We start from the raw sequence: 56,423 nt of genomic DNA, 5'->3' as shown, positions 1-56,423 counted from the left end.
GGCAGCCGCGTGCCGGCCCAGGTCGCCATCGCGATGGACTGGGACAGCTGGTGGGCGATCGAGCAGCCGGCCTCGCCGACCACCGTCTCGTACGTCGAAGTCCTCTTCGCGTGGCACCGTGCGCTCAGCTCGCTCGGCGTGACGGTCGACTTCGTCCGAGCCGAGGCCGACCTGTCGGGTTACCGACTCGTCGTCGCGCCGGCCCACTTCGTGGCCACCGACGCGCAGGTCGAGAACCTCGCCGCCTTCGCGCGATCCGGCGGCACGCTGGTCGCCGGCTTCGGCACGGCGATCACCGACGAGCACCTCCACATCCGCCTCGGCGGGTACCTCGGCGCGCCGCTTCGCGAAGCGCTCGGCATCCGCATCGAGGAATTCGCGCCACCCGCCGCGCCCGACCTGCGAGCGACCGGGGAGGGCGACGCCCCGCCCGTCCCGATCACGGGCGAGGTACTCGGCGGCGATGCGCTCGGCGCGACATGGGCCGAGTTCGTCCGCCTCGACGACGCGGAGGCGATGTCGACGTTCACCGATGGAGCGCTGGCAGGATGGCCCGCGATCACCCGGCGCGCCTCGAGCGGCGGAACCGGATGGTACGTCGCGACGCTGCCCGAGCCCGACGCGCACGCGCGCCTCGCCGGCGCCATCCTCGAGGACGCCGGCATCGCACGCCCCGACCCGGTCGGCACGGGCGGAGCGCTCGAGATCGTCCGTCGCGGCGAGTACGTCGTGATCATCAACCACGGCGGCGACGACGCCGAACTGACCTTGGCGGGGACCGACCTGCTCTCCGGCTCGAACGCCCCCGGGCTCGTCCTCCCTCCGCAGGGCGTCGCGATCGTCGCGACGGACACGGACGGATGACCGGAGTCGGCGAAACCTGGTCGGGGACGCATCGCTTCGGGGCACGCCGCCTCATCGCGGCGCGGTCCGTGCCGGAGGTGCAGGAAGTCCTCCGGAGCCGACCGGGCCCCGTCCGCGCGCTCGGCACAAGGCACTCGTTCAACGAGATCGCCGACTCCGCTGGGACGCTCGTCTCCGTCCTCGACGTCCCGCCGGCGCCGCGCGTGCTCGGCGGCGGTGACCGCGTCTCGGTCGGCGCCGGCATCCGCTACGGGGAGCTCGCGCTCTGGCTCGAGGAGCACGGACTGGCCCTGCACAACATGGGCTCGCTGCCCCACATCTCGGTCGCCGGGGCGATGTCGACCGGCACGCACGGCTCAGGCGACCGGCTCCCGATGCTCGCAGACGCCGTGCGGGCGATCGAGTTCGTGGATGCCGCGGGCGCGCTGCAGCGCGTCGAATCGGACGACTGGCGATTCGGAGGGTTCGTCGTCGGGCTTGGCTCCTACGGCATCGTCACGAGGATCGAACTCGCGGTGCAGCCGTCGTACCGGGTCCGCCAGCGGCTTCACATCGGCCTGGACTGGGGCGTGCTCGCGGAGCGGTTCGACGAGGTCACGGCGAGCGGCACCAGTGTGAGCCTGTTCACGCACTGGGGTTCGCCCTCGGTCGAGAGGGTCCTCGTGAAGCAGCGTACGGACGCCTCGTTCGACGACTCCGTGCTGGCGACCACGCGGGAGGCCGAGCCCGACGAGCGGTTCGATCAGCGGAGCTGGACGCCGCAGGACGGCAGTGAGGGGCCGTGGCTGCTGCGGATGCCGCACTTCCGCCTCGAGGAGACGCCGTCGTTCGGTGAGGAGATCCAGTCCGAGTACTTCGTGGCGCGCACGCGCGCGGCGGCGGCGATCGCGGCGGTGCGAGGACTCGCGGCCGAGATCGACCCCCACCTGATCATCACCGAAGTGCGCACGATCGCCGCGGACGACAGTTGGCTCGGTCCCGCCTCGGGGCGCGACAGCGTCGGGATCCACTTCACCTGGGCCCGGGACGAGGTCGCCGTCCGCGCCCTGCTGCCGCGCATCGAGCAGGTGCTCGCTCCCTTCGACGTCCGCCCGCACTGGGGCAAGTGGCACGCGTTCGACGCCGACCGGATCGCGGCTGCGTACCCGCGCCTTCCGCTCGCGCGCTCGCTCTTCCGGGAACTCGACCCGACCGGCGTGTTCTCGAACGAGTACCTGGAAGCGCTCGGCGTGCGGGATGCGCACGGCGGCCTCGCTCGCCCGGTGTGATCAGCCGGAGGCAGGTGCTCGCGCCGTCGACCGGCGCACGATCAGGTCGGCATGCAAGGCGGGTTCGAGCGCGTGCGCCTCGCCCCTGATCTTGTGAAGCAGTGTCGAGAACGCCGCCCGCCCCTGCGCTGCGAAGTCGACGCGGAGCGTCGTCAGCGGAGGCGAGAAGTACGCCGCCTCAGGGATGTCGTCGACGCCGGCGACGCTGACATCCTCCGGGACCCGCAGACCTCGCTCCGTGAGGGCGAGGATCGCGCCCAGCGCCATCTGGTCGTTCGCTGCGACGATGGCGGTGGCACCGGCGAGGTCGGGAGCAGCCATCACCGCCTCATAGCCCGAGCGCGCCGACCAGTCGCCCTGGAGCACGCCGGCCGACGAGAGCCCGCGGGCGGCGAGCGCGGTCGAGTAGGCGCGCGAACGGTTTCGCGCGGCAGACCATTCCGCCGGCCCGGCGATGTGCAGAAACGTGTGATGTCCGAGACCCACCAGGTGATCGAACAGCGCCGGGAAACCGAACTGGGTCAGTTCGGACGGGTCCGTGCCGCTCGTGTCGTCCGGCTCGGCGCCGAGATAGACCGGCACTCCGAAGTCCGCCGTCGCCAGCGCTTCGGACATCGTGTCGGTCGATGACATGACCAGAACGCCGGCGAGATCGTGGCGACGCAGCATCTCGATGGCTTCGTTCAGCACGTCAGGGCGGGCGAGGTCGACCGTCACGATGTCGAGCACGAAGCCCGCATCCCGAGCCGCGGTCGTCGCCCCCTGCAGGATCTTGCTCGGGCCGAACTGGTCGAGTTCGTGGGTGATCGCACCCACGCGCTGCGAGCGGCCCGAGTTCAGGGCTCGTGCCGCGAGGTTCGGTCGGTAGTCGAGCTCCTTGAGCGCCTTCTCGACGCGTTCCCGGGTGGCGGGCCGGATTCCGGCGAAACCGTTCAGGTACCGCGTCACGGTCTGGTGCGAGACTCCGGCGGCGAGGGCGACGTCGTAGATGGTCGCCGCTCGACCTGCGCGACCGGCCGAGACCCTCCGCAGCGTCGAGCGCGCCACTCGCGGCCCGGTGGTCGCTTCGCCGCCGGGAACCGCCTCCGGCACGCTTCTGGGCTCCTCGATGGCCATCGCTCCTCCGTGCTGTCCTCGTACCCCACGGTACCCGCGCCCGCGGAGGGCCGCGTCACGTCGTGCGACCGGGCCGAGGCTCATTCGTTCGAGCGCGACGATGCTCCGGCGAAACACGCCATGTTTCCGGCAACATTAATACTACGTTGCCCGAACGAGTCGGACTCGAAGGAGAGCTCATGTCATCGAAGACGATGAAACGGTTCCGGGCAGGCGCAGTCGCAGCAGTCGCATCCGCCCTGCTGTTCACGCCGGTCGTCGCCCAGGCGTACACCCCGACCCCGGGTGTGCTGTACCAGCTGCCGAGCGGGACGGACTGCCTGAAGGGCCTCGGCAACTGCGCGATCTATCCCAAGTCGGTCCAGCTTCCGAGCGGCCGCATCGTCGCGTCGTTCGAGCGGTCCATCGTCCCGAGTTCGGGAAGTGCGGACGGCCAGACGCTGCCGATCTACGTCAGTGACGATCACGGCGACAGCTGGCAGTACCTCACCGAGGTCGAGGCGCCCGCCTACGTCTCGAGTGACCCCCAGTACGACCCCTACATCAGCAACTGGACCAACCCCAACCTGTACGTGCTCCCCGAGGACGTCGGGAGCCTCGCCGCCGGCACGCTGCTCCTCGCGAGCGTCGTTTCCGGCGACGACCACTACTACCTCGAGCACACGGCCGCCGATCCGAACTGGGTGCCGAACAACGACGGCGACCGCTCGGACATCGCCATCGCGCTGTACTCCAGCACCGACCAAGGCACGACGTGGGAGCTGGAGAACATCATCGCGAAGGGCGGATGGCAGGGCGGTTCGGCCGGGGCCACCGGCACGAACATCGCCGACGCGAACCAGTACGCGCAGATCGACCCCGTGTGGGAGCCCCACCTGATGGCACGCGACGGCCAGTTGATCGCCTACTACTCCGACGAGAACGACTACGTCGGGATGAATGCCGGCACCGGCGTCCCCACGCTCGACCCGAACAACGCGACGGCTCCCGACTCGGGCGCGCAGATCCTCGCGCACCGGACGTGGGATGGCGCGAGCGCCGCATAGAGCGGACCGATCGTCGACGTCTCAGGCGACACGTTCAACTGGAACGGCGCACAGCAGATCGGCGGGGGTCGGCCCGGCATGGCCTACGTGGCCCCGACGACCGACGGAAAATGGATGCTCACCTTCGAGTACTTCGGGGGCGGAGCAAACGTCCGATTCAAGATGGTCGACGACCCGCTCGCCTTCTACGCCGACGGCGACCCGAACGGCCGGGAGATCAGCCTCGCCAACGGCCAGCAGGGAGATCTCCCGTTCGCGCCAGGATCACGGGGCCTCACGTGGGGCGGTAGCCCCGTGCTCAAGGCTCTGGCGGACGGCAGGCTCGTCTACAACGCGGCAGGCAGCGGCGACATCTGGGTCAATACGTCAGGTGCGAGCGACGGCGTCTGGACGCAATTCCAGACCACGATGCCGGGCGGGTACTCGCGCAACCTCCAGTACGACCAGGCCACCGGGCGGATCGTCATCCTGCAGGCGGCGTGGGAGGGGGCGACGACCCCGTCGACCATTCGCTTCGGCCACGTCGACGTCGGTCGCTCCGCAGGGCCGTACTACAGCGTCGTGAACCGCGCCAGCGGCCAGGTGATCGGCACCGGGGGGAACATCACCGACGCCAACATCGGCAACGGCGACGCCGCGGACGTTCGCCTCGAGGCCTTCGGTGCCACGTCCGTTGCGGACACCCAGTACTGGCACGTCGTCACCAAGGACGACGGTGCCGCCACGCTCCTCAACAAGTCGGGCGGCCGCGCGGCCGCGATCTGGGGCGGCAATGCATACACCGGCGCCTCGATCGGGCAGTGGGTCGACGACGTGGCCGGCGGGCTCTGGAACATCGTGCCGACGACGGGGGACCACGTGCGCTTCCAGTCCACCGCGAACTCGTCGCTCTACCTCACCGGCGGTTCGAACGGGGCACCGCTCAGCCTCGCGACATACGCGGACAACGGCACGCAGGAATGGAAGCTGTACGCGGAAGGCATCACCCCTCCCGCCGACACCACGCCGCCAGTCGTCTCCGCGTCCGTCGAGGGACGAACCCTCACCCTCACGGCCATCGATGACGCCTCCGGCGTGAGTTCGATCCAGTACCGCACCGCGGGCGCCACCAACTGGACCAAGTACACCGCGCCGGTGAAGTTCAACGGCAGGAAGAGCGTCGACGTCCAGTACCGGGCGACCGACGGGGCAGGGAACGTGTCGGCGGTGGCGACCATCACCATTCCATAGCCCACGTTCGCCGTGGCGGAAACGGTCGGGGGCCCGGTAATCCGGGCCCGCTGACCCGCGCTGAGCCGACCTCGCAGGCAGAAGCAACGAACTGTCGAGAGAAGGGTATGTTTCCGGCAACATTCCTGCTAGCGTGGCCCGCACCGTCACTGGGGACGACTCGAACAGCCGTGGTTCCCGGGCAAGCACACATCACTCGTCGAAGGAGAACTCATGTCGTCGTGGAAGACGAAGGGGATCGCGGCCGGGGCCGTCGCATCCTTGCTCCTGATCGCCCCACTCGCACCAGCCCAGGCCTACGACCCCGAAGGCGGCATCGTGTACGAGGTCGGCGACCAGGACTGCCTCAAGGGACTCGGCAACTGCGCCGTCTACCCCAAGTCGGCCCAGCTCCCGAGCGGAAGGCTGGTCGCCGCCTTCGAGCGGTCCACCGTCGTCGAGTACGAGGACGACACCACTGGTGCGATCGGCCAGACCATGCCGATCTACGCGAGCGACGACCTCGGGTCCAGCTGGCAGCCCCTTTCGGAAGTGCAGGCGCCGGCGTTCCTCTCCGACGACCCCGAGTTCGATCCGTACACCAGCAACTGGACGAACCCGTACCTGTACGTGCTCCCCGAGGACGTCGGCGATCTCGAGGCCGGAACGCTGCTGCTCGCCACGGTCGTGTCCGGCGAGGACGAGTTCTATCGCGAACAGAAGGCCGCCGACCCGGAGTGGGTGCCCACCAACGACGGCGACCGCCGCGACATGGCCATCGCGCTCTTCGCCAGCACCGACCAGGCCGAGAGCTGGGACGTGGTCGACATCATCGCGACCGGTGGATGGCAGGGTGGCAGCGCCGGCAACATCGGCTCGGCCATCGCCGAGGCCAACGAGCACGCGCAGATCGATCCGCTCTGGGAACCGCACCTGCACGTCCACGACGGTCTCCTCGTCACGTACTACTCCGACGAGAACGACTACGTCGGCTACGACCCGGTGACCGGCGTACCCGAGCTGACGCCCGACAACGAGACCGGTCCCGACTCCGGCCGTCAGATCCTGGTCCACCGGACATGGGACGGCGAGGGGGAGTGGAGCGAACCCGTGGTGGACGTGGCCGGCGAGACGGTCGACTTCAACGGCTCGCCCCAGATCGGGCACGGTCGACCCGGCATGACGAATATCGTGCCCACGACCGACGGGCTCTACATGCTCACCTACGAGTACTTCGGGTCCGAGACCTGGGGCTGGCCGGCAGAGGCGAACGTACGCTTCGAACTCTCGGCGGATCCGCTCGACTTCTTCTCCGATGGTGACGACACCGGGGAGCAGATCAGCCGCTGGAACGAGGACATGGCGGAGGGCCTGCCCTTCTACCCCGGCGCCCAAGGACTCTCGTGGGGCGGCAGCCCGGTCGTGATCGCGCTGCCCGACGGCCGCCTGGTGTACAACGCCGCCGGCAATGGCGACGTCTGGGTCAACGAGTCCGGCGCGAGCGACGGCCTCTGGCAGCAGTACAACACCACGATGGGCTCCGGCTACAGCCGCAACCTCCAGTACGTCGAGGGCACCGGCCGCATCGTCATCCTCCAGGGCACCTGGGGCGGCCCCTTCACCGGGGCGGTCATCCGCTACGGCGAGGTCGACCTCGGGCACTCGCAAGATGACTACTACCAGGTCGTCAACCGTGCCACCGGGAAGGTGCTCGGCACCGGCGGCAATATCAGCGACGCCGAGTTCGACTTCCCGAAGTGGGTGCCCGACATCCAGCTCGAAGACCAGTGCTCCGAACGTGAGGACACGCAGAACTGGCATGTCATCGACGAGGGCGACGGGACGGTCGAACTCCTCAACCGTTCCGGTGGTCGCTCCGTGGCGATGTGGGGCGGAGGCGCGTACGACGGACAGGACATCGCCCAGTGGGTCGACGAGAACGACGGCGGCCGCTGGACCATCCAGGACGCCGACGACGGCCATGTACGGTTCCTCGCGACCGGCAGCGATGACCTGTACCTGACCGGCACGGCCGACGGCGACGTGGCCTTGCGTCTCGGTGCGGATGACGGCACCCAGGAATGGATGATCGTCCCGGTCGCCCCGACGATCACCGTCAAGGACGAAGCCAAGTGGACCGTCGGCGAGGACGGCGTGTATCGCAAGGCGTCGTACGTGATCGAGACGCCCGCCTGCGAACTCACGAGCATCCTGCTCAACGGGGTCGAACAGGGGCCCGCGACGGGTACGTCGTTCGATCTCGACCAGCTGACGCCCGACTACCCGGGGGTCGTGCGCGGCGTCAACGTCATCGAGGCGACCAACTCGCTCGGTGACACCACGGTGCTCGAATTCTCGATCGGCAAGAAGGAGAAGTAAGACGTCCACTTGCGCCTCACGGTCAGCAGCATCGCCGACCCGGGACTGTGCTTGGCCGCGCCCGAGTCGGAATGGGACATCGCGCTCAGCCTGCGAAGCGACCCCCAGCATCACGCAGTTGACCTGTGGATAGCCATCCACGAGAAGGCGACGCCTCGGCCCGATGGGGCCGAGGCGTCGCTCGTTGGGCGGGGAATCCGTGGGGCCACTGCGTCGTCATGTGAGCTGCTGACCGGTTGCCGGCCCGACGGTGGAGTGCTCACCAGAGCAGGTACACGCCCGACGCGAAGGTCAGCACCAGTACGACGCGCTCGAACCACACCTGCGAGATGCGGCGGGCCGCCATCCGGCCGCCGAGGGCGCCCAGCACGAGCGCCGGCACGAGCAGCAGGTTCAGCAGCAGCGACTCCGGGGTGATGAGCCCGAGGCCCACCGAGAACGGCACCTTCATCGTGTTGACGATGAGGAAGAACCAGGCCGCGGTGCCGAGGATCGCCTGCACCGGCAGGCGGGAGGCCACGAAGTAGAGCGTCATCACCGGGCCGGCGGCGTTCGCGATCATGGTCGTGAACCCGCCGAGCGGGCCGAACAGCCACGAGAGCGCGCGGGGGACCGGACGTGGCTCCCGCCCGGCCGCGGCGTCGGCACGACGTCGGAGCATCAGCACGACGCTGAGCACGGCCAGGGCGAGCAGCGTCGCGCCGATGATCCGGCGCACGACGACGTCGTTCGCCGCCCAGAGGACGACGACGCCCACCAGGATGCCGACGAGCACCGACGGCAGGAGGCGGCGGAGGACCTTCCAGTCGGCGTGGGCGTGGTACATCCGCACCGCGATGAGGTCGCCGACGAGCAGGAGCCCGAGGACGGCGCCGGTCGAGGCCTTCGCCGGGAGGACCGACGCGAAGAGCGCGGCCGGGATCGGGCCGAGCGCGGGCATGCCGCTCTTGGCCGCGCCGACCGCGAAGGCGGCCAGCGCGAGGAGCAGCCAATCGGGCCCGGTGAACGTCGGCATCGCGGTCCATCGTGCCCGACCGACGCTCCCCGGGCCGAGCCGTCAGGGCGCCGGGACGAGGATGTCGCGGACGAGCGCGTCGAGCGCGGCATCCGCCTCGAGGAACTGGCGGAGCGTCCGCCGGGTCGCACCGAAGTCGGCGAACTCGTCGACCGTCATGCCGTCGGGCTCGTACGCGCGCCGGAACTCGGGGACCTTCTCGAGCAGCACCTCGATGATGCGCGAGTCGACGGGTCGATCGATGCGGTGCTCGACGGGGATCGCATTGTCGTTGATGAGTTGCTGCCAGGCGAACGGCGGCGAGACGACGAGGTCGCCGCCGAGGAGCTCCGACCACTGCATGTGGTTGCGGAACGCGGCCGAGAGCACGCGCGAGCGGTACCCGCGCTCGATGAACAGCTCGTAGGCGCGCTTGAGAGCCGCGACACCGGCCCATTCCAGGTACCCGGGGTCGATGAGTACGCGATTGCGCTCCACCCAGGCCTTGAGCCAGTCGTCGAGGCGTCCGCCCATGATCGTGACGACTGACCCGAACTCGTGGTCGGGGAGGCCGGCGGCGGTTCGACGGTCGAGCCCGCGTTCGATCGCCTCGGCGACCGCGAGGGCCTGCGGGACGGTGAATGACACGGTCGCGTTGATGCTGACGCCGCGGAACGTCGCCTCCTCGATCGCGAGGATGCCGGTGGCCGTCGCCGGGATCTTCACGATGATGTTCTCGGCGAGGCGCGAGAAACGCACCGCCTGCTCGACGAGCGCATCGGCGTCGCGGTGCAGGCGCGGGTCGGTCTGGATCGACAGGCGGCCGTTGCGGCCGCCGCTGCGTCGGAACTCGGGCTCGAGGAGGCGCGCCGCTTCGATCGAGAGCTCCTCGACGACCATCCACCCCAACTCGGACTCGCCTGCGGTGGGGTGCTCCTCCGCGAGCTGCGAGATGCGCGGGCCCCAGGTCGCGAGGTCGTTGCGGATGGCGGCGAGCGCGATGACCGGATTGCAGGTGGCGCCCACGGCGCCGAACCCGATCGAGCGGGAGAGCTCCTCCGGGTCGGCCGAGTCGTTCCAGAGGCTCGTCGGGGTCGTCTCAGCAGCGACCCGCAGGGGGAGCGTGGCGGCGTCGATGGTGGGTGCGTCGGTCATGGGTCCTCCGTGGTCTGAGCGGAGCGGTCGACGCGTGCGCGTCGATGCGCCTCGGGATCGAGGGTAGGCAATATGTCAGGACAATACAACCTAAATCTTTCCAATGGCACGAATCTGCGCGACGCGCGACCTGACATTGTCTGAGAATGGAAAGGGCTGTTATTGTCTTGACAACATGTCGCGCAGGGTCGCGACGTCGCGATGTCGCGACCGGCGCGACAGGAGAGGCACTCATGGCGGAACCGAATCAGTCGCTCCCGGTCGACCTGTTCATCGATCTCGACCGGTCCGGGCCCGTGCCGCTGTACTTCCAGATCTCCAGCCGCATCGAGCAGGCGATCCACGACGGCACGCTCCCGCCCGGCTCCCGCCTCGAGAACGAGGTCGCGCTCGGCAATCGACTCGGGCTGTCCCGGCCGACCATCCGCCGCGCCATCCAAGAGCTCGTCGACAAGGGCCTGCTCGTGCGTCGACGCGGCATCGGCACGCAGGTCGTGCACGGCAAGGTCAGCCGCGGCGTCGAGCTCACGAGTCTCTACGAGGACCTGGAGCGTTCGGGCCAGAAGCCCGACACGCGCGTGCTGTCGACCGAGATCGGTGAAGCCGATGAGCGGATGGCCGAGGAGCTCGGCGTCGAGGTCGGCAGCCCGGTGCTCCATATCAAGCGACTCCGCTCGGCCGGCGGAGTGCCGATCGCGATCCTCGACAACGTGCTGCCCTCGGACTTCACCGACATCGACCTCGGTGACCTTTCGAAGCACGGCCTCTACCAGTTGCTCCGCGCGCGGGGCGTGACGATGCGGGTCGCGAAGCAGCGCATCGGCGCGCGCGACGCGACCGCGCACGAGGCGGGACTCCTCGACATCCCGAAGGGCAGCGCCGTGCTCACGATGTCGCGCACCGCGTTCGACAACTCGGGCCGCGCAGTGGAGTGGGGCCAGCACTGCTACCGGCCCGATCTCTACTCGTTCGAGATGACGCTCGTCGAGCGGTAGCGCGGGCCGGCATCCGTCGAGGTCACCCTCGGCCGAGGTGAGCCTGGGCGGTCAGGCATCCCCGAGCGCGGCATCCGCAGCGGTGAGCACCGCGGCCGCCACCTCGAGACCCTCGATCCGGCCGAGCGAGACGTCCTCGTGCTCGATGTTGACCCACATGTCCGGGTCGATCTCGCGGAGCGCCCGGAGGAACTCGGTCCAGTATTCGGTGTCGTGGCCGCGCCCGAGCGCCACGAAGTCCCACGCTGAGTCCGTCGGCCACTCGTTCACCCACTCGTCGCCGCCGAGGTTGACGCGATCTTCGTCCGGTGACAGCCGGCGGAAACGGTTGTCGAGCACGCCGTGCAGGGCCGCGTACTCGTGGTTGACGCGCACGTCCTTCGCCGCCGCGTGCACGACGAGCGTGCCGAGTTCGCGCGCGACCGCGACCGGATCCATCTGCTGCCAGAACAGGTGCGAGGCGTCGAGCTCGACCCCGACGTTCGTCGCGCCCGTGCGCTCGATGAGCTCCCGGATCGTCGCGGTGTTGAAGACGAGGTTCTGCGGGTGCAGCTCGAGCGCGACCTTCACGTCATGGTCGCGCGCGAGCGCGTCCATGTCGCGCCAGAACGGGGTCGCGACGCCCCACTGGTACTCGAGTACGTCGAGCGCCGCGGAGTTCCAGGCGTTCACGATCCAGTTGGGTCGCGTGCCGCCGGACTCGCCCGCGGGCAGGCCCGACATCGTCACGACCCGATGCTGGCCGAGACGTTCGGCGAGGCGAATGCTCCGGCGCACGTCCTCCGCGTGACGCTCGCCGATCTCCGGCCGAGGGTGCAGCGGGTTGCCGTTGCAGTTCAGCCCGGCGATCTCGACGCCGGTGCCCTCGAACAGGGCGAGGAAGTCGTCGCGCGCGGCATCCGAGACGAGGATCTCGTCGAACGTCGGGACGTGCGCGGCGGGGAGGAACCCGCCGGTGTTCAGCTCGATACCGGTCAGTCCGAGGTCGGCGACCACGCGGATCGCGTCGGGCAGCGGGCGGTCGTGCAGGATCGCGTCGTAGACACCGAGTCGCATGGCGTCGGCTCCTCTCCGTCCGCCAGCGCGGACACCTCATTGTCCTGACAAGAATACATAACGACCACCATGTTCACATCATCGGCGCGGGTGGTGAAACGGAGGACGCGCATTCATTCGTGAAAATGTCAGGACATACTATTGACCTCTGCGTGAGTCATCCTTACGATTGCGGACACACAGCCCGGACCTCATCGGAGAGGCCGGCCCCATGAAGGGACACAACGAAGTGATTGCAACCCGATTCCGCCCGCTCGCAGCCGTCGTCGCGCTCGCGGGTGCCGGCGCCCTGGCTCTGACCGGTTGTACGGCCGGCAGCAACGCATCGTCGGAGACCGGCGGCCTGGAGGACGGCTTCGGCTCGCGCTCCGAGAACCGCGACGCCTACTTCTTCACCTACTACAACCCCGCGAGCGACGTGTTCTGGGCGCAGATCCTGAACGGCGCCGAGGACGCGGCCGAGCTCGGCGGCCTGGACCTGACGCACCAGACCGCGGAGGGCGACCCCGACAAGATGGTCGACCTCGTGTCGACCGCAATCGCCACGAGCCCCTCGATCATCTTCATGCCCTTCAACGAGGGTGAGAAGTGGGTGAGCGTCGCGTGCGACGCGGCCGACGCCGGCATCGAGGTCATCGCCTACAACGTGCCCGCGCCCGAGAGCGCCGCCGACTGCGTGTCGGCGTTCGTCGGCCAGGACTTCTTCGAGGTCGGCACCCTCGTCGGGGCGCGCCTGCTCGAGGAGGTCGACCTGCAGGCCGGCGACAAGGTCCTGTTCCCGGCCGAGGAGCCCGAGCAGAACTACGCGATCCAGCGCGGCGGCGGCGTCCAGGAGGCGCTCGACGAGGTCGGCGCCGAGGGCGAGTACCTCCGCACCTCCGGTGCCGACGAGGAGGCGCTCAACTCCCTCACGGCGTGGCTGACCGCGAACCCCGACGTGAAGGCGATCACCCCGCTCGGCGGCACCCCGCACCGCAACATCGTCGCGGCGATGGAGGCAGCGGGCGTGTCGGTTCCGGTCGTCGGCTTCGACACCTCGCCGCAGGTGATCGACGGCATCAAGAACGGCGACATCATCGCCACGGCCGACCAGCAGGGCTTCATCCAGGGCTACCAGTCGGTGATGCAGGGCGTGCTCTGGCTCGACTTCGGCTTCGCCCCGGCGAACATCAACTCCGGCGGTACCGGCCTCATCGACGAGAGCAACGTCTCGTTCCTCGAGGAGGACGACCTCCAGGGCGTCCGCTTCTAGCCGCTCCCGCCGAGGGGGCGGGCCGCCCGGCCGCCCCCTCGGCTCCCCACCCCACCCGTTCCGCGACGACGCGGACCCACAGAAAGCGTGACTCATGCCTGACATCCACGAGGCGCCGCCCACGGAGCGCGAACAGCACGTGCTCACGGCGCCGGTCAGTACGACCTCTGTCGCCACTCGCTCGCGAACCCTCTCCAACTCGGTGCCGACCACCTTCGGCGAGCGGGTCCGCGACTCGATCCGCTACACCCGCGGTCGCGGTGCGCTCGAGATCGGCATCATCTTCCTGGCCGTCCTCATCGGCTTCATCATCGCGGGGCTCGTCGCACCGAACGACTTCCCGTTCCTCGCCTCGAGCAACCTCTCCGGCGTCATCTCGCAGAGCATCCCGGTTCTCGCCCTGCTCGGCATCGCTGCCGGCGTCCTCATGATCGCGGGTGAGTTCGACCTGAGCCTCGGGGCGAACCTCGGCTTCTCGGCCATCGTCTTCATCCGCGTCGCCGAGGAGATCGGGTGGGGCTGGGGTGTCGCCGCCGCCCTCGGCAGCGGCATCGGGATCGCACTCGTGAACGGCCTCATCGTCGTCGTCACGAAGATCCCCTCGTTCATCGCCACGCTCGGCATGGGCTTCTTCTGGGTCGGCGCGAGCTTCTTCGTCAACGGCACGGCGCCCGCCATCCTGAGCGGCGCCAAGGACGACGTGCTCACCGCGCTCTTCGTCGGCGACTTCGGCGTCTTCCGCATGCAGCTCGTGTGGCTGCTCATCATGGGCGTCGTCGGCTGGCTGTTCCTCCACCGGCACAAGCTCGGCAACCACATCTTCGCGGTCGGCGGCAACGCGCAGGCGGCGAAGGCGATCTCGATCAATCCCGGTCGGGTGAAGCTGCTGGCGTTCGGCATCTTCGGAGGGCTCGTGGCCTTCGCCGCGATCCTCATCGCCGTCCGTACGAACTCGATGCAGCCGGGCTCGACGGTCGACTACACGCTCATGGCGATCGCTGCCGCGGTCGTCGGCGGCACGTCGCTCCTGGGCGGCCGCGGCTCGATCATCGGCATGATCATCGGTGCCGCGCTCATCCGGATCATCGAGAACGGGCTGATCCTCGCCAAGGCGCCGGGCTTCTACATCCAGCTCTTCGTCGGCCTCATCATCGTGGTCGCGGCCATCTTCAACAAGCTCATGGAAGGAAAGGCGTCATGACCGAGGCGACCGCCACCACGGAGGAACTGCTCCGCGTCGAAGGCGTGACCAAGCGATACGGCGCGAACACCGTGCTCGACGACGTGTCGTTCACGATCGGCAAGAACGAGGTCGTCGGCCTCCTCGGCGACAACGGCGCCGGCAAGTCGACGCTCGTCAAGATCATGAGCGGCGTCGTGCCCATGACCCAGGGCGCGTACTTCTGGGAGGGCACGCGCCACGACGGCATCGACCGGCAGAAGACCGAGGAGCTCGGCGTCGAGACGATCTTCCAGGACTCGGCGCTCGTGCCGCAGATGTCGATCACCCGGAACATCTTCATGGGGCGTGAGATCACGAACCCGCTCGGGCTCATGAAGATGCGCGAGATGGACCGGATCACGACCGAGATCCTCGACACGGTCGTCACGATCGAGGGCATCAAGAGTGCGAAGCAGCTCGTCGGTTCGCTCTCCGGAGGGCAGGCGCAGGCAGTCGCGATCGCTCGCGCGGTGCACTTCAAGCGCAGCCTGCTGATCCTGGACGAGCCGACCTCGGCGCTCGCGGTGCGAGCCACGGAGGCGCTGCTCGCCTACCTGCGGCAGCTGAAGGACGAGGGCGTGAGCTCGGTGCTCGTCACCCACAACCTCCACCACGCCTATGAGGTCTGCGACCGGCACATCGTCATGAACCACGGTCGCAAGATCCTCGACGTGCGCCGCGAGGACACGAGCGTCGAGGAGCTCACCGCGGCGGTCGTCGAGGGTGCTGTCGGCGTGGAGCGGTTCCGGGCGGGAACGTTCTGAGCCGCGTTCGACGTCGCTGCGGCGGACGGCCGGGGTCGTGACCCCGGCCGTTTCGTCGTGCAGGTGGCGGCGGGGTAGCGGATTTGCTATATTGTCCTGACAAAGTAGACGATGCCGTCGGAACCCGGCGGTCGACACCTGCGAAGGAGCGCCCATGTCGCATCCGCCCCTCATCACCAACGCCGTGGCGGTCTCGCTGCCACCCCTCGGCAACGGGCCCTACAACCGGCGCATCGGCCTGGTCGCGGTCATCGCGACGTTCGGCGGACTCCTCTTCGGCTACGACACCGGCGTCCTCAACGGCGCACTGTCGTTCATGGTCGACTACTTCGGCCTCACGCCGATCCAGGAGGGCATGATCACCTTCACACTCCTCATCGGAGCCGGGATCGGCGCCTTCTTCGGCGGCCGGATCTCCGACGCGATCGGGCGCCGGACCAACATCATCATCCTCGCCGTGCTCTTCTTCATCGGCGCCGGCGGCTGCGTGATCGCGCCGACCTACGAAGTGCTGCTCGTGTTCCGATTCATCCTCGGGCTCGCCGTCGGCGGGGCATCCGTCACCGTGCCCGTCTACCTCGCCGAGGTCGCGCCGTTCGAGAAGCGCGGCAGCCTGGTCTCCCGCAACGAGCTCATGATCGTCTCGGGCCAGTTCCTCGCCTTCCTCGTCAACGCCATCATCGGCAACCTCTGGGGCGGCAACGAGAACGTCTGGCGCTACATGCTCGCCGTGGCGGTGCTGCCCGCATTCGTCCTCTTCTTCGGCATGCTGCGGATGCCCGAGAGCCCGCGCTGGCTCATCGCCAAGGGGCGCGACGACGAGGCACTCGCCGTGCTCCGCACCGTGCGCTCGGAGGAGCGCGCCGTCGCCGAGATGGAGGAGGTGCGCGAACTCTACGCCGTCGAGAAGGAGGAGCAGTCGGGCACGTGGGCCGACATCCGTTCGCAGCGCTGGATCCGCCGCCTGCTGTTCATCGGCATCGGCATCGCCGCCTACCAGCAGCTCACCGGCATCAACTCGATGATGTACTACGGCACCCAGGTGCTCGAGGAGGCCGGCTTCAGCCGCAACGCGGCGTTGAGCTTCAACGTGCTGAACGGCCTCGCCTCGGTGGGCGCCATGCTCGTCGCCCTCGCGATCATCAACAAGTACAACCGCCGCACGCTCATGCTGTTCGGCTTCGTCGGGACCACCACCGCGCACCTGCTGGTCGGAACCGTGGGCACGGTCCTCCCAGAGGGCAACCCGCTGCGGCCGTGGCTGCTGATGATCTTCATCATCGCGTTCATCGCCATCATGCAGGGCACGATCGGCCCGCTGGCCTGGCTCATGATCGCCGAGATCTTCCCGCTCAAGATGCGCGGGCTCATGATCGGCGTCACCGTACTCGTGCTCTGGGCGACCAACGCGACGATCTCGCTCGTGTTCCCCTCGCTCGTGGAGGCGCTCGGGTTCGGCACGTTCTACCTGTTCGCCGCGGTCGGGCTGCTCGCGCTGCTGTTCGTCGCGACGAGCGTGCCGGAGACCCGCGGCCACACGCTCGAGGAGCTCGAGGAGCACTTCAAGGTCAAGTACGCCACCGACTGACCGGGTACGACGAAGGGGCCGGATGTCGCATCCGGCCCCCTTCGCGTGCGTCGGATTCAGGCCCGGGGGACGACCCATCCGCCCGTGCGGTCGCTCTCGACGGCGGCCTCGAGGATCGCGAGGGTCGCGAGTGCGCCGTCGATCGACACGGGCAGCGGGGCGCCGGTGCGGAGGGCGTCCACCGTGCCGCGGTAGAACGCGCTCCAGTCGCCGCGCTCCCGTGCCACCGTCTCGAGCGTGCCGTCGGGTCGGTGCAGCACGCCCGCCCGGTGCGCGGGCTCGACGCCCCAGGCGTCGTCGTTCGGCGACATTCCGTCGAGCACCTGCTCGGTCTGCACGTCGAGACCCTCGAGGATGAGCGTGCCAGCCGAGCCCGTGAGCCGGAACCGGGGGTACTCGGCCGCCTGCACGCAGTTCGCGGTCACGCGGGTGCGAAGGCCCGACTCGTGTTCGAGGACGAGCAGGAAGCCCGTCTCGAGCGGCAGTCCCGGGGTCCGGTCGATCACCGCGAGAACGCGTGAGACCGGCCCGAAGAGCTCGCGGACCTGGTCCACGAGGTGACTGCCGAGGTCCAGCAGGTAGCCGCCGCCGGTCGAGGTCTCGGCGACCCACGGCTCCCAGCGATCGAGGTTCGACTCGCATGAGCGGATCACGCCGACGAGTCCGTCGGCGACCGCACGCGCGACCGTCAGCGCCTCGGAATCCCAGCGCCGGTTGTGGAACACGGTGAGCGGCACGCCGAGCGCGGCTGCGTGGTCGGCGAGTGAGCGCCCCTCGTCGAAGGTCATGGCGAAGGGCTTGTCGCTGACGACGGCGACGCCGGCGTCGAGCAGCTCCCTGATGACCGGGCCGCGCGACTCCGGCGGGATCGAGACGGTCACGAGGTCGACGCCTGCGGCGACGAGGTCCGCGACGGAGTCGAACGCGGGCGGCGCCGAGACACCGAGATCGCCGGTCAGTTCCGACCGGCGATCCGGTGATCGCGTGACGACGCCCGCGAACTCGACCCCGTCGAGGGCGGCGATGAGCGGGGCGTGGAAGTAGCGGCCGCCGAAGCCGTAGCCGACGAGACCGACCCTCATGCTCGGGCGGAATCGATGAGCTCGCGCAGGCGCGACAGCTGGAACCGCGAGACCTCGTCGGCTGTCTCGTCCTCGGCGAACACGTTCGACACGATGAGGGCGTCGTCGCGATCGAGGTACCCGGTCGACGCCAGCGTGCCGAACAGCTCGGTCCAGTTCACGTCGCCGTCGCCGATGCGCAGGTGCTGGTGCACGCGCGCGGCATTGCCCGGCGGATTCGAGATGTACCGAAGCCCGTGCGAGCGCGTGTGGTCGAACGTGTCGGCGGCGTAGACCGCTCCGAGGCGGTCGCCGAGCTCGGGGAGGAGCGAGGTCGCTCGGTTGCCGTAGTGGAACGTGTGCGACGCGACGTACACGAACCCGACCGCGGCCGAGTTCAGTCCTCGGAGCACGCGCCAGGCCTCGAGGCCGTCCTCGACGAAGTCGTCGGGGTGCGGGTCGATGTTCAGGCGCAGGCCCTCCTGCTCGATGCGGGGCAGGATCACCTCCATCGACCGGTAGAACGCGGCCTCCGAGTCCTCCGACCGCTCGGGGCGCCCGCTGAACTCGGTATTGATCACCGGGATCTCGAGCTCGACGGCGAGGTCGATGACGCGCAGGAAGTTCCGCACCGCGGCCTCGCGCTGCGGCTCGTCGGGCCACGAGATGCGGTGGACGGGCAGGATCGCGGGGATCCGGACGCCGGCATCGGCGGCGCGCTTCTTCAGCGCGGCCACCAGCGCGTCATCCGCCTTCGGATACCGGAAGAACGGCGTGAAGTCGACGTGCGGCGTGAGCTGCATGGCGTCGTACCCGAGCCGCGCGACGACGTCGGGGAAGTCGAGCAGCTCGTGGTCGTGGTGGAACGGGGTCGGGTCCAGGGCGATGGTCGCCATCGGCGTGGTCTCCTCTCGGTTCGGTCGGTACGGGCGGCTCAGGCGTAGAACGCGGGGCGCTCGGGCGACTCGACCGGCACGACGCCGCCGTCGAGGGCCTTCACGCCGGCCTCGCACGCGAGGGCGACGCGGTAGCCGTCCCACGCGTTGGGTCCGTCGATCGTGCCGCGCCGGACGGCGTCGACCCAGCGCTGGATCTGCGCGTCATAGGCCGACGCGAAGCGCGTCTTGAAGCTCTGGTGCTCCGCGATCGAGAAGCGGCCGTCCTGCCAGGACTGCAGGCCCGAGGGCTGGCCGATGCGGGCGAGCGACGACTCGAAGACCGCCTCGGTGGCGACCTGGTAGCCGAACTGGATCGAGACGTTCATCTCGACGTCGACGAGCACGCCGTTCTCGAGCTCCATGAGCACGAGGATCGGCTCGCGGAGGTGGTCGGGCGAGAGCGCGTTGCGGCGCGGGTACTTGACCTCGACCGAGCGGATGTCGCTGCCCGCGAGCCACGGCACGACGTCGAACTCGTGGACGACCGAGTCGTTGATCAGCATGGGCTGGGTGTACGTGTCGGGCACCGTGCCGTTGCGGTGCACGCAGCGGAGCATCACGAGCTGACCGGCGTCGCCCGAGGCGATGAGCGCCTTGAGCTGCTGGTACTCGGCGTCGAAGCGGCGCATGAAGCCGACCTGGATGTGCGGGCGGTCGAGTTTCTGCTCGGCCTCGAGCACACGCCACGACGACTCCGAGTCGGGCGTGAGCGGCTTCTCGCAGAGGATCGGCAGCCCGGCCGCGAGCGCGGGCATGAGCACCGGCTCGTGGAACTGCCCGGGAGTGGCGATGAGCACGGCGTCGAGCGCGTCGGCGTCGAGGGCGTCCTCGATGCGCGAGAAGGCGCGCGAGCCGGGTGCGGCCGCGGTCGCGGCATCCGCTCGACCTGCGTCGGGCTCGACGATCGCCGAGACGGTCGCGCCGCTGATGCGGTTGGTGATGCGGGCGACGTGGTCGGCGCCCATCAGGCCGGCGCCGACGACGCCGACGCGGAGATCGGTGCTGGTCATGGTGGATGCTCCTTCGCTGGTCCGGGGTGCCGCGGCGTGCGCGGGGGTACGCGTGATGAGGTCAGTCGACACGGGCGGCCTCCGTCGAGTCGAAGATGTGGTCGAACGTGCGCTTGGCGATCGGGAACGGGCGGTCGATCGAGCAGCCGTACATGTCCTGCTCGACGATGCCGAAGATGTCGGGGTCGATCTTCGCGACGCGCTCGATGATCGGCGCGAACTCCGGCACCCCGCCGGGCGTGCCGGGCTCGACCATGATGTCCTGGGTCACGGCCTCGGCGAACGGCACGTCGTTCTTCAGGACGTCGAAGAGCAGCGTGGTGTCGACCTGCTTCAGGTGCAGGTAGCCGATGCGCTCCGGATACGCGTCGATCAGGGCGAGGTTGTCGCCGCCGTAGTACGAGAAGTGGCCGGTGTCCAGGCAGAGGTTCGTGTAGGCGACATCCGTCTCCTGGAGGAACCGCTCGACCTCCCGGTAGGTGCCGACGTGGCTGTCGGCGTGCGAGTGGAACTGCTGCTTCACGCCGAACTCCTCGAGGAGGGCCTTCCCGAGCCGGTCGTGCCCGGCGGCGAGCCGCTTCCACTGCTCGTCGTCGAGCGTGCGCGACTCGAGCACCTGGCTCGTGGCGTCGCTCCGCCAGAGGTCGGGGATCACGACGAGGTGTTCGGCGCCGAGCTTCGAGGCGAGGCCGGCGACGGCGAGGGCCTGGTCCCAGGCCCGCTGCCACTGGTCGTCGCCCTTGTGGAAGCCCGTGAACACTGTGCCCGCGGAGAGCTTCAAGCCGCGGGAGCCGAGCTCGTCGGCGAGCTGGTTCGGATCGGTCGGGAGGTACCCGTAGGGCCCGAGCTCGATCCAGGTGTAGCCCGCCTCGACGACCTCGTCGAGGAACCGCTGCCACGGCACCTGGTTCGGGTCATCGGGGAACCACACGCCCCACGAGTCGGGGGCCGTGCCGATGCGGATGCTGTCAGCCACGTCGTCTCTCTTTCCTGTTCACACGCCGTCGTGCCGGGCACGCGGTCGTCATCCGAGCAGCGGGCGCTGCTTCGCCTTGTCGACGAGGTACTCGCGGTACGCGGCCCTCGTCACCTCGATCTCGGCCTCGGGGGCCACGGGCACGTCCCACCAGCCCTCGCCGTCGGGCGCGTACACGAGCGGGTCGGACTCGAGGTGGATCACGGTCGACCGGTCGGACGCCTTCGCGGTTGCGATCGCGGCCTGCAGGTCGCGAATGGCGCCGGGGCCGGGCTCGACCTCGATGACGTCGACGCCGTACGAGCGCGCGTTGGCGGCGAGGTCGACGGGGAGGATCTCGTCGCCCTGGAAGTTGCGGGCGCCCTCGTCGTACGACCGGTACCAGGTGCCGAACCGGTCGGAGCCGACGGTCTCGGAGAGGTGGCCGATCGACGCGTAGCCGTGGTTCTGGATGATGATCACGATCACCTTGAGGCCCTCGGCGACGGCGGTCACGAGTTCGGTGTGCAGCATGAGGTACGAGCCGTCGCCGACCATGACGATGACGTCGCGGTCGGGCGCGCCACGACGCACGCCGAGGCCTCCGGCGATCTCGTAGCCCATGCACGAGAAGGCGTACTCGACGTGGTAGCCGAGCGGGTCGCGCACGCGCCAGAGCTTGTGGAGGTCGCCGGGCAGCGACCCGGCGGCCTGGACGATGACGTCGGTCGGGTCGCTCGCGGCCTGCACGGCGCCGATGATCTCCGGCTGGCCGGGCCGGTCGAGGCCGGATGCCGCGAACGTCGCGTCGACCGCGGCATCCCACTCGCGGTTCTCGCGCTCGATGCGCTCGGCGTACGCGGCGTCGACGCGGAACCCGTCGAGCTCGACGACGAGCGCCTCGAGCGCTTCGCGCGCGTCGGCGATCACCGGGAGCTGGGAGCCGTGCTTGTAGGCGTCGAACGCCGCGACGTTGACGTTCACGAAGCGCACGTCCGGGTCCTGGAAGACCGTTCGGCTCGCGGTCGTGAAGTCGCTGTAGCGCGTGCCGATGCCGATGACGACGTCGGCTTCGGCGGCGAGGCGGTTCGCGGCGGTCGTGCCGGTCGCTCCGATGCCGCCGAGGTACTGGGGATGGTCCCACGGCAGCGACCCGCCGCCGGCCTGCGAGGTGCCGACGGGAATGCCCGTCGCCTCGACGAGGCGGCGCAGCACGTCTTCCGCGCCCGAGTAGATGACGCCGCCGCCGGCGACGATGATCGGGCGCTTCGCCGAACGGATGGCGGCGACCGCGCGCTCGAGTGGACCGCGCTCGGGCACGGGCCGGCGGAGGTGCCACTCGCGCTCCTGCAGGAACTCCAGCGGCACGTCGATCACCTCGGCCTGCACGTCCTCGGGGAGCGCGATCGTGACCGCGCCGGTCTCTGCGGGATCGGTGAGCACGCGCATCGCGGCGAGGGCGATCGAGTAGAGCTGCTCGGGGCGCTGCACGCGGTCGAAGAATCGCGAGAGCGGGCGGAACGCATCGGTCACCTGGATGCCGATGTCGTGGGGCAGCTCGAGCTGCTGCAGCACCGGGTCGGCCACGCGCGTGGCGAACGTGTCGCTCGGCAGGAGCAGTGCCGGCATCCGGTTGCTCGTCGCGAGCGCCGCACCTGTGAGCATGTTCGCGGCGCCCGGCCCGACGGATGCCGCGGACGCGAAGGTGCCGCGGCGGCGATGCATGCGCGCGTAGCCGACGGACTGGTGCACCATGGCCTGCTCGTTGCGGGCCTGGTAGTACGGCATGAGGTCGGGCTCGAGCTCGTTCGCCTGACGCAGGGCCTGGCCGATGCCGGCGACGTTGCCGTGGCCGAAGATGCCGAAGATCCCGGGGATGGTGCGCTCCCGGAGGTCGCCGTCCACGGTCCACTGGCGGGCCAGGAACTCGACGAGGGCCTGCGCCACCGTCATCCGCTTGGTCTCCACGGTCGTCATCGTCCTTCCTGGTCGGCGGTGTAGGGGAGTCGGGCGTCGAACTGCTGGGCGTCCCAGCTGGATCGCACCCATGCGTGCGCCGGGTCGTCGCTGATGCGCCACTCGCGTTCGGCGTCGGGACCGGCCATGACGTTGAGGTAGTAGAGGTCGTAGCCGGGCGCCGCGACGGCGGGCCCGTGGTAGCCGAAGGGCACGAGGGCGACGTCGCCGGTGCGCACGATGGCGTTGACATCGATGTCGCCGGCGGGCGAGGTGTAGGTGGCGAACAGACCGAACGGGTCGGCGTCGTCGGGGGCGTCGAGGCCCCGGGCGACGTCGGATTCGAAGTAGTAGATCTCCTCGAGCCGCGACTCGTTGCCGGGCATGTGCTCGTCGTGCTTGTGCGCGGGGTACGACGACCAGTTCTCGGACGGCGTGATGACCTCGCACACGATGAGCTTCTCGGCGTCGAGGTTGCCCGGGGTGCCGAAGTTGTGCACCTGTCGGCTCGATCGCCCGGCTCCACGCAGTTCGACCGCGACCTCGTCCTTGGCGACGACCTGCAGCGGATGCCGCGTCGTCGCCGGGGCTTCGGCGACGGCGATGCGGCCGCGCCCCGAGAGCACGGCGGACGTGTCGACGGGGAGGTACGCGACGTCCGTCGGACCGTCGAAGACCGACGCGCGCCCCTCGAGCTCGATGCTGCCGACGCCCTCGGGTGACGACCACGCGATCTCGCACGAGCCGGCGAGCGGTACGACGATCCGCTCGACCCCGGCGACCGGGAGCTCGCGGGAGCCCCCGTCGCCGAGGTCGGCCACGCGGAGGCCGGTGTGCGCCCAGCCGGGGAGCGTGGCGTCGACCACGCTCTCCCAGCCGTCGCGGGTGAGGCCGCCGCGGGGGCGGAACCAGGGGCTCTGCTCGGGCATCGCCGGGATCACTCCTTCGTGAGGCGCGCACGTGGTGCGCGCCGGTTCGATCGTCTCGTGTCAGTCGTTCTTCGGGAAGCCCAGGTTGATGCCGCCGTGCGTGGCCGGGTCGAGCCAGCGCGAGGTGATCGCCTTCTGCCGGGTGAAGAAGTCGAAGCCCTGGATGCCGTAGGCCTTCGAGTCGCCGAACAGCGAGTCCTTCCAGCCGCCGAACGAGTAGTACGCGACGGGCACGGGGATCGGCACGTTCACGCCGATCATGCCGACCTGGATCTCGTTCTGGAAGCGCCGCGCGGCGCCGCCGTCGTTGGTGAAGATCGCGGTGCCGTTGCCGAACGCGCCGGAGTTGATGAGCTCGACGCCCTCCTCGAAGCCGTCGACGCGGACGACCGAGAGCACGGGGCCGAAGATCTCCTCGGTGTAGGCGCGGCTCGTGGTCGGCACGTTGTCGAGCAGGGTCGGTCCGAGCCAGAAGCCGTCGGAGGCGCCGTCGACCTCGATGCCGCGGCCGTCGACCACGACCGTCGCGCCGTCCTGCGCGGCGATGTCGATGTACGACGCGACCTTGTCGCGGTGCTGCTCGGTCACGAGCGGGCCCATGTCGGGCTCGCGGCGGCCGTCGCCGACCCGCAGCTTGCCGATGCGCTCGGTGATCTTCTCGATGAGCTCGTCGGCGACGGGCTCCACAGCGAGCACGACGCTGATCGCCATGCAGCGCTCGCCCGCGGAGCCGAAGCCCGCGTTGATGGCCTGGTCGGCGACGAGGTCGAGGTCGGCGTCGGGCAGGACGAGCATGTGGTTCTTCGCGCCGCCGAGGGCCTGGACGCGCTTGCCGTGCCGGGCCGCGGTCTCGTAGATGTACTGCGCGATGGGCGTGGAGCCGACGAACGAGATCGACTGCACCTCGGGGCTCGTGAGCAGGCCGTCGACGGCGAGCTTGTCGCCCTGGAGCACGTTGAAGACGCCGTCGGGCAGGCCGGCCTCCTTCCAGACCTCGGCCATCCAGATCGCGGCCGACGGGTCCTTCTCGCTCGGCTTCAGGACGACCGTGTTGCCCGCGGCGATCGCGATGGGGAAGAACCACATCGGCACCATGGCCGGGAAGTTGAAGGGGCTGATGATGCCGACCACGCCGAGGGGCTGCTTGGTCGAATAGACGTCGATGCCGGTCGAGACGTTCTCGGAGTAGTCGCCCTTGAGGAGGTGCGGGAAGCCGGTGGCGAGCTCGACGACCTCGAGGCCGCGCTGCACCTCGCCCGCGGCATCCGACACGACCTTGCCGTGCTCGCTCGTGATGATCTCGGCGAGCTCGTGCTTGCGCTCGTTCAGGATCTCGCGGAAGCGGAACACGATCGCCTGGCGCTTGGCCATCGAGGTGCCGGCCCAGCCGGGGAAGGCGCGGGCGGCCGAGGCGATCGCCGTCTGGATCTCGGACTCGTCGGCGAGCGCGACCTCCTTGGTCTGGCGGCCGAGGGCGGGATCGTAGACGGGCGCGGTGCGCCCGCTGCGGGAGGCGTGCAGGGCGCCGTCGATCCAGTGGCCGATCACGGGCAGGCCGTCCTCCTCGACGAACGGGTCGGCGACGGGCAGGTTCTCGGTGGTGTTGGTCATGGGGTGCTCGACTTTCTCGATGGTCGGATGGGTTCAGGCGTCGACGGGCGCGTGGACGAGCGCCGCGGCCGTGTCGACCGCGGTCGTGACGTCGCCGTCGGGCGGATAGATGAGGGTGCGGCCGACGACGAGGCCGCGGACGCCCGGCAGGCCGAGCGCGCGCTCCCAGGCGGCGTAGGTCGCGTCGGGATCGGTGGCCCGGTCGCCGCCGAGGAGCAGCGTCGGCAGGGTCGTCGCCGCCATGACGCGTTCCATGTCCTCGACGACGGGCAGCTTCATCCACGTGTACGCGGAGCTGTCGCCGAGCCCGGACGCGATGGCCACCGAGGTGATCACCGAGTCGGCGTCGAGCACGTTCGCAGCCGACCCGTTCTCCCACCGGCTCATGAAGGGCTCGAGCATGATCGGCACGCGCGCGGCGGCGGCGGCCGACACCGCGCGGGCGTTGCCCTCGAGCGTGTCGGAGGTCGCGGGGTCCGCGAGGTTCACCCTGAGCAGCGTCTTGGCGAAGTCGAGGCCGTCGCGCACGATCGAGGGGATGTCGTACCCGGTGAACCGGTCGTCGTACTCGAACGCGGAACCCCGCAGGCCGCCTCGGTTCATGGAGCCCACGACGACCTTGCCGTCGAGCGCGCCGAGCAGCGCGAGGTCGTCGATGATGTCGGGCGTGCCGAGCACGCCGTCGACGCCCGGGCGCGAGAGCGCGAGGGCGAGGCGGTCGAGCAGATCGTAGCGGTCGGCCATCGCCATCGGCTCGGGGCCGACGGCGAGCGCGCCGCGCGCCGGGTGGTCCGCGGCGACGATGAAGAGCCGGCCGGCGTCGGAGAGCAGGCGGCGCTTCTCGCGGCCGGCGAACGCCTCGGCGATGCGGTGCGGTTCGTGGGCGCGGATGTCGCGGAGCTCCTCGAACCGCTCGGGGGAGAGGTACCGGTCAGCGCGCGGCATGTGCGGCCCCCTCGAGTGCGGCCTCGACCTCGTCGGACGTCGGCATGGCGGTGGAGCACTCGCGGCGCGAGGCGACGATGGCGCCGGCGACGTTCGCGAAGCGCAGGATGCGCTCGAGGCTCCAGCCCTCGAGCAGGCCGTGGCAGAGCGCGCCGCCGAACCCGTCGCCGGCACCCAGGCCGTTCACGACCTCGACCGGGAAGGGCTCGACCTCGACGGTCTCGTCGCGGGTCTTCGCCAGAACGCCCTTGGGGCCCTGCTTGACGATCGCGAGTTCGACGCCGTGGTCGAGGAGTGCGTCGGCAGCGCGGTGCGGATCGGTCTCACCAACCGCGACCTCGCACTCCTCGCGATTGCCGACGGCCACCGTGACGTGCGGCAGCGCGCGCTGCACCTCGCGGGTCGCGTCGGCGGGGGAGTGCCAGAACATGGGGCGGTAGTCGAGGTCGAGGACGGTATTGCGGCGGCGATCGCGGGCGGTCCAGGCGATGTGGTGCGCGGAGCGGCTCGGCTCCTCGGAGAGGCCCGTCACCGTCGCCCAGAAGAGTCGGGCGTTGTGGATCGCATCGAGGTCGAGGGATTTCGAGGTGATCGCGAGGTCGGGCGCCTTCGGCTTCCGGTAGAAGTACAGCGGGAAGTCGTCGGGCGGGAAGATCTCGCAGAAGGTCACCGGGGTGAGCAGGTCGTGCTCGACGCCGACGAACCGGTCGGAGACGCCAAGCCGGACGAGCTCGCGCCGCACGAAGCGGCCGAACGGGTCATCGCCCGTACGGGTGATGACGGCGCTGCGCTCGCCGTGGCGGGCGGCGGCGATGGCGACGTTGGTCGCGCTGCCCCCGAGGTACTTGCCGAACGTCTCGACATCCTCGAGTCCGACTCCGTCCTGGAGCGGGTAGATGTCGACGCCGACGCGACCCATGGTGATGACGTCGTAGGTCTCTGTCGTGGTGTTCATACGCCGGTGTAGAACTCTCTCGATCGGGCGGTGCTGGTGGTCGGTGCATTCATGGTAGCTATGTCCTAACAAAATGACAATATGCGGTGGCGAGTCAGCGTGTGTCGGTCTGCTCGTCTGGGACGGGCACGCGATCTCGCGCGTAGGTGATCTCCGTATGGCCGTGAGGGGCGGGCTTCCCGTCCGCGCCGACGTTCACGAAGACGATGCGCTCGATCGTGAGGATGCTCTTGCGCGTGATCATGTTCCGCGCCTCGGCGCGCAGCGTGATCGAGGTGCGGCCGAACTCCGTGGCGATCAGGCCGAGTTCGATGAGGTCGCCCTGGCGGGCCGAGCTGACGAAGTTGATCTCCGACATGTACTTGGTGACGACGCGGCCGTTGCCGAGTTGGAGCACCGAGTAGACGACGGCCTCCTCGTCGATCCAGCGCAGCAGGCTTCCGCCGAAGAGGGTGCCGTTGCCATTGAGGTCCTCGGGGCGCACCCACTTCCGGGTGTAGAAGTTCATCGTCGGATCCATGTTAAGACATTAGCACATACTTCAAGCCGCTGCGCCGCCACCCGAGCCGCGCTTGGAAAGATGCCCGCATCGGCGAATCACCCGATTCAAGGTATGCCTATAATTCCTGCATGTCTGATCTGATCCGTTCGTCGCGTGTCTCGTCTGGATTGACGGGAGCGGAGTTGGCGGAGCGGTTGGGAGTGACGGTTGCGGCCGTGTCGCAGATGGAGCAGTCGGAGCGTCGGGGCACGATCCGGTTGGACACGCTGCGGCGGGCGCTTTCGGCGATGGGGCGTGACATCCGGCTGGATGCGGTCTCGGCCGACCCGTATGCTCCGTTCGCGCCGGCGAACGTGACCGATGAGGTCAACCTGGCGCTGGATGAGGGGCGGCCGGAGTTCGCGTTGCGGGTGCTCACGCATGCGGCGTCGGTGATCGCGGAGCATCCGGAGCGGTTCAGTGCCGAGTCGTTGGGGTGGCGGCCTTCGGAGGTCGGCGATCACCGGTGGGAGCAGTTGTTCCGGGCGGTGATGGGTGACGCGATCCCGGCGGGTCGGGCACGGCCCGACTGGGCGGCACCGACCAGGTTGCGGCGGGCGTGGTACCCGTTCGGGCAGTACGCGGCGTTGAAGGAGCGTGCGAAGCGGTCCACCCCGGAGCGGCTCCGGGCGCTGAACATCATGCTCGATGAGCGGTCGCTGGCGCGCGCGTGAACGACGGACTGGTGCTGACGGCGGAGCGGGCGAGGGGACTCGTCGACGAGCTCGAGCGGCGGCTCGCGGCGCGTGGTATCCGCGGTTCGGTCCGGATCGTGGGTGGCGCGGCGATGGTGCTCCGCTTCCCGGATCACCCGGAAGTGCAGGTCACGACCGATGTGGACGCCGCGTACCAGCCGCGCCCGGAGATCGACGAGGTGATCGCCGAGATGGCCGACGACCTCGGGCTGCCGGATCGGTGGATGAACGCGGCGAGCGCCCCGTGGAACGTGGTGGCCGACACCGGTGGCACGATCACGGTCGCGACCGCGGAAGAATGGTTCGAGTCCAGGTACGCCCGGGTGGAAAACCCCCGTTCAGCAGGGGGTTGTTGTGCTTCTCCGGTTCGGGGTGCGCGTGTCTGATTCCCGCTAGTCTCCCAACTTTCGGAATCGCTCCTGCGGGCTTCTCGGCCGGTATTCCGGGAATCTCCGGGGTATTCGCACTCGCGAAGCCTGGGAGGACGTGGTCCTTGACGGATTGGTGTTGGTTCGAGTCTGGCTGCGAACTCCGCATGATCGGCGACTTCAGCGACGGGCGCCGGAGCGGGCGGTCAGGTGGCCCGGCGATCGTCGTCTCGAGTCGAGCAGCTCAACCTCGCCGGTATGTGACCCTGACGGGAAGTCTGCGTTCACGGCGGGCTCGGTCGGCGCCGCCGGTTTCCGATCGGGTCACGGCTTCAGCGTTCAGGCTCGGTTGCCCGGAAGATTGTCTTACAATCACGTAGGCTACCCCCGAGAGGATGGTGCGATATGAGCATCGGTGCGGATGAACGGGGCGCGGTGCCTCCATGGGGCCCGTCTGTCGTCGCGAGCGTCTCCAGGAAGGACGCCGTCGGGATCGAGATCCGGCGCGCAATCATCCTCGGCAGGCTGAAGCCGGGGGACAAGCTGACCGAGACGCAGCTCGCGAGCTCCCTCGGTGTGAGCCGGCCGACGGTGCGTGAGGCGCTGAACCGGCTCACGCGTGAGGGTCTGATCGTGCAGGAGCCGTACCGAGGGCTTCGGGTGGCGGATGTCACGAAGGAGCAGATCCGCGACATCGCCGTCGCACGGGTGGGGCTCGACATGCTCGCGATCGACGCGATCCTCGCTGACGAGACGGGGCGCCGGATGCAGATCGTCGAAGAGGGGTGGGATCAGTTCGAGCGCTACGCGTTCCATCCCGACCCGGTCGTGCAGCACGAGGCGCATCTGGCGTTCCATCGGCAGGTCTGGGCGGCATCCGAGAACTACCTCTTGTTGAAGCTCTGGCCCGTCACCGAGGCCCACATCACACTCGCGATCGCCGAGGACCAGACCGCACGGGACGACCCCGAACGTGCACACCGTGTGCACGCCGACCTCATGGACGCGATCCGCACGAAGGATCGCGACACGATCGAGGCGGCGTTCGTCGCCCACACGCTCACTAGTGCCGAGGAGCTCATCACGCTGCTCGGCGGAGAGGAAACGCAATGAAGGTTCTCGTCGTCGGGGCGAATGGCCACGTGGGCTCGGCCGCCGTGGATGCGCTCGAAGCCCGTCACGAGGTGATCGGCGTCGGCCGCAGCAGCGAACCACCGGTCGACGTGACGGAGCCAGGGTCGATCGAGCGCCTGTTCGAGACCGTCGGCGAGGTGGATGCCATCGTCTCCGCGATCGGCTCGGTACCGTTCAAGCCGCTCGCCGACCTCTCGCGCGACGACTACCTCGCGGGGTTCGCCGGCAAGGTGCTGAGTCAGCTCGACGTGGTCCGCATCGGCACGCCGTACCTGCGCGACCGCGGCTCGATCACGCTCACCACGGGCATCCTGGCGCGTGAGCCGATCCACACCGGTGCTGCGGCCGCGATGGCGAACGGGGCCATCGAGGCGTTCGTCATGGCGGCCGCGGCCGAGCTGCCTCGCGGCATCCGGATCAACGCCGTCAGCCCGACCGTGCTCGAGGAGGCCGAGGGGTACCACGACGCGTTCCCCGGCTTCCTGCCGGTGCCGGCCAGTGTCGTCGGGCAGGCGTTCCGGAAGTCGATCGAGGGCGTGCAGACGGGTCGCGTGTTCGAGGTCGATTGACGGGCATGCCGGCCTCCGGGCGTGACGGCGAGCAGCCGCCGCGCCCGGCGGGCGGGGCATCCGGCGATCAGACGGTGGTCTCGCCCGGGAGCGGGACGTCGAGTCGCTCGGCCAGCTCCGACAGCCGGGCCCATGTGAAGGCCTGCACCGGGGCCCCCGCCGCCCGCCGACGAGCGGCGGTCGCGGATGATCCCTCGCCGGGGACCCGCACGGTCGAAGCGCCGGGCTCCAGGGGCACGTTCTTCACGTAGTCGACGACGCGCCCGATCTCGGCCGCGAAGTCATCGGGGTCGCGCAGGCGGCTGACGTCGATGGCGATGAGGAACACCCCTTGGTGGTCCTCGGCGGGAGCCGGCGAAACGGTCCCTGCGCCGCTCAGCGCGCCCGCCAGCGCCTCGGCGACCAGGGCCAATCCGAAGCCCTTCGCGCCGCCGAGGAACTGCAGCACTCCGTCGGACGACCAGTCCTCCGGAATCGCCTCGCCACGGTCCCGCCACTCCGAGACGCGTCCCATCGCCACCGCGCTCGTCGCCATGTCGAGCACGAGGTTCGGGCCTCCCGCCCGTGGGATCCCGAACGCGATCGGATTCGTGGAGAGTCGCGGTTCGAGCCCGCCGGGCGGGGCGACGGCCTGGGCGGAACCGCTGGCGTTGGCGAACAGGAGCGTGATGACGCCGTGATCGGCCGCCCAGTCCACGAAGTCGACGAAGCGCCCGGCCCACTCGGCCCGCCGCACGCCGACACCGGCGATGCCATGCACCCTCGCCCGCTCGACGGCGATCCGGGTGGCGTCGCGGAGGACGAGGTGCCCGAATCCGCGATTGCCGTCGACGCGCACGAGCGCTCCCGTATCGACCTCGACGGTCACCTCCGCGCGAGGATCGGCATGCCCGGCCAGGGCGCGATCGACGTACTCCGGCAGTCGGCGCATGCCGTGCGACTCGTGCCCGGCGAGTTCGGAGTCGACGATCTGCACGGCCATGTCGTGCGCGTCAGCCGGGCGCGTGCCGAGTCGCCCCAGCACCTCCTCGGTGAATCGGAGCAGTTCTGCGGAGTCCGCGAGCACGGTGCGGGGGATCTGTTCCATCGGATGGTCTCCAATCGTGTGGTCGGAATCGGTGCTGCGGGACGACGTTGTCGTCGCCCTGCGGGTTTCACCTGATCGTTACGTTCGGCCGGGATCGGGGTCTGCGCTGAGGTCGAAGCCCGGAATCCCAGCGATCAGGCGGCCTCGGGTCGCCTGAGATGAACGCCCGGGGTCGCGATCGTTTCGGGTCGATTTCATGCGAACCCCTTGCGTTCCCGGCGTCGGCATCGTACGGTTTGCCTTATCGCCAGATTGTAAGACACTAAGACAACGCAGTCGGAGGAGTCAGTGAGATGAACCGCACCTCACCACGGGCGAGCCGCCACCCGCGGCGCGCCGATGCAGACGGCGACACCACCACGCGAGTCGGCCCTCCTGCCGACGAGGGGTCCGCGATCAGGAGTCGCTGACGGACCTGCAGCCCCGAGCCGGGGCATCCGCCCTCGGCATCCGCCCCACCCAGTCCCCATTCCTCAACCGTCCAAGAAGGGCACTCCATGTCCACCACCACCTCGAAGAAGACGAAGAAGACCAACCGCACGATCCTCGGCGTGATCGGCGTCGTCGTGCTCGCGCTCGCCGCCGGGTTCCTCGGCGCGACGCTCCGCGGGGGCAGCAGCGCCACCGCGAGCGAGGCCGCCACGACCAACGGCGCCTGGATCGAGAAGATCAAGGACCAGGGCGAACTCCGGGTCGGGATCGCCTCGGCTCCGCCGATGACCGCCGAGCAGCCCGACGGCACCATGGGCGGCCCGAACGTGCTCCCGCTGCAGAAGCTGGCCGAGGAGCTCGGCGTGAAGTTCACGCCCGTCGCCGCCGAGTGGAGCAAGATGGTCTCCGGCCTGCAGGCCGACCGCTTCGACGTGGCCGCCTACCTCGACTCGACCTCCGAGCGTTCGCTGGCGATCCAGTTCACCGACCCGGTCTACACGTACGAGGGCGCCTTCCTCGTGCAGGCCGACTCCGGGCTGACGAGCGTCGACGACATCATCGCCACCGGCCAGCCGATCGCCCTCGCGAGCGGCACGTCCTACGAGCCCGCGATCGCGGCACTCGGCTCCGAGCTGATGACCACCGAGAGCATCCCGAATGCCGTCACGGCCATGGGTGCCGGGCGCGCCGTCGCCGCGTTCGCCGACCTCCCGACCCTCGCCGACGCGGCGCAGAAGGACCCGTCGCTGAAGATCGTCGTGCCCGAGCCCGCGATCTTCGTGCAGGACTCGAACTACGGCGTGAACGCCGACATCGACGCCCGCTCGCTGCAGGTGATCAACATCGCGATCCAGAGCGCCAAGAACGACGGCTCGCTCGCCCGCGCCTTCGAAGAGGCCGGGATCGTCGAGGTCGACACCCTCGGTGACCTCCGGATGCAGTAATCCCGATCGGAGCCGATCACCATGATGATCAAGAGCTACGACTTCGACTGGAACGTCGTCACGAGCAACTTCCCGCGGTTGCTCGAGGGCCTCGGCGTCACGATCCAGATCACGCTGATCGTGATCGTGCTGTCGATGATCCTCGCCGTGCCGGTGGCGCTGATGCGGATGTCGAACATCGACATCGTGCGCTGGATCGCTCAGGGGTACATCGAGCTGTTCCGCTGCACGCCGCTGCTCGTCCAGCTGTTCTGGGTGTACTACGCGCTGCCGACGCTCACGGGGATCACGATCCCCGGGTTCATCTCGGCGGTGATCGCCCTCACGGCGAACCTCACCGCCTTCATGGCCGAGGCCCTGCGCTCCGGCTTCCAGGCGGTACCGGTCGAGCAGATCGAGGCCGGGAAGATGCTGCGGCTGAGCTCGTGGCAGCGGATCCGGTACATCATCATCCCGCAGGCGCTGCGGCAGCAGCTCCCCGTGATCCTGTCGCTGAACATCTCGCTCTTCAAGGACACGGCGCTCGTGTCGACGATCGCCGTCGCGGACCTCATGTTCACCGCGAACAAGATCGCGTCGGAGTCGTACCGCGCGCTCGAGATCCTGACGACTGCGGCGCTGATGTACTTCGTCATCGCATTCCCCGTGTCCTTGATCCTGTCCCGGATCGAGCGAAACATGATGAACCAGGGGCCAACCGGAACCGCAGGTCCGAACCTGTTCTCCCGGATGATGCCCGGACTGAAAGTGAAGGCCGCAGCATGAGCCAGCTCACGAACACGGGTTCGCGGCGCCGCGTCGAGCCCGCCATCTCCACCATCACGGCGAGCCACGGCGAGATCCTCGTCTCGGCGCGGGGGCTCCAGAAGAGCTTCAACGACCGGATGATCCTGAAGAACGTCGACTTCGACATGCTCGCGGGCGACATCACCGTGATCATCGGCAAGAGCGGCTCCGGCAAGAGCACGCTGCTCCGGGCGCTCGCCGGCCTCACCGACCCCGACGCCGGACGCATCGTGTTCGACGGCAAGGTCGTGTTCGAGGACGAGGAGCGCACTGACGACTGGCGCGACGTCGAATCGCACGTCGGCATGGTGTTCCAGACGTACACGCTCTGGCCGCACATGGACGTCCTGGCCAACCTCACGCTCGCACCGCGCAAGCGGCTGGGGCTCAGTGCCGCCGAGGCGAAGGAACGCGCTGAGGCTGCGCTCTCCGAGGTCGGCATGTCGCAGCACCTCCGCAGCCGCCCGTCGCAGCTCTCCGGCGGCGAGCGCCAGCGCGTTGCGATCGCCCGCGCCCTGATGATGCGACCGAAGCTCCTGCTCTGCGACGAGATCACGAGCGCGCTCGACCCACCCGTCGCGGCCGAGGTGCTCGAGGTGCTCCGGCGCCTCAAGCAGGAGGAGGGCATCGCCGTCGCGCTCGTGACGCACGACATGGCGTTCGCGTCCAAGGCCGCCGACCGGGTCGTCTTCTTCCACGAGGGCGAGATCGCGGTCAACGCGACCCCTGATGAGGCCTTCAACCGCTCGACGAACCCCGAACTCAAGAAGTTCGTCGACGCGGTCCGCTTCTAGCCCCACCGGGTGGGGGCCTTCGGCCCCCACCCACCACCCAGAGAGAAAGGACCACCGCGTTGCACACCGTGGTCATCGGCGGCGGCGTCATCGGACTGACGACCGCATACCACCTCGCCCGTGAGGGCGCGACGGTCACGCTGGTCGATGCCCGGCCCACGGGCCTCGGCGCGAGCGACGTGAACGCCGGTTGGATCGTGCCGGCCGAGGCCGCGCCCGTGCCCGGACCGGGCGTCGTGCTCACCTCGCTGAAGTGGATGCTCCGTCCCGACAGCCCGCTCTACATCCGCCCCTCGCTCAACCCCTCGTTCCTCTCGTTCATGTTCGGCATGTGGCGGGCCTCCAACGCGAAGGCCCAGCGCGCCGGCTTCGCCGGCCACCTCGCCCTCGCCGAGCACACCGTGGAGGTCTTCGACGAGTACCGCGCCGACGGCATGGACTTCGAGATGCACAACGAGGGCCTCCTGATGGCCTTCACCCGCAAGGAGAACCTCGACCACCACCTCACGCACCTCGACCTCGTCAAGCGATACGGCCTCGAGCCGACCGTGCTCGTCGGCGACGACGTGCGCACGCACGAGCCGCTGCTCTCCGATGCGGTCGAGGGCGGCCTCTTCTTCCCGAAGGAACGGCACGTCGACCCCGGTGCACTCGCCCGAGCGCTGCACGACCGACTCGTCGGACTCGGCGTCGACATCGTCGAGAATGCGCCCGTCGAATCGGTCGAGATCCGGAACGGGCGCGTGCGCGCCATCCGCTCGGGTTCTCGCACCTTCATCGGCGACCGGTTCCTGCTCGCGGCGGGCGCCTGGACCGGGCCGCTGTCGAAACTGTTCGGTGCGGCCCTTCCGGTCCGCCCGGGCAAGGGCTACAGCGTCGACGTCGAACCGTTCGCCCTGCGAAGCGCGACGAACCTGTCGGACGCGAAGGTCGCCATCACCCCGCTCTCGCGCAACCTGCGACTCGCCGGGACCATGGAGTTCGGCGGCCTCGACGAGGACATCAACCAGGTCCGCGTCGACGCGATCCTCCGCGCCCCGACCACCTACTTCCGCGGCTGGGAACCGCCGCGCACGCCGGTCCGCCCGCAGGCGGGCATGCGCCCCATGACGCCCGACGGCCTGCCGATCATGGGCCGACTCGGCGGCCTCTCGAACGCCTACGTCTCCACCGGCCACGGCATGCTCGGCGTCACGCTCGCCCCGGGCTCGGCGGCCGCGATGACCGACCTCATCCTCCGCGACCGGCAATCGCCGCTGCTCGCGCCCTTCGCTCCGGCCCGCTTCTCCGGCGGTCGCCTGGCCCACGCATCCTGAAAGGAACCACCACCATGACTCGCACCGACGTCCAGCTCCGCGGCATCCTCGCCGCCGTCACCACGCCCTTCACCGAAGACGGAACGCAGATCGACGAGGCCGCGCTCCGCCGGCAGGTCGACCGGCTCATCACCGCCGGCATCCACGGCCTCGTGCCGACCGGCACGACCGGAGAGTTCACCACGCTCTCCCCGGCCGAGTACCGCCGCGTGATCGAGGTCTATGTCGAGGCGGCCGCCGGCCGGGTGCCCGTCGTCGCCGGCGTCGGCAGCCTCGCGACCGACGGCGCGATCGACCTCGCCCGCCACGCCGAGCGCGTCGGCGCCGACGCGATCATGCTCGTCCCGCCGTTCTACGACCCGCTGTCGTTCGACGCGCTGAAGGCGTTCCTGCGGGACGTGGCGACGGCGATCACCATCCCGATCGTGTACTACAACGTGCCCGGCGCCACGGGTCTGAAGCTCAGCGCGGCGGAGATCGCCGAGCTCGGCGACATCGCGGGCGTCGACTACCTGAAGGACACGTCCGGCGACGCGGTCGCGCTCGCGGAGCTGCTCGCCGTGCGCGGCGACCGGATCAAGGCGTTCAACGGATGGGACACCCTCACGTTCTTCGGCATCGCCAGCGGCGCCGAGGCGTCGGTGTGGGGTGTGGCCGGCATCGTGCCCGAGCTCGCCGTGCAGCTGTGGAACACGCTCGCGGTTGACCGCGACCTCGAGGCCGCTCGTGCGCTCTGGACTCCGCTCTGGGAGCTCAGCGACTTCCTCGAGTCCGTCAACTACGTGGCCGGCATCAAGGCGGCGCTCGAACTGACCGGCAACCCGGTCGGTCCGGCGCGACTGCCGATCCAGCCCCTGGCTCCGGCCGAGCGGGAACGGCTCGTGGGGATCCTCGAGCGCGCGGGGGTGCTCGGGGCTACCGTGGCCGCATGAGCGAGCCGCGGTTCACCCTCGACGCGATCGAGGTGCACGCCGAGGGCGAGCCAGGCCGCATCATCACGAATGCGGCGGGGCTCGTCCGAGGCGACACGATGGAGGAGCGCCTCACGTACTGCCGCGACGAGCTCGACGGCCTGCGCCGACTGCTCCTGCGCGAGCCGCGCGGCTACCCGGGGCTCTGCGCGGTGTTCCTCCTGCCGGCCGTGTACCCGGGCTCCGACTTCGGGATCGTGGTGCTCGAGCAGGGCGGATTCACGCCGATGTCGGGCAGCAACACGATGTGCGCGGTCACGGCCGCCGTCGAGACCGGGATCGTGCCGGTCGCCGGACCCGAGACCCCGGTCACGATCGACACCGCGGTCGGCACGGTCCGCGCCGTGGCGCACGTCGCGGACGACGGCAAGGTCACCTCGGTCACGATCGCGAACGTGCCCTCGTTCGTCGTCGGCCTCGACGTGCCGCTCCAGGTCGAGGGGTTCGGCGAGGTGCCGGCCGACATCGTGTTCGGCGGGCAGTTCTTCGCCCAGGCCCGAGCGGCCGACTTCGGGCTCGAGCTCGATCCCGAGAACGGCAAGGCGCTCGCACGGGCCGGCGCGCTGCTCAAGCTCGCCGCCACCGAGCAGGTCGAGGTGCGCCATCCGCTCACCCCGTCGATCGACCACGTCAACCTCGTCATGCTGCACGACGGCGACCGAACGCCCGGGCAGCCCTCGAGGAACACCGTCGTGCTCACGAACGGGCGCCTCGAACGCGACGACCCCGCGACCTGGACCGGCGCGCTCGACCGCTCGCCGTGCGGCACGGGCACCAGTGCCCGCATGGCCGCGCTGCACGCCCGCGGACAGCTCGCCCTCGACGAGGACTTCGTGCACCGCAGCATCATCGGCAGCGAGTTCGTCGGCCGGCTCGTCGGCGAGACGGAGGTCGCGGGTCGGCCCGCGGTGCTCCCCACCGTGACCGGGCGCGCCTGGATCACCGGACGCTCGCAGTGGACCCTCGACCAGACCGACCCGTTCCCCGAGGGCTACACCGTCGGCGACATCTGGGGTCCGCAGGGCTGAGCCCACGCCCCGCCGGTCCCGCCTCACCTCCACGCACACACGAAAGCGAACTCCCGTGACCCAGCTCATCGACGGACGCCTCCGCGCGTCCGCTTCCCGCCCCACCACCGAGGTGATCGACCCGTCCAACGGCGAGATCGTCGCGACGGTCGACCTCGCCGACGGCCGCGACGTCGAGGCCGCCGTCGCGGCTGCACGCGCAGCCTTCCCCGAGTGGTCGGGCGCGACCCCGGCCGAACGCTCGACCGTGCTCGCCCGTCTCGCGACGCTCCTCGACGAACGCGCCGAGGAGTTCGCCCAGCTCGAGAGCCGCCAGGCCGGCAAGCCCATCCGCCTCACGCGGGAGTTCGACGTACCCGGAACAGTCGACAACATCGCGTTCTTCTCCGGCGCCGCCCGCAACCTCGAGGGCAAGGCGATGGGGGAGTACTCCGGGTCGCACACCTCGGCCATCCGCCGCGAGGCGATCGGCGTCGTCGGCTCGATCGCGCCGTGGAACTACCCGCTGCAGATGGCGGCGTGGAAGATCCTTCCCGCCATCGCGGCCGGCAACACGATCGTCTTGAAGCCGGCCGAGATCACGCCGCTCACGTCCGTGCTCTTCGCTGAGGTCGCCGCCGAGGCAGGCGTCCCGGCGGGCGTCGTGAACGTCCTCGTCGGCACCGGTCGGGGGGTCGGTGCTGAACTGCTGCGCCATCCGGATGTCGACATGCTCTCGTTCACCGGATCGACCGGCGTCGGCCGCACCGTGCTCGAGGCCGCCGCGACGACCGCGAAGCGCGTGCACCTCGAGCTCGGCGGCAAGGCGCCGTTCGTCGTCTTCGACGACGCCGACCTCGAAGCCGCCATCCACGGCGCCGTCGCCGGCAGCCTCATCAACACCGGCCAGGACTGCACCGCCGCAACGCGTGCCATCGTGCACCGCTCGCTCTACGCGGACTTCGTCGACGGCGTCGCCGAGCTCTACGGCAAGGTCAAGCTCGGCCCGACCGCCGACCCCGACACCGACCTCGGACCGCTCATCTCCCACGAACACCGCGAGAAGGTCGCCGGCATGGTCGAGCGCGCACGCTCGTACGCCCGCGTCGTGACCGGCGGCCGCTACCCGATCGGCGAGCTCGCCCGGGGTTCGTACTTCCAGCCGACCCTCGTCGCCGACGCCGACCCCGCGAGTGAGATCGTCCGCGACGAGGTGTTCGGGCCCGTGCTCGCCGCCATGCCGTTCGACGACGACGACGAGGCCATCCGGCTCGCGAACGACACCCCGTACGGCCTGGCCGCCTCCGCGTGGACGCGCGACGTCTACCGCGCGATGCGGGCGTCCGAGCAGATCCGCGCCGGGTGCGTGTGGATCAACGACCACATCTCGATCATCAGCGAGATGCCGCACGGCGGGGTCAAGCAGTCCGGCTTCGGCAAGGACATGTCCACCTACTCGTTCGACGAGTACACCGTCGTCAAGCACGTGATGTTCGACCGCACGGGCGCCGCGAAGCGCGACTGGCACCGCACGATCTTCGCCGAGCGCGACTGATCCGGCGCGACCGGATCGACCAGGACGGAAGGCAGAAAGATGATCGACAGGTTCGAGGGGAAGGTCGTCGTCGTCACCGGCGCCGGCGGCGGGATCGGCGTCGCCATCGGCGACCGCTTCGCGAGCGAGGGGGCGTACGTCGTGATCTGCGATCGCGACGCTGCCGCGGCCGACGCGGCGCGCGTGCGGATCGAGGCCGCCGGCCGCGGGCCGGCGAGCGTCGAGGCGTTCGATGTCGGCGATGGGGCGGATGCTGCTTCCGCCGTCGACCGGATCATCGCCGCGCACGGCCGCATCGACGTGCTCGTTAACAACGCGGGCGTCAACCGGCGCGGCGCGCTGCTCGACCTCAGCGAGGACGACTGGCGGCTCAGCTTCGCGGTGAACGTCGACTCGCTCTTCCACATGTGCCGCGCCGTGCTGCCGCACATGGTCGAGGCCGGCGGCGGCGCGATCGTGAACACCGCATCGCAGTGGGGACTCCACCCCGCGCCCGGCCACATCGCGTACAACGTCACCAAGGCGGCCGTCGTCTCGTTCACCGAGAACCTCGCCCGCGACTACGCGCCGAGCAAGGTGCGCGTGAACGCGGTCGCGCCCGGCGAGGTGCTCACGCCCATGGTCGAGGCCGGCCTCGCGCGGAGCGGACGGACCGTCGCCGACCTCGACGCCCTGGTGCCGTTCGGCCGGATCGGCCGCCCCGAGGAGATCGCCGCGATCATCGCGTTCCTCGCCTCCGACGAAGCGCCGTACATGACCGGCTCGATCGTCGAGGCGACCGGCGCGCAGGCCGTCGCATGAGCACCGGCGCGGACGAGGGCGAGCGCAGCGTCACCGGCCCGCTCGCCGGGAAGGTCGTGCTCGTCACGGGCGGATCCCGCGGCATCGGACGAGCCACCGTCGAGACCGCGCACCGCGACGGTGCCGAGGTCGTCGTGCACTACGCGAGCAACGAGGCTGCAGCCCGCGCGATCGCCGACGAGCTCGGGTCGCGCGTGCACCTTGTCGCGGGCGACCTGCTCGAGCCGGGCGAGACGGCACGCGTGTGGGACCGCGCGATCGGGGCCGCCGGCCGCATCGACGTGCTCGTGAACAACGCCGGCGCCTGGCTCGCCTCACCGCTCGACGACGACGCGGACTGGACCCGCGGCTGGGAGCAGAACCTGCAATTGAACCTCCAGGCCCCCGCCGACCTCTGCCGCTGCGCCATCCACCATTACCAGGAACGCCGCGGCGGCATCATCATCAATCTCGCGAGCCGCTCGTCGCATCGCGGCGACGACGCCGAGCACCTCGCCTACGGCGCCGCCAAGGGCGGCCTGCTCGCCCTCACCAAGGGCATCGCGCGCGGCTACGCGAAGGACGGCGTGCTCGCCTACGCGATCGCGCCCGGCTGGGTCGCCACCGACATCGCCGCCTCCGACCCCGCGAACGCCGGGATCGCCGCGACCCTCCCGCTCGGCGAGATCACCCCCACATCGGATGTCGCGGAGATGATCGCATTCCTCGCCTCGGGTCGATCGCGCCACGCCACTGGCGCGACGATCGACATCACTGGCGCCGACTACGTGCGCTGACCCGAGACGATCCGGTGCTGAGGCGCGAGAAGACCGTGTTCGGGGCCATTGCACACCCCGTCAGGCGCGACCTGCTCGACGCGCTGCGCGAGGCGTCCCGCCCGCTGTCGATCACGGAGCTCGGTGAGCTGTGCGAGGTGTCGCGGTCGACGGCGTCGCGGCACCTCGACATCCTTCGGACCGCGGGCGTCGTCACCGCCTGTCGGGACGAGCCGTCGACGCTGCACGTGCTGGACCGGACTGCATTCGCGTCCATCGAGGACTGGCTCTGTCCGTTCTTCGACGCTCAGGACCTGCCGACGTAGTTGTGCGCCCTCCGGGACTACGCCAGCGGGTCTGTGGTGAGCACTTCCATCAGTCGGCGGTGAGCGCGACCGGCGATGTCGATTCCCGTTGGGTCCACGAGCCACTGGATCTGCAGTCCGTCGATGAGTGCGATCAGGTCGCGGCCGAATCCTTCCAGGTCCGCGGCGGGGCGGACCAGTCCGCGCGACTGCGCCTCGCGCATCGCCTCATCGATGTCGTCCGCAAGCCAGCGGAACCGGTTCGAGATGTACGCGTATGCGGGATGGTCGGGCTCGGATGCCTCCGTCGACAGCGTGGCGAAGAGGCGGACGAGCTCCCGCTGCTCCTCGTTGTGTTCGAGCACCTGCAGCAGATGCCGCAGGTAGTGGATGCCGTCGCGCTTCGGATCGGTGTCACGGAAGAACAGTTCCCCGTTGACGCGGTCGCGTTCCTCGAGCACGGCGGCCAGTAGCGACTCCTTGGTGGGGAAGTGATGGAGGAGCCCGGCCCGGGAGACCCCGCACGCGGCGGCGATCTGCACCATGCTCGCACCGTGGAATCCGTTCGCGGAGAAGTGCGTGAACGCGGCGGCGATGATCTCGGCCCGCCGCCGTTCGCCCTTCGGGGAGGAGCGGGTGGGTCGGGTGGGCGTCCACGGGGTGTCGGCGGGCATCACGCCTCCGAGGGTAGCGACGCGCGTCGTCGATCGCGGCGGAGCAGCCACCACGCCGCAGCGGCCGACATGAGCTCGCCCAGCGGGAGCGCGATCCACACGCCGAGCGGTCCGAGGAGGCCGAGCGTGAGCACGAGGGGTATCTTGACGGCGACGATCGATCCGATGGAGATCCCGTAGGAGACCGCGGGTCGCCCGAGCGCTTGGAAGTAGACGGAGACGAGCGGCGGGATGCCGGCGACGACGATGCCGATGGCGATGATCCGCAGCGCCGTGACGGCGGATGCGGCGGCATCCGCGTCGTCGAGGAAGACGCTGACGAGGGCGTCGGCGCCCAGCGCGACGACCGCGGCAGCGATGCCGCCGACCATCAGGGTGGCCCGTGAGGCGAGCACCCGCGCGCGCTCGACGCGGTCATCGAGGAAGCGGCCCGCGTTGAACCCGATGATCGGCTGCATGCCCTGCGCGATGCCGGTCTGCGGCATGGTCACGAACGTCTGCACTCGTGCGCAGACCGCGTACGCCGCGAGCACTACGGCGCCCGCCGCGGCGAGCGTCGCGTTGACGAGCACGGCGAGTAGTGTGACGCCGATGCCCGCGAGGAACGATGGCGTGCCGATCGCGATCAGTTCGCGCACGGTGGCCGGGTGCGGTCGCAGGTGGGTGAGTCGGATCCGGTACGGGCGGTCCCGGCGGAGGAAGAAGAACCAGGCCGCCATGCTCGCCGACACCGCCTGACCGCCGACGGTCCCGAGCCCCGCGCCGACCACGCCGAGGTCGAACCCGAAGATGAGGATCGGATCCAGGATGATCTGCACGAGCACTGGGACGACCCACAGCATGGTGGAGAACAGCATCCGGCCCTCGGCGCGGACGATCGCGGAGAAGCCGGTCGCGACGATCGCGCCGCCGATGATGACCGTGCCGTAGGCCTGCGCATCGGGAAGGGTCGCGTCGGTCGCGCCCATCAGCTCCAGGAGGGGGGTGAGGAACACGAGCCCGAGGATCGTGACGGCGATCGCCGTCGCCCAGTACAGCGCGAACGCGGTCCCGGCTGCACGCGCTGCGCCGTCCGGATCCCGCCTGCCGAGCGCGCGCGACACCACCGATGCGCCGCCGACGCCGACGGTCGTGGCGACGGCGCCGAGCAGGAGCAGCAGGGGCGCCACCAGGTTCACCGCAGCCAGTGCGGTCGCGCCGACCCCACGGGCGACGAACCATGCGTTCGTCAGCGCGTAGATGCCGTAGACACCGACCGACAGCGTGGTCTGGGAGCAGGCCCACCACAGCAGCCGGCCGACGGGTTGCGTGCCGAGCTGATCCGGCGCGTCCAGCACGGGACGTCGGGTCACGACACGGCGGGCGCGCGCCCGAGCGCGGCCATGAGTCCGTCCAGCTCGCGGCGGCCGAAGTCGTAGACGGCGGTGTCGGTGTGCCCGCGGTACTCCGTCTCGACGATCATGATGACGGCGAGGTACAGCGAGTAGAGGCGACGCCGCGCGCGTTCGTCCTCGGTGAGCGTCGTGATCCCGAATCCGGCCATGAAGTCCGTCGGGTCGCCGAACGCGGCCATGTCGAGCCCGGTCAGGCCGGCCTCCATGAGGGGGTCGCCGTACACGGCGCGCTCATGGTCGAGGACGGCCACGATCCGTCCGTCTCGGATCATCGAGTTCTTCGCCCAGAGATCCACTTCGACCAGGCACGGTTCGGTGACCTCATCAAGCGTGTGGGCGTGGGCGGCGACCACGGCCCGGATCTCATCGGGATGCCGGCCCAGGTCGATCCCGACCCGCTCGCCGTCGAGGAGCGTGTCCTCGATCATCCTCGTAAACGCCTCGCGCCAGCTCGGCGATCCCGCGCCCAGGATCGGCCCGAAGTGCGGGCCCCGCACCGCGTTGATCTCGCGGTTCAGCGCCCCCAGCTCTCGCATTCCGGCCGCGACGACCTCCGCGCCCAGGCCGCCGGCATCCGCCGTGAGGCCGAAGTTGTCGGCGTCGACGTACTCCATGAAGAACAGGTCGGCATCGACGATCTCGTGCGTGAGGTCCACGTGATCGACCCGGGGGACCGGAACCGTCGTGAGCTCGGAGACGAGGCGCATCACCTCCAGTTCGACGCGCATCATCCCGATCTCGCGGGTCAGGACCGGCACGCCCGTGGGCGGGGCGATCTTCAGCACCACCTGGCGGCCGTCGCGCAGGCGGATCCGATACGCGACGTTGAACCAGCCCTCGGTCATCTCCTGCGCGAAGTCGTCGCCCACGGGGACCTGATCGACTCCGTACGCGCGCCCGATGAGACGGCGCAGCACCTCGGTGGACTGGCGGTTCTTCGTCGTGCTCTCCATCGAGCCTCCCTCGGATCATGCGCGTGAGAGCGCTCCCATGCGACGAGAGTAACATAAACCGACATGTATGTCGGTTTCGTCTTCCCTCGTCATGAAGCGTCAGTTCCGCGTCCTCCGCCGCCTTCCGGAAGTACATCGGCGGCACCCGGGATCCTCAGACGCGCGGCGGGCGACAGCGCTGTGCCGCATGCCCGGAGATACCCTTGATCACAGATCAGTCACGCCGTCGGCGTGCGTCATCAGCGCCATGAGTGCGGGTCTCCGTCGAGCATCACGATCGGAGGTTCGTGATCACGGGAGAACGGAGCGACCATGCCGCTGCCCAGGCTCGAACCCAGCGGTCGTGTGGGGGATCAGGTCTTCGAGGCGATCCGGGCCGCGATCGTGAGTGGGGAACTGCCGGCCGGGCACCGGCTTCGCATCCGGGAGCTCGCTGACGAGTTGGGCACGAGCGTGATGCCGGTGCGCGAGGCGATCCGGCGGCTCGAGGAGATCGGGCTCGCCGAGGCGCTGCCGTATCGCGGGGCCGTCGTGAAGGAGTTCACCGACACGGAGCTCCTCGAGCTGTACACGGTGCGTCATTGGCTCGAGACCAAGGCGACCATCCTCGGCGTCGCTCGCCTGTCGACGGCTGACATCGCGCGCATGCAGGCCGAGTACGAGGCGATGGCGGCCGCGGTGGCCGACCGGGCCGCGGTCGAGTACCTGGACCGCGATGAAGCCTTCCTCACGATCATCTACGAGGCGGCGAACAACGCCGTGCTCCTCGAGCTCATCCGAACGCTCTGGCACCGATGCCGCACGTACAAGATCCTGGGAGCACGGCGCGAGCTGTTCGCCGGTGATGCCGCAGTGCTGCTGAGCTTCCAGGAGGAGCTGTTGCAGGCTGCGCGTGACGGGGACGCCGATGGGGCAGGCCGTATCACCGAGGCGTCGCTCGATGCGGCGACGCAGCGCATCGAGCAGGCATTGGTGCAGTCCGGCTCCCGCTGATCGGCCCGGAGGCGACTGGCGAGGGTCGCCGGCGAGAAAGCTTCACATTCGCCCTTGTGTGATTTGTGATCACAGATTACAGTTGTGGGTACGAGGTCAGTGACGATCAGGTCCGCCGGACCTCGGTGACAGGCCCAATGGAGGACCCATCATGAGAGACACCGTGATCGTCGGCGGAGGACTCGCCGGCCTTTCCGCCGCCTGGCGGCTTCGCCACTGGGACACGCTCGTCCTCGAGGCCGACACTCGCGTCGGCGGCCGGATCAAGTCGGAGCGTCGCGGCGACTACTGGCTGAACTGGGGCGGGCACGTCTTCGCCGGACCCGGTTCCTCGACGGATGCCCTGCTGAACGAGGTCGGCGTCGCGGCCGTCGGCGTCCCCGGATCGCTGCAGGCACTGTCGATGAACGGCACGTTCCTCCGCAAGGGCCACATCGCGACGTATCCGATGCGCATCCCGATGCCGATGAGCGCGCGCCTCGCGACCGTCATGGCCGGCCTCAAGGTCGTCCGCGGCGTGGCGAAGTACACCGGCGTCGTACGCCAGCGTGCGGGGGAGTCGGGTGCGATGCGCCAGCAGCGCATCTACGACTTCGCCAACGACGTCTCCTTCCAGGACTTCATCGGGGACCTCCCCGACGACGCCGCAGCGCTGTTCAAGACGACCGTGACGCGTTCGGCCGGCGACATGGACCAGATCTCCGCGGGCGCCGGGATCGGCTACTTCAGCCTCGTCCTCGGGTTCGGGCAGGGGCTCAGCCGGGGGATCGTGGGCGGCCCGTCGACCCTGACCGAGTCGGTCGCGGCGGCACTCGGCGATCGGGTGCAGCTCGGGGCCGAGGTGCACGAGATCGTGCACCGGAAGGACTCCGTCCTCGTCCGCTACCGTCAGGACGGCGTCGACCACGAGGTCGAGGCTCGGACCGTCGTCCTCGCGACCACCGCCGACGTCACGCACCGCATCGGGGTCGACCTGCCCGCCGAGCTGCGCGACGCCCTCGGGCAGATCAAGTACGGCCCGCACGTCAGCTCGGCGTTCCTGACCGACGAGACCTCGGCCCGCCCGTGGGACGACATCTACGCGATCGCCGCACCGAAGCGCTCGTTCGCCATCGCCCTCAACCAGGCGAGCATCGTGCGCGGCACCGAATCGGTGCGCCGGCCCGGCGGCAGCTTCATGACGTTCTCGCCGGCGAGCCTCGGGAAGGCGCTCCTCGACAAGAGCGACGAAGAGGTCACCAGCATCCACCTCGCCGACCTCGAGCAGGTGCTCAAGGCCCCGGGCTTCTCGAACACCGTCGTCGAGGCCAAGGCGGAGCGCTGGGAGGTCGCGTCCCCGTACAGCTTCCCCGGACGCGCGAAGATCCAGCCCACGCTGCTGCGCGGCACCCCCCGGGTGTTCCTCGCCGGCGACTACCTCGGCACCCTCTACACCGAGACCTCCATCACCACGGGATTCTCGGCCGCGCAGGAGGCCGCGAGCGTCCTCGCCACCGGCCGGCAGACCCGCACCACGGTCGGCATGCCGGCCCGCCTCGCCCCGGTACCCAGCGCCACCACTGCGAACCGCCTCCACGAAAGGAACTCCGCATGACCACCCGACTCCAGGGCGTCCTCACCGCCCTGACCACGCCCTTCGACGCCGACGAGTCCCTCGATGTGCCGACGCTCCGCCGCGTCGTCGATCGATCCATCGACGCGGGCGTCGATGGCGTCGTCGCCGCCGGCTCCACCGGCGAGGTCGGCGCGCTGTCGTCCGACGAACGCCTACGACTGATCGAGACCGTGATCGAGCACGCCGACGGCCGCGTCCCGGTGATCGCGCAGACCGGCGCCACCTCCACGGCCGGGGCCATTCGTCTCTCTCGCGCGGCCCAGCGTGCCGGCGCCGACGTCCTGATGCTCATCACGCCGTACTACGAACCGCTCTCGGTCGACGAGACGGTCGCGTACCTGACGGATGTCGCGAATGCCGTCGACGTACCGGTGATGCTCTACAACATCCCGTCCGTCACCGGCGTGAACCTCGACCCGGACACGGTGCGCGGCCTCGCCGAGCGCGTCGAGAACGTCCGGTACATCAAGGACTCGAGCGCGAACTGGGAGCAGGCGCTCCAGCTGATCCACCACCACGGCGACGTGATCGGCACCTTCATCGGCTGGGACGCCTACCTCTACAGCGCCCTGGTCGAGGGCGCGGCCGGCGTCATGGCCGGCACGGCCAACGTCGTGCCGAACGAGATCGTCCGCGTCAGCCGGCTCATCGCCGACGGCGACCTGGGCGGGGCCCTCGCCGAGTGGCGTCGGCTCTACCCCGTCATCGACGCCCTGCTCTCGGTGCCGTTCATCCCCGCGGTCAAGGCTGCGCTCGCCCTCCAGGGCGAACCGGTCGGGTCGCCGCGCCGCCCGACGGCCGAACTGCCCGCGGATGCGGTCGCACGCATCGGCCGCGCCCTCGAGGCGCTCGCTCCCGTCGCCGCGCGCTGACGGGCCGCCTCGATCCCCTCGCAGAACAACAACGACGTTTTCTCCGCACGAAAGGGAACCCTGATGTCCACTCTCAACGCGTTCGACGACGCGCCACTCTCCCCGTTCCACAAGCGACTCGCCGTCTTCACGGCCGGCGGGCCGTTCCTCGACGGCTACATCCTCAGCATCATCGGCGTCGCGATGGTCCAGATCACGCCCGCATTCGACCTGACCGCGTCCGAACAGGGGCTCGTCGGCGCCGCGGCGCTGATCGGCATCTTCTTCGGCGCCTTCCTCGGCGGGTGGCTCACCGACAAGTTCGGCCGGCACCTGCTGTTCACCGTCGACCTCATCGCGCTCGTCGCCTGCTCGGTCCTGCAGGCCTTCGTCCAAGACGCGTTCTGGCTCATCATCCTGCGCCTGCTCATCGGCGTCGCCGTGGGCGCGGACTACCCGATCGCCACCTCGCTGCTGGCCGAGTTCACGCCGCGCCGCTACCGCGGCAAGCTCCTCGGCGCGTTCGTGACGACCTGGTTCATCGGCGCGGCCGTGGCGTACATCGTCGGCCAGTTCCTGCTGCAGTTCGACGACGGCTGGCGCTGGATGCTGGCGAGTGCGGCCCTGCCCGGGATCATCATCGTGCTCGCCCGAATGGGAACGCCCGAGTCGCCGCGGTGGCTGCTCAAGCGCGGTCGTGTCGAGGAGGCGCAGGAGGTCATCACCAAGGTCTACGGCGCCGGGGTGACGACCGACGACCTGCTCGCCGCCGACGAGGGCGCGGGAGCCAAGGTGAGCGTCCGCGACCTGCTCCGAGGCGGGTACGGCAAGCGGATCGCCTTCGTGACGCTGTTCTGGACGTGCTCGATCGTGCCGCTCTTCGCCGTGTACGCCTTCGGTCCCGCCATCCTCTCCGCCCTCAACATCGGCGACGACCTGGCTCACATCGGCGCGGCCGTGATCACGGTGATGTTCCTCGTCGGATGCCTCGTCGCCGTCGCGCTCGTCGAACGGATGGGGCGCCGCCCGCTCATCATCCACAGCTTCGTCTGGGCAGGGCTCGCCCTGCTCGCCCTCGGGATCTTCCCGGGCGCCAGCACCCTCGTGATCCTCATCCTCTTCGCCGCGTACGCCGTGCTCATCGGCGGCACGCAGATCATGCAATGGGTGTACCCGAACGAGCTGTTCCCGACCGAGGTCCGTGGATCGGCGGTCGGGCTCGCCTCCTCGCTCAGCCGCATCGGCGCCGCCGCCGGCACCTACCTCGTGCCCATCGCGCTCGCCGGCATCGGGATCGGACCCACGATGATCCTCGCCGGAGCGATCACGCTCGCCGGCGCGGTCATCTGCATCGCCTGGGCGCCCGAGACGCGAGGCAAGACGCTCGGCGAGGCTGCCGCGCTCACGCCGGCGAAGGGCCGACGGAGCACCCGCAGCACCGTCAGCGCGGCCTGAGAGCCGAACGCGTGCACGGCTGGGGTCGCAGGACCGGCGCGATCCCAGCCGGGCACGACCGACCATCGATCCATTCGACGACATCCCGGAGGAGGTGAAGGGGAACCGGCCGGTGCCGGCCCCCGACGCGATGTCGATTCACGAACGATCCGCGACGACCACGCTCGCACAGCCGCAACACGCGGTCGCGGCGCGCGCCGGCCGGCCGCTGAGGGGCATCGTCTGGTCCCTGCTGGCCAGCACGCTCTTCGGGGTGATGTTCTACGTCTCCGGCGTCATCGACGCCTCGCCCGAGGCCGTCTTCGCCTGGCGGATGGTGATCACGGCGGCGTGCTATGCGGCCGCCTTGTTCGGGCGATCGAATCGCCGCGCGCTGCGCGGACTCGTCGCCGCGCTCACCGCATCCTGGTGGTCCCCGCTCGTGCTGGTGGCCACGAGCGCGCTCGTGGGGGTGCAGATGTGGCTGTTCGCCTGGGCCCCGGCTCACGGGTACGGGCTCGACGCATCCCTCGGCTACCTGCTCCTGCCGATCGTGCTCGTCGTGATCGGCCGCGTCGGCTTCCGTGAGCGGGTCTCGAAGCTGCAGTGGATCGCCGTGGCCGTGGCCGCCGTCGCCGTCGGGACGAACCTGGTGCTCACCGGCGCGGCATCCTGGGTGACCTTCACGGTCTGCATCGGCTACGCCCTCTACTTCGCGATCCGCAGGAAGTCGGGACTCGAGGGCGCCGCGGCGTTCGGCGCCGAGGTCGTGCTGCTCGTCCCCGTGTCCATCTGGTTCCTGTTCACGACGGAAGGGCCGACCGGGTCCGCGGCGCTGCTCGCAGTGATCGCCGCTGGGGTCGCCGGCGCTGCGGCGATGACCGCCTACCTCGGGGCGTCGCGTGCGTTGAGCATGCCCGTGTTCGGCCTCCTGACCTACGTCGAGCCGATCCTGCTGTTCGTCGTCGCGATGCTCCTCGGCGAACACCTGCACGAGAGCGATGCAGTCGTGTACCTCGTCCTCGCCGCAGCCCTCGGCCTGCTCGCGGTCGACGGGTTCATCTCCAGGCGGCCGTCTCGTTGCCGGGTGATGACTCCGAGAGTCAGGCGATGGGAGGATGTTCCTCATGCGAGATGACGTCCAGGGACAGCGCGACGATCCCGAGATGCCCCGCTACGCCGGCCTGGCGACCTACGCGCTCCTGCCGACGATCGAGCGCGTCGATCGAGCCGACATCGCCGTGCTCGGAGTTCCCTTCGATTCGGGTACGAGCTTCCGGCCCGGCGCTCGATTCGGCCCGGCTCACATCCGCGAGCACTCCCGCCAGCTGCATCCCTACCACGCCCCTCATGACGCCTATCCCTTCCGCGACGTCCAAGTGGTGGACGCGGGCGACGTCGCAGTCGGTCCGTTCGACATCCCACGAGCGGTCGAGGCCATCGAAACCCGCGCGCGGAGACTCGTCGACGACGGAGCCAGGGTGGTCGCGCTCGGCGGCGACCACACCATCGCCCTGCCACTCCTGCGGGCGGCGACGTCCGCGCACGGTCCGGTGGCCGTCGTCCACTTCGATGCCCATCTCGACACGTGGGACGTGCTCCACGGCGCGACGATCTGGCACGGGTCCCCGTTCAGGCGTGCCGCTGAGGAGGGACTGCTCGATCTCGAGCACTGCCAGCACGTGGGCATCCGTGGCGGCGTCTACAGCCCCGCGGAACTCGACGACGACGCTCGGGCCGGCTTCCGGATCATCCGCGCCGAGGAGTTCCTGGACCGATCGAGCGAGCGCATCGCCGAGCAGATCCGTGCGCGCGTCGGAGGTGTTCCGGTCTACGTCTCCGTCGACATCGACGTGCTGGACCCCGCGTTCGCTCCCGGCACGGGCACGCCCGAGGTCGCCGGGATCAGCACCGGCGAGTTCTTCGCGGTCCTGAGGAGGTTGCGGGGGCTGAACATCGTCGGTGCCGACGTGGTCGAGGTCGCGCCGGCCTACGACCACGCCGGGATCACCGGGCTCGCCGCCGCGCACACGGCGTGGGAGCTCATCACGCTCATGGGGTTGAGCGAGGCCCGATAGCGCACGAGTCGTCCGCGGACCGTTCCGTCGACGCGGTCGCCACGGCGGCCGGCGCGAGGAGCGGTCCGAATAGGCTGACCTCATGACGCTGACGCAGCTGCAGGCGTTCGTCGCCGCCGCAGCGCTCCGTTCCTTCACGGCCGCCGCGGCGGAGCTGAAGATGAGTCAACCTGCCGTCTCCGACCTGATCCGGCGTCTCGAACAGGAACTGGAGACTCCGCTGTTCCATCGAGCATCGCGAACGCTGGTCCTGACTGCCGCAGGGGAGCAGCTGCTGCCCCATGCGGAGACGGCCGTCGCCGCTGCCGACCAGGGTCGTCGGGCCGTTCGATCGCAGCTGGAGCTCGACGGCGGCATCGCGACGTTCGGGCTGCTCCGCAACGCGGACTTCTACCTGAAGGCGGACCTTGCGCAGCGGTTCCGACGGGAGCATCCCCGGGTCCGGATCCGGCTGGTCGGGCAGAACAGCGCTGAGACCGCCGCAGACGTGGCGAGCGGCGTCCTCGAAGCCGGACTCGTGACACTTCCCATCGTCGACGACGGGCTCGAACTGGTTCCGCTCCTGCGCGACGAGCTGGTGTACGTCACCGCCGATCCGAGCCGCGCCGTGCATGCTCGGGCCATCGAGGACCTCCTGGCCGCCCCGCTCGTGCTCTACGACGCGCATTACGCCACGGTGGATCCGGCGCGACGGCAACTCGACGAGCGTGCGCAGATCGCCGGCGGGAAGATCGAACCCGAGATCGAGGTCGAGTACCTGACGACGGCTATCTCCCTGGTCCGCGAGGGATTCGGTGACTCGATCATCTGCAGGGCGGCCGTGTCCCCGCTCATCGACGGCGGCCTGCACACCGTTTCGTTCCAGCCCCGGCTCTACGACACGATCGCACTCGTGAAACGCCGCGGAGCGGTGCTCTCGCCGGCTACGCGCGAGATGGCGCGGATGGCGGTCGACTCGCTCCTGGAGCACCAGGACACGGCTGACGGCACCGCCGAGCTCATCGTGTCGACTCCGCAGCTCGCTCGGTTCTTCCGGCACTGACCGGATCGGACGGGCGCGGCCGACTCACGGACGGTGTGCGTCCGAGGGGACCGCTCCTGCCCAGTCGGGGAGGGTGCCGGTGGCGCGTGCGGCTCGGGCATCCCCCGAACGGGCGTGGCCCTCGAAGTTCTCCGCGCGCGCTGCGCGACCGAGGAGGACGCCGAGCTCGGCCGAGGCTTCGATCGAGGTGATCTCCTGGTAGGTGACCGTCTTCAGGAACTTGCCGACCCAGAGCCCGCCGGTGTAGCGGGCGGCGAGGCGGGTGGGGAGCACGTGGTTGGTGCCGATGACCTTGTCGCCGTAGGAGACGCACGTGTTCTCGCCGAGGAACAGCGCCCCGTAGTTCGTCAGCTCGCCGAGTGCCTCGCGCGGGTCGCCCGTGAAGACCTGGACGTGCTCGCTCGCGAACTCGTCGGACACCGCATACGCCTCCTCGAGATCGTCGACGACGATCACCTGCCCGTGATCCCGCCATGCCGCGCCGGCGATCTCCGCCGTCGGCAGGGTGGCGAGCTGCTCCTCGATCTCGGCGAGCACCGCCCGCGCGACCGCATCCGACGTGGTCACGAGGATGGCGGGGGAGTCGGGGCCGTGCTCCGCCTGGCTCAGGAGATCCACCGCCGTCAGGAACGGGTCCGCCGTCTCGTCGGCGATGATCAGCACCTCGGTCGGGCCGGCGAAGAGGTCGATGCCGACCTCGCCGAAGAGCTGCCGCTTCGCCTCCGCGACGTACGCGTTGCCCGGGCCCACGAGGACATCGACGCGGTCGATCGTCTCGGTTCCGATCGCGAGGGCTGCGACCGCCTGCACTCCGCCGATGAGGTGGATCTCGTCCGCGCCGGCGAGGTGGATCGCAGCGATGGAGGCATCCGGGATGACTCCGCCGGGCGCCGGCGTGGCGGCCGCCACTCGCGTCACTCCGGCGACCTTCGCCGTGATGATCGTCATGTGCGCGGAGGCGAGCAACGGGTACCGGCCGCCGGGGATGTAGGCGCCGACCGCGTTGACGGGGAGGTTCTTCTGCCCGAGCAAGACGCCAGGTTGCACCTCGGCTTCGAAGTCGCGCAGGGAGTCGCGCTGCAGCTGCGCGAAGCGACGCACGTTCTCCTGAGCCGTCTTGATGTCATCGATCGTCTGCGCGGGGACGCGCGCGATCGCTTCCTGGATCTCGCGATCGCCGAGTCGGGTCGACGCCGGGGCGAATCGGTCGAACTTCTCCGAGTACTCCCGAACGGCGACATCCCCACGAGCACGCACGTCCGCGATGACGGTGGTGACGGTCTCACCGACAGCGTCGGCGGAACCGCCCGCCCCTGATGACCGCACCGCGCTCTTCACGTACCGTCGCATCGCATTCCCTTCCGTACCTCGAGCACCCGGGTCCGGGTGTCGCATGATTCAAGGTATGCGGACGGAATCCACAAGACAAAGGTCAGTTCTATTGGGTCAGGTATAGGACTCTCTTATGTCACATGGGGGACCGAAGTACGGCATCGGCGCTCACGTCACCCGATAGGCCGTGTACTGGACGGTATCGGCCTCGCGGATGCACGAGGCGATGAACACGGAGCGTTGCAGGTGCGCGAGTCGCGGTGCCGAGGTCTCGATCGTGAGGGCAGTGCGGAAGTAGTACGACGCGGGATCGACCGCGTCCCCGCGGAGCAGCGATTCGAGGACCGCCGGCTCACCGGAGCGCACGCCGGCGACCTGGAGGTAGAGCAGGTCGCCGGTGTCGGTGCGAGCGGAGTAGCGTCCGTCGATCTCGAGCGAGCCGTCCGGTCGCACCAGCTGCCAGTCGGCGCCGCCAGGCAGGATCTCGCCGGTGAGCGACCCGGTGATCCGTCCGCCGGTGATCGAGATGACCCGCCGGTGTCCGGCGCGGGTCGCGCCGTAGTCGTCGACGGCGCCGACGTGGACGACGACGTCGAAGGCTGCCTCGAGCGCGGGCACCGTGGGTGCGGGGTGATCGGTCATGCTCGTTCCTCCGTCGTGTCGACCGCCGCCGCCGTCGTCTCCGCTGCCCCGTCGCCATGCCGGAGTTCGACCAGGACGTCGCGCAGCCGCTCGAGCGCAGGCAGCGCGGCGTCGAGGGCGTCGAGGTCGTCGGCTGGCAGCACGGATGCCGCGTCCGCGACGATCGCGGCGGAGGCCCGGTCGAAGCGCACGAACAGGTCGAGGGCGTGGGCGGATGCCACGACGTCGACGCCCCGGCCGTCGCCGGCGCGTGGGGTGCGGGCGACGAGGCCGTCGCGTTCCATGCGATTCAGCAGGTTGCTGACGGTCGGGCGGCCGAGGCCGAGCGACTCGGCGAGTTCGCTCGGCGACGCGACCGTGCCGCGGGGGAGCGCTCGGATGACCTCGATCTGCGCGTCCTGGAGTTCGGGCAGCCCTTCGCGCCGGCGTGCGGCGCCGAGGAGGGCGCGGCGGAGCGGGGAGACGACGGCGGCGAGGCGGGCGGCGTCGAAGCTCATGATGTCGCCTGTGCCTCAGCCGGCCTGCCGGCGTCGGCGACGACGCTCATCGACGCCCGCGAGTTGAGGACGTCGGGGTGGAACCCCGCCGCACGCTTGTAGGCGGCGGCGATCTCGGCCAGTTCCTCCTCGGGGATCACGTCGTGGACGTCGGCGAAGCCGCCGGGTGCGCGCTCGTAGGCGAGCTGCATCACGCGCTCGGGGCCGGTCTGCCGGGTCATCTCGAGGAGGGCCGCGGTCGCCGGGCGTCGGTCGGCCTCGTAGGCGTCGAGTGCCGCGGGAACGGTCGGCGCGGTCGCGAGGTGGAGGGCGAGGGTGCGCGCGTCGAGGATCGCCTGGGAGCCGCCGTTCGACCCGTTCGGGTACATCGCGTGGGCGGCATCGCCGACGAGCGTGGTCCGGCCGAAGGTCCACCGTGGCAGCGCGTCGCGGTCGACCATCGGGTATTCCAGGATCTCGTCGGCGGCGGCGATCGCGGCGGGGACGTCGAGCCAGTCGAATCGCCAGTCCCGGAACAGCTCGACGATCGGCGCCGGGTCGACCGCGCGGTTCCAGTCGGCGTCGGGGGCGCCCTCGCCTCGACGTTCGGCGATGAAGTTCACGCGCTGCAACCCCGCGTCGTCGGGTGCGCTGAGCGGGTAGGCGACGAACTTCTGGTCGCCGTCGCCGGCCATGATCATCGTCCGCCCGTCCAGGTAGCCGGGGATCACCGCGGTGCCGCGCCACAGCGTGAGGCCGCTCCACGGCGGTGCGCCCTCGGCGGGATATCGGATCGCTCGCAACGCGGAGTGGATGCCGTCGGCGCCGATGACGAGGTCGCCGGTCGCGTCGACCGGGCCTGCCTCGGTGTCGAACGTCGCCGTGACCGCATCCGGCCCCTCGGTGACGTCGACGAGGCGATGTCCGGTCTCGATGACCTCGCCCAGGCGCTCGCGCACGAGGTCGACCAGGGCGAGCTGCAGCCGCCCCCGATGCACCGAGAGCTGCGGCCACCGGTAGCCGGCGTCGAGCCCGCGCGGCTCGGACCAGATCGCCTGGCCGTGCCGGTTGTAGTAGGCCAGGCGCGACGGCGCGACGCCCAGCGCCTCGATCCGGTCGGCGACGCCGAGCTCGGTGAGTTCGCGCACGGCATGCGGCAGCAGGTTGATGCCGACGCCGAGACCGCGGATCTCGGACGCGCGCTCGAAGATGCGGATGTCGCGGATGCCCGCGGCCTCGAGGCTGAGGGCCGTGGCGAGGCCGGCGATGCCGGCTCCGACGATGACGACGTTCACGATGCGGGGCTCCTGTCTGCGCGACCACGTCGGCGCGCAAATGTAGTTTTGCACGTGAACTACATTTCGTCCAGCGGTCGGTGGTCGAGGCGTGCCGTCGATTCGCCGGCGGACTCGATTGATCGCGCCCGGCTATCGGCCCCCGCCTTCGGGGCCGATGACCCGAACGACGGCCCCTGCGATGTCGACGGAGTCGGGCCGATCGTCGTCGAGCGCGCGATGGAGTGTCAGGCCCTCGATCAGCGCATCCAGGATCCGAGCGGTCTCCGGGTCGAAGTGCTGCTCCAGCGCGGCACGACTGCGTGCCATCCATTCT

54 protein-coding genes (2 of these 54 only partly in view) are annotated in these 56,423 nt (G+C 69.7%); 31 read left to right on the top strand and 23 right to left on the bottom strand.

What is annotated here, in order from left to right:
- Together ABME02_RS17305 and ABME02_RS17300 are read left to right on the top strand one after the other, a co-directional pair.
- Window positions 1–864 carry the 3' portion of a beta-galactosidase gene (locus ABME02_RS17305; protein WP_353816604.1) on the top strand. 1,155 nt of this gene lie to the left of the window's left edge, so the window shows 864 of its 2,019 coding nt (coding positions 1,156–2,019); its start codon lies beyond the left edge, outside the window; its stop codon occupies window positions 862–864.
- Window positions 861–2,132, top strand: a complete 1,272-nt coding sequence (locus ABME02_RS17300) for a D-arabinono-1,4-lactone oxidase (RefSeq protein WP_353816603.1) — start codon at window positions 861–863, stop codon at window positions 2,130–2,132. Before ABME02_RS17305 ends, ABME02_RS17300 begins: the two co-directional genes overlap by 4 nt.
- Here ABME02_RS17300 and ABME02_RS17295 read toward each other — a convergent pair whose 3' ends face one another.
- Window positions 2,133–3,248 carry a LacI family DNA-binding transcriptional regulator gene (locus tag ABME02_RS17295; protein ID WP_353816602.1) on the bottom strand — a complete coding sequence of 372 codons (1,116 nt, stop codon included), beginning with the start codon at window positions 3,246–3,248 and terminating at the stop codon, window positions 2,133–2,135.
- Window positions 3,249–3,427: 179 nt separating this feature from the next.
- Between ABME02_RS17295 and ABME02_RS17290 the strand changes: the two genes are divergently transcribed.
- From ABME02_RS17290 to ABME02_RS17280, 3 genes are all read left to right on the top strand, one after another.
- Window positions 3,428–4,294, top strand: coding sequence for a sialidase family protein (locus tag ABME02_RS17290; RefSeq protein WP_353816601.1), 867 nt, complete (start codon window positions 3,428–3,430; stop codon window positions 4,292–4,294).
- A 78-nt stretch (window positions 4,295–4,372) separates the two neighbouring features.
- Complete coding sequence (locus ABME02_RS17285; RefSeq protein ID WP_353816600.1) at window positions 4,373–5,524, top strand: RICIN domain-containing protein; 1,152 nt, start codon at window positions 4,373–4,375, stop codon at window positions 5,522–5,524.
- Between the two features lie 213 nt (window positions 5,525–5,737).
- On the top strand, window positions 5,738–7,882 hold the full coding sequence (locus ABME02_RS17280) for an RICIN domain-containing protein (protein WP_353816599.1): 2,145 nt from the start codon (window positions 5,738–5,740) through the stop codon (window positions 7,880–7,882).
- 259 nt (window positions 7,883–8,141) lie between these two features.
- On the opposite strand, the gene ABME02_RS17275 is transcribed toward ABME02_RS17280, so the two are convergent.
- Complete coding sequence (locus tag ABME02_RS17275; protein ID WP_353816598.1) at window positions 8,142–8,897, bottom strand: TSUP family transporter; 756 nt, start codon at window positions 8,895–8,897, stop codon at window positions 8,142–8,144.
- 42 nt (window positions 8,898–8,939) lie between these two features.
- The gene (locus tag ABME02_RS17270) at window positions 8,940–10,031 is read right to left on the bottom strand and encodes a transaldolase family protein (RefSeq protein ID WP_353816597.1); all 1,092 of its coding nucleotides are present in this window, start codon (window positions 10,029–10,031) and stop codon (window positions 8,940–8,942) included.
- 233 nt (window positions 10,032–10,264) lie between these two features.
- Here ABME02_RS17270 and ABME02_RS17265 point away from each other — a divergent pair, with 233 nt between their 5' ends.
- Window positions 10,265–11,026 (top strand): GntR family transcriptional regulator, encoded by a 762-nt coding sequence (locus ABME02_RS17265; RefSeq protein WP_353816596.1) that lies wholly within the window; start codon window positions 10,265–10,267, stop codon window positions 11,024–11,026.
- A 51-nt stretch (window positions 11,027–11,077) separates the two neighbouring features.
- On the opposite strand, the gene ABME02_RS17260 is transcribed toward ABME02_RS17265, so the two are convergent.
- A complete protein-coding gene (locus tag ABME02_RS17260; protein ID WP_353816595.1) occupies window positions 11,078–12,082 on the bottom strand; it encodes a sugar phosphate isomerase/epimerase family protein in 1,005 nt (334 codons plus the stop codon).
- 229 nt (window positions 12,083–12,311) lie between these two features.
- Between ABME02_RS17260 and ABME02_RS17255 the strand changes: the two genes are divergently transcribed.
- The 4 genes from ABME02_RS17255 to ABME02_RS17240 all read left to right on the top strand — a co-directional run bounded on the left by ABME02_RS17255 (window position 12,312) and on the right by ABME02_RS17240 (window position 16,908).
- A complete protein-coding gene (locus ABME02_RS17255) occupies window positions 12,312–13,334 on the top strand; it encodes a substrate-binding domain-containing protein (protein ID WP_353816594.1) in 1,023 nt (340 codons plus the stop codon).
- Between the two features lie 94 nt (window positions 13,335–13,428).
- On the top strand, window positions 13,429–14,535 hold the full coding sequence (locus ABME02_RS17250; protein ID WP_353816593.1) for an ABC transporter permease: 1,107 nt from the start codon (window positions 13,429–13,431) through the stop codon (window positions 14,533–14,535).
- Window positions 14,532–15,320 carry an ATP-binding cassette domain-containing protein gene (locus tag ABME02_RS17245; RefSeq protein ID WP_353816592.1) on the top strand — a complete coding sequence of 263 codons (789 nt, stop codon included), beginning with the start codon at window positions 14,532–14,534 and terminating at the stop codon, window positions 15,318–15,320. The genes ABME02_RS17250 and ABME02_RS17245 overlap by 4 nt, the downstream gene beginning before the upstream one ends.
- Window positions 15,321–15,474: 154 nt before the next feature.
- A complete protein-coding gene (locus ABME02_RS17240; protein WP_353816591.1) occupies window positions 15,475–16,908 on the top strand; it encodes a sugar porter family MFS transporter in 1,434 nt (477 codons plus the stop codon).
- 56 nt (window positions 16,909–16,964) lie between these two features.
- Here ABME02_RS17240 and ABME02_RS17235 read toward each other — a convergent pair whose 3' ends face one another.
- From ABME02_RS17235 to ABME02_RS17190, 10 genes are all read right to left on the bottom strand, one after another.
- Window positions 16,965–17,990, bottom strand: coding sequence for a Gfo/Idh/MocA family oxidoreductase (locus tag ABME02_RS17235; protein ID WP_353816590.1), 1,026 nt, complete (start codon window positions 17,988–17,990; stop codon window positions 16,965–16,967).
- Complete coding sequence (locus ABME02_RS17230) at window positions 17,987–18,865, bottom strand: sugar phosphate isomerase/epimerase family protein (RefSeq protein WP_353816589.1); 879 nt, start codon at window positions 18,863–18,865, stop codon at window positions 17,987–17,989. The genes ABME02_RS17235 and ABME02_RS17230 overlap by 4 nt, the downstream gene beginning before the upstream one ends.
- Before the next feature lie 38 nt (window positions 18,866–18,903).
- Window positions 18,904–19,917 (bottom strand): Gfo/Idh/MocA family protein, encoded by a 1,014-nt coding sequence (locus ABME02_RS17225; protein ID WP_353816588.1) that lies wholly within the window; start codon window positions 19,915–19,917, stop codon window positions 18,904–18,906.
- A 61-nt stretch (window positions 19,918–19,978) separates the two neighbouring features.
- On the bottom strand, window positions 19,979–20,893 hold the full coding sequence (locus ABME02_RS17220) for a sugar phosphate isomerase/epimerase family protein (RefSeq protein ID WP_353816587.1): 915 nt from the start codon (window positions 20,891–20,893) through the stop codon (window positions 19,979–19,981).
- A gap of 48 nt (window positions 20,894–20,941) precedes the next feature.
- Entirely contained in the window at window positions 20,942–22,849 is a 1,908-nt protein-coding gene (gene iolD, locus ABME02_RS17215; RefSeq protein ID WP_353816586.1) for a 3D-(3,5/4)-trihydroxycyclohexane-1,2-dione acylhydrolase (decyclizing), read from the bottom strand.
- The gene (iolB, locus tag ABME02_RS17210; RefSeq protein ID WP_353816585.1) at window positions 22,846–23,757 is read right to left on the bottom strand and encodes a 5-deoxy-glucuronate isomerase; all 912 of its coding nucleotides are present in this window, start codon (window positions 23,755–23,757) and stop codon (window positions 22,846–22,848) included. Before iolB ends, iolD begins: the two co-directional genes overlap by 4 nt.
- A 60-nt stretch (window positions 23,758–23,817) precedes the next feature.
- The gene (locus ABME02_RS17205; RefSeq protein WP_353816584.1) at window positions 23,818–25,368 is read right to left on the bottom strand and encodes a CoA-acylating methylmalonate-semialdehyde dehydrogenase; all 1,551 of its coding nucleotides are present in this window, start codon (window positions 25,366–25,368) and stop codon (window positions 23,818–23,820) included.
- Between the two features lie 33 nt (window positions 25,369–25,401).
- On the bottom strand, window positions 25,402–26,313 hold the full coding sequence (locus ABME02_RS17200) for a Cgl0159 family (beta/alpha)8-fold protein (RefSeq protein ID WP_353816583.1): 912 nt from the start codon (window positions 26,311–26,313) through the stop codon (window positions 25,402–25,404).
- Window positions 26,300–27,268: a 5-dehydro-2-deoxygluconokinase gene (gene iolC / locus ABME02_RS17195; protein ID WP_353816582.1), complete on the bottom strand. Its 969-nt coding sequence runs from the start codon at window positions 27,266–27,268 to the stop codon at window positions 26,300–26,302. The genes ABME02_RS17200 and iolC overlap by 14 nt, the downstream gene beginning before the upstream one ends.
- A gap of 94 nt (window positions 27,269–27,362) precedes the next feature.
- Window positions 27,363–27,776, bottom strand: a complete 414-nt coding sequence (locus ABME02_RS17190; RefSeq protein WP_353816581.1) for an acyl-CoA thioesterase — start codon at window positions 27,774–27,776, stop codon at window positions 27,363–27,365.
- A gap of 122 nt (window positions 27,777–27,898) precedes the next feature.
- Here ABME02_RS17190 and ABME02_RS17185 point away from each other — a divergent pair, with 122 nt between their 5' ends.
- From ABME02_RS17185 to ABME02_RS17170, 4 genes are all read left to right on the top strand, one after another.
- Complete coding sequence (locus ABME02_RS17185; RefSeq protein ID WP_353816580.1) at window positions 27,899–28,483, top strand: helix-turn-helix domain-containing protein; 585 nt, start codon at window positions 27,899–27,901, stop codon at window positions 28,481–28,483.
- Window positions 28,484–28,596: 113 nt separating this feature from the next.
- Complete coding sequence (locus ABME02_RS17180; protein WP_353816579.1) at window positions 28,597–28,890, top strand: hypothetical protein; 294 nt, start codon at window positions 28,597–28,599, stop codon at window positions 28,888–28,890.
- Window positions 28,891–29,277: 387 nt separating this feature from the next.
- Entirely contained in the window at window positions 29,278–29,985 is a 708-nt protein-coding gene (locus ABME02_RS17175) for a GntR family transcriptional regulator (protein ID WP_353816578.1), read from the top strand.
- On the top strand, window positions 29,982–30,575 hold the full coding sequence (locus ABME02_RS17170; RefSeq protein WP_353816577.1) for a short chain dehydrogenase: 594 nt from the start codon (window positions 29,982–29,984) through the stop codon (window positions 30,573–30,575). Before ABME02_RS17175 ends, ABME02_RS17170 begins: the two co-directional genes overlap by 4 nt.
- 67 nt (window positions 30,576–30,642) lie before the next feature.
- On the opposite strand, the gene ABME02_RS17165 is transcribed toward ABME02_RS17170, so the two are convergent.
- Window positions 30,643–31,662: an Ldh family oxidoreductase gene (locus tag ABME02_RS17165; RefSeq protein ID WP_353816576.1), complete on the bottom strand. Its 1,020-nt coding sequence runs from the start codon at window positions 31,660–31,662 to the stop codon at window positions 30,643–30,645.
- Window positions 31,663–32,159: 497 nt separating this feature from the next.
- Here ABME02_RS17165 and ABME02_RS17160 point away from each other — a divergent pair, with 497 nt between their 5' ends.
- From ABME02_RS17160 to ABME02_RS17115, 10 genes are all read left to right on the top strand, one after another.
- Window positions 32,160–33,038: a substrate-binding periplasmic protein gene (locus ABME02_RS17160; RefSeq protein WP_353816575.1), complete on the top strand. Its 879-nt coding sequence runs from the start codon at window positions 32,160–32,162 to the stop codon at window positions 33,036–33,038.
- A 21-nt stretch (window positions 33,039–33,059) separates the two neighbouring features.
- Window positions 33,060–33,803, top strand: coding sequence for an amino acid ABC transporter permease (locus ABME02_RS17155; RefSeq protein WP_353816574.1), 744 nt, complete (start codon window positions 33,060–33,062; stop codon window positions 33,801–33,803).
- Complete coding sequence (locus tag ABME02_RS17150; RefSeq protein ID WP_353816573.1) at window positions 33,800–34,618, top strand: amino acid ABC transporter ATP-binding protein; 819 nt, start codon at window positions 33,800–33,802, stop codon at window positions 34,616–34,618. The genes ABME02_RS17155 and ABME02_RS17150 overlap by 4 nt, the downstream gene beginning before the upstream one ends.
- A gap of 68 nt (window positions 34,619–34,686) precedes the next feature.
- The gene (locus tag ABME02_RS17145; protein WP_353816619.1) at window positions 34,687–35,934 is read left to right on the top strand and encodes an NAD(P)/FAD-dependent oxidoreductase; all 1,248 of its coding nucleotides are present in this window, start codon (window positions 34,687–34,689) and stop codon (window positions 35,932–35,934) included.
- Window positions 35,935–35,948: 14 nt separating this feature from the next.
- On the top strand, window positions 35,949–36,866 hold the full coding sequence (locus ABME02_RS17140; protein WP_353816572.1) for a dihydrodipicolinate synthase family protein: 918 nt from the start codon (window positions 35,949–35,951) through the stop codon (window positions 36,864–36,866).
- On the top strand, window positions 36,863–37,933 hold the full coding sequence (locus tag ABME02_RS17135) for a proline racemase family protein (RefSeq protein ID WP_353816571.1): 1,071 nt from the start codon (window positions 36,863–36,865) through the stop codon (window positions 37,931–37,933). The genes ABME02_RS17140 and ABME02_RS17135 overlap by 4 nt, the downstream gene beginning before the upstream one ends.
- A gap of 55 nt (window positions 37,934–37,988) precedes the next feature.
- Window positions 37,989–39,467: a gamma-aminobutyraldehyde dehydrogenase gene (locus tag ABME02_RS17130; protein ID WP_353816570.1), complete on the top strand. Its 1,479-nt coding sequence runs from the start codon at window positions 37,989–37,991 to the stop codon at window positions 39,465–39,467.
- Window positions 39,468–39,506: 39 nt separating this feature from the next.
- On the top strand, window positions 39,507–40,268 hold the full coding sequence (locus tag ABME02_RS17125) for an SDR family NAD(P)-dependent oxidoreductase (RefSeq protein WP_353816569.1): 762 nt from the start codon (window positions 39,507–39,509) through the stop codon (window positions 40,266–40,268).
- Window positions 40,265–41,044, top strand: coding sequence for an SDR family NAD(P)-dependent oxidoreductase (locus tag ABME02_RS17120; RefSeq protein ID WP_353816568.1), 780 nt, complete (start codon window positions 40,265–40,267; stop codon window positions 41,042–41,044). The genes ABME02_RS17125 and ABME02_RS17120 overlap by 4 nt, the downstream gene beginning before the upstream one ends.
- A gap of 14 nt (window positions 41,045–41,058) precedes the next feature.
- The gene (locus ABME02_RS17115; RefSeq protein ID WP_353816567.1) at window positions 41,059–41,349 is read left to right on the top strand and encodes an ArsR/SmtB family transcription factor; all 291 of its coding nucleotides are present in this window, start codon (window positions 41,059–41,061) and stop codon (window positions 41,347–41,349) included.
- A 17-nt stretch (window positions 41,350–41,366) separates the two neighbouring features.
- On the opposite strand, the gene ABME02_RS17110 is transcribed toward ABME02_RS17115, so the two are convergent.
- The 3 genes from ABME02_RS17110 to ABME02_RS17100 are packed head-to-tail and all read right to left on the bottom strand — an operon-like array spanning window position 41,367 to window position 44,349.
- Window positions 41,367–42,002: a TetR/AcrR family transcriptional regulator gene (locus ABME02_RS17110; protein WP_353816618.1), complete on the bottom strand. Its 636-nt coding sequence runs from the start codon at window positions 42,000–42,002 to the stop codon at window positions 41,367–41,369.
- Window positions 42,002–43,339, bottom strand: a complete 1,338-nt coding sequence (locus ABME02_RS17105; RefSeq protein ID WP_353816566.1) for an MATE family efflux transporter — start codon at window positions 43,337–43,339, stop codon at window positions 42,002–42,004. The genes ABME02_RS17110 and ABME02_RS17105 overlap by 1 nt, the downstream gene beginning before the upstream one ends.
- An 11-nt stretch (window positions 43,340–43,350) precedes the next feature.
- A complete protein-coding gene (locus tag ABME02_RS17100) occupies window positions 43,351–44,349 on the bottom strand; it encodes a phosphotransferase family protein (protein WP_353816565.1) in 999 nt (332 codons plus the stop codon).
- A gap of 312 nt (window positions 44,350–44,661) precedes the next feature.
- Here ABME02_RS17100 and ABME02_RS17095 point away from each other — a divergent pair, with 312 nt between their 5' ends.
- From ABME02_RS17095 to ABME02_RS17065, 7 genes are all read left to right on the top strand, one after another.
- On the top strand, window positions 44,662–45,342 hold the full coding sequence (locus ABME02_RS17095) for a GntR family transcriptional regulator (protein ID WP_353816564.1): 681 nt from the start codon (window positions 44,662–44,664) through the stop codon (window positions 45,340–45,342).
- Between the two features lie 151 nt (window positions 45,343–45,493).
- Window positions 45,494–46,936, top strand: coding sequence for a protoporphyrinogen/coproporphyrinogen oxidase (locus ABME02_RS17090; protein ID WP_353816563.1), 1,443 nt, complete (start codon window positions 45,494–45,496; stop codon window positions 46,934–46,936).
- Window positions 46,933–47,829: a 4-hydroxy-tetrahydrodipicolinate synthase gene (gene dapA / locus ABME02_RS17085; protein ID WP_353816562.1), complete on the top strand. Its 897-nt coding sequence runs from the start codon at window positions 46,933–46,935 to the stop codon at window positions 47,827–47,829. The genes ABME02_RS17090 and dapA overlap by 4 nt, the downstream gene beginning before the upstream one ends.
- Window positions 47,830–47,892: 63 nt before the next feature.
- Window positions 47,893–49,263 carry an MFS transporter gene (locus tag ABME02_RS17080; protein ID WP_353816561.1) on the top strand — a complete coding sequence of 457 codons (1,371 nt, stop codon included), beginning with the start codon at window positions 47,893–47,895 and terminating at the stop codon, window positions 49,261–49,263.
- A 112-nt stretch (window positions 49,264–49,375) separates the two neighbouring features.
- Window positions 49,376–50,380, top strand: coding sequence for an EamA family transporter RarD (gene rarD, locus ABME02_RS17075; RefSeq protein ID WP_353816560.1), 1,005 nt, complete (start codon window positions 49,376–49,378; stop codon window positions 50,378–50,380).
- Window positions 50,370–51,320 (top strand): agmatinase, encoded by a 951-nt coding sequence (gene speB, locus ABME02_RS17070; protein ID WP_353816559.1) that lies wholly within the window; start codon window positions 50,370–50,372, stop codon window positions 51,318–51,320. Before rarD ends, speB begins: the two co-directional genes overlap by 11 nt.
- 82 nt (window positions 51,321–51,402) lie before the next feature.
- A complete protein-coding gene (locus ABME02_RS17065; protein WP_353816558.1) occupies window positions 51,403–52,362 on the top strand; it encodes a LysR family transcriptional regulator in 960 nt (319 codons plus the stop codon).
- 24 nt (window positions 52,363–52,386) lie between these two features.
- Here ABME02_RS17065 and hisD read toward each other — a convergent pair whose 3' ends face one another.
- The 5 genes from hisD to ABME02_RS17040 all read right to left on the bottom strand — a co-directional run.
- Window positions 52,387–53,712 (bottom strand): histidinol dehydrogenase, encoded by a 1,326-nt coding sequence (gene hisD / locus ABME02_RS17060; RefSeq protein ID WP_353816557.1) that lies wholly within the window; start codon window positions 53,710–53,712, stop codon window positions 52,387–52,389.
- Window positions 53,713–53,862: 150 nt separating this feature from the next.
- A complete protein-coding gene (locus tag ABME02_RS17055) occupies window positions 53,863–54,336 on the bottom strand; it encodes a DUF3237 domain-containing protein (protein ID WP_353816556.1) in 474 nt (157 codons plus the stop codon).
- The gene (locus tag ABME02_RS17050) at window positions 54,333–54,833 is read right to left on the bottom strand and encodes a MarR family winged helix-turn-helix transcriptional regulator (protein ID WP_353816555.1); all 501 of its coding nucleotides are present in this window, start codon (window positions 54,831–54,833) and stop codon (window positions 54,333–54,335) included. The genes ABME02_RS17055 and ABME02_RS17050 overlap by 4 nt, the downstream gene beginning before the upstream one ends.
- Window positions 54,830–56,107, bottom strand: a complete 1,278-nt coding sequence (locus ABME02_RS17045; protein WP_353816554.1) for a flavin-dependent oxidoreductase — start codon at window positions 56,105–56,107, stop codon at window positions 54,830–54,832. Before ABME02_RS17045 ends, ABME02_RS17050 begins: the two co-directional genes overlap by 4 nt.
- A 132-nt stretch (window positions 56,108–56,239) precedes the next feature.
- A protein-coding gene (locus ABME02_RS17040) for a TetR/AcrR family transcriptional regulator (RefSeq protein WP_353816553.1) crosses the window boundary here: on the bottom strand, window positions 56,240–56,423 show its 3' end. The gene runs 404 nt beyond the window's last position; the window shows 184 of its 588 coding nt (coding positions 405–588); the start codon falls outside the window, past its right edge; it ends in the stop codon at window positions 56,240–56,242.

Origin of the sequence: Agromyces zhanjiangensis (assembly GCF_040496055.1) — a bacterium.
Lineage (GTDB): Bacteria > Actinomycetota > Actinomycetes > Actinomycetales > Microbacteriaceae > Agromyces > Agromyces zhanjiangensis.
This window is presented reverse-complemented; position numbering and strand designations above follow the sequence as displayed.

Coding starts and splice junctions, on each gene's coding strand:
- ABME02_RS17300 (WP_353816603.1), top strand. CDS start 861: ATGACCGGAGTCGGCGAAACCTGGTCGGGGACGCATCGCTTCGGGGCA.
- ABME02_RS17295 (WP_353816602.1), bottom strand. CDS start 3,248: ATGGCCATCGAGGAGCCCAGAAGCGTGCCGGAGGCGGTTCCCGGCGGC.
- ABME02_RS17290 (WP_353816601.1), top strand. CDS start 3,428: ATGTCATCGAAGACGATGAAACGGTTCCGGGCAGGCGCAGTCGCAGCA.
- ABME02_RS17285 (WP_353816600.1), top strand. CDS start 4,373: ATGGCCTACGTGGCCCCGACGACCGACGGAAAATGGATGCTCACCTTC.
- ABME02_RS17280 (WP_353816599.1), top strand. CDS start 5,738: ATGTCGTCGTGGAAGACGAAGGGGATCGCGGCCGGGGCCGTCGCATCC.
- ABME02_RS17275 (WP_353816598.1), bottom strand. CDS start 8,897: ATGCCGACGTTCACCGGGCCCGATTGGCTGCTCCTCGCGCTGGCCGCC.
- ABME02_RS17270 (WP_353816597.1), bottom strand. CDS start 10,031: ATGACCGACGCACCCACCATCGACGCCGCCACGCTCCCCCTGCGGGTC.
- ABME02_RS17265 (WP_353816596.1), top strand. CDS start 10,265: ATGGCGGAACCGAATCAGTCGCTCCCGGTCGACCTGTTCATCGATCTC.
- ABME02_RS17260 (WP_353816595.1), bottom strand. CDS start 12,082: ATGCGACTCGGTGTCTACGACGCGATCCTGCACGACCGCCCGCTGCCC.
- ABME02_RS17250 (WP_353816593.1), top strand. CDS start 13,429: ATGCCTGACATCCACGAGGCGCCGCCCACGGAGCGCGAACAGCACGTG.
- ABME02_RS17245 (WP_353816592.1), top strand. CDS start 14,532: ATGACCGAGGCGACCGCCACCACGGAGGAACTGCTCCGCGTCGAAGGC.
- ABME02_RS17240 (WP_353816591.1), top strand. CDS start 15,475: ATGTCGCATCCGCCCCTCATCACCAACGCCGTGGCGGTCTCGCTGCCA.
- ABME02_RS17235 (WP_353816590.1), bottom strand. CDS start 17,990: ATGAGGGTCGGTCTCGTCGGCTACGGCTTCGGCGGCCGCTACTTCCAC.
- ABME02_RS17230 (WP_353816589.1), bottom strand. CDS start 18,865: ATGGCGACCATCGCCCTGGACCCGACCCCGTTCCACCACGACCACGAG.
- ABME02_RS17225 (WP_353816588.1), bottom strand. CDS start 19,917: ATGACCAGCACCGATCTCCGCGTCGGCGTCGTCGGCGCCGGCCTGATG.
- iolD (WP_353816586.1), bottom strand. CDS start 22,849: ATGACGACCGTGGAGACCAAGCGGATGACGGTGGCGCAGGCCCTCGTC.
- iolB (WP_353816585.1), bottom strand. CDS start 23,757: ATGCCCGAGCAGAGCCCCTGGTTCCGCCCCCGCGGCGGCCTCACCCGC.
- ABME02_RS17205 (WP_353816584.1), bottom strand. CDS start 25,368: ATGACCAACACCACCGAGAACCTGCCCGTCGCCGACCCGTTCGTCGAG.
- ABME02_RS17200 (WP_353816583.1), bottom strand. CDS start 26,313: ATGCCGCGCGCTGACCGGTACCTCTCCCCCGAGCGGTTCGAGGAGCTC.
- iolC (WP_353816582.1), bottom strand. CDS start 27,268: ATGAACACCACGACAGAGACCTACGACGTCATCACCATGGGTCGCGTC.
- ABME02_RS17190 (WP_353816581.1), bottom strand. CDS start 27,776: ATGAACTTCTACACCCGGAAGTGGGTGCGCCCCGAGGACCTCAATGGC.
- ABME02_RS17185 (WP_353816580.1), top strand. CDS start 27,899: ATGTCTGATCTGATCCGTTCGTCGCGTGTCTCGTCTGGATTGACGGGA.
- ABME02_RS17180 (WP_353816579.1), top strand. CDS start 28,597: ATGGTGCTCCGCTTCCCGGATCACCCGGAAGTGCAGGTCACGACCGAT.
- ABME02_RS17175 (WP_353816578.1), top strand. CDS start 29,278: ATGAGCATCGGTGCGGATGAACGGGGCGCGGTGCCTCCATGGGGCCCG.
- ABME02_RS17170 (WP_353816577.1), top strand. CDS start 29,982: ATGAAGGTTCTCGTCGTCGGGGCGAATGGCCACGTGGGCTCGGCCGCC.
- ABME02_RS17165 (WP_353816576.1), bottom strand. CDS start 31,662: ATGGAACAGATCCCCCGCACCGTGCTCGCGGACTCCGCAGAACTGCTC.
- ABME02_RS17160 (WP_353816575.1), top strand. CDS start 32,160: ATGTCCACCACCACCTCGAAGAAGACGAAGAAGACCAACCGCACGATC.
- ABME02_RS17155 (WP_353816574.1), top strand. CDS start 33,060: ATGATGATCAAGAGCTACGACTTCGACTGGAACGTCGTCACGAGCAAC.
- ABME02_RS17150 (WP_353816573.1), top strand. CDS start 33,800: ATGAGCCAGCTCACGAACACGGGTTCGCGGCGCCGCGTCGAGCCCGCC.
- ABME02_RS17140 (WP_353816572.1), top strand. CDS start 35,949: ATGACTCGCACCGACGTCCAGCTCCGCGGCATCCTCGCCGCCGTCACC.
- ABME02_RS17135 (WP_353816571.1), top strand. CDS start 36,863: ATGAGCGAGCCGCGGTTCACCCTCGACGCGATCGAGGTGCACGCCGAG.
- ABME02_RS17125 (WP_353816569.1), top strand. CDS start 39,507: ATGATCGACAGGTTCGAGGGGAAGGTCGTCGTCGTCACCGGCGCCGGC.
- ABME02_RS17120 (WP_353816568.1), top strand. CDS start 40,265: ATGAGCACCGGCGCGGACGAGGGCGAGCGCAGCGTCACCGGCCCGCTC.
- ABME02_RS17110 (WP_353816618.1), bottom strand. CDS start 42,002: ATGCCCGCCGACACCCCGTGGACGCCCACCCGACCCACCCGCTCCTCC.
- ABME02_RS17100 (WP_353816565.1), bottom strand. CDS start 44,349: ATGGAGAGCACGACGAAGAACCGCCAGTCCACCGAGGTGCTGCGCCGT.
- ABME02_RS17095 (WP_353816564.1), top strand. CDS start 44,662: ATGCCGCTGCCCAGGCTCGAACCCAGCGGTCGTGTGGGGGATCAGGTC.
- ABME02_RS17090 (WP_353816563.1), top strand. CDS start 45,494: ATGAGAGACACCGTGATCGTCGGCGGAGGACTCGCCGGCCTTTCCGCC.
- dapA (WP_353816562.1), top strand. CDS start 46,933: ATGACCACCCGACTCCAGGGCGTCCTCACCGCCCTGACCACGCCCTTC.
- ABME02_RS17080 (WP_353816561.1), top strand. CDS start 47,893: ATGTCCACTCTCAACGCGTTCGACGACGCGCCACTCTCCCCGTTCCAC.
- speB (WP_353816559.1), top strand. CDS start 50,370: ATGCGAGATGACGTCCAGGGACAGCGCGACGATCCCGAGATGCCCCGC.
- ABME02_RS17065 (WP_353816558.1), top strand. CDS start 51,403: ATGACGCTGACGCAGCTGCAGGCGTTCGTCGCCGCCGCAGCGCTCCGT.
- hisD (WP_353816557.1), bottom strand. CDS start 53,712: ATGCGACGGTACGTGAAGAGCGCGGTGCGGTCATCAGGGGCGGGCGGT.
- ABME02_RS17055 (WP_353816556.1), bottom strand. CDS start 54,336: ATGACCGATCACCCCGCACCCACGGTGCCCGCGCTCGAGGCAGCCTTC.
- ABME02_RS17050 (WP_353816555.1), bottom strand. CDS start 54,833: ATGAGCTTCGACGCCGCCCGCCTCGCCGCCGTCGTCTCCCCGCTCCGC.